This is a genomic window from Pseudomonas sp. BN415 (genome assembly GCF_029871195.1).
Classification (GTDB): Bacteria; Pseudomonadota; Gammaproteobacteria; order Pseudomonadales; family Pseudomonadaceae; genus Metapseudomonas; species Metapseudomonas resinovorans.
In genome coordinates this window covers 57,672-114,466 of record NZ_SSOK01000051.1, presented here as the reverse complement: position 1 = coordinate 114,466, position 56,795 = coordinate 57,672, and the positions used below count along the sequence as shown (strand labels likewise).

54 protein-coding genes, 4 tRNA genes and 2 pseudogenes (2 of these 60 cut by a window edge) are annotated in these 56,795 nt (G+C 60.3%); 34 read left to right on the top strand and 26 right to left on the bottom strand.

Annotated features, from left to right (window positions below; translation table 11 throughout):
* Positions 1-375, bottom strand: the beginning of a protein-coding gene (gorA, locus tag E8F20_RS12340) for a glutathione-disulfide reductase (RefSeq protein WP_280283969.1). It extends 984 nt beyond the left edge of the window; only the first 375 of its 1,359 coding nucleotides appear in the window; its start codon is at positions 373-375; the stop codon falls past the left edge of the window.
* A 94-nt stretch (positions 376-469) separates the two neighbouring features.
* Here gorA and E8F20_RS12335 point away from each other — a divergent pair, with 94 nt between their 5' ends.
* A complete protein-coding gene (locus tag E8F20_RS12335; RefSeq protein ID WP_280283968.1) occupies positions 470-892 on the top strand; it encodes a VOC family protein in 423 nt (140 codons plus the stop codon).
* Positions 893-1,129: 237 nt separating this feature from the next.
* On the opposite strand, the gene galU is transcribed toward E8F20_RS12335, so the two are convergent.
* The 6 genes from galU to E8F20_RS12305 form a co-directional block, all read right to left on the bottom strand.
* Positions 1,130-1,969 carry a UTP--glucose-1-phosphate uridylyltransferase GalU gene (gene galU, locus E8F20_RS12330; protein WP_028628025.1) on the bottom strand — a complete coding sequence of 280 codons (840 nt, stop codon included), beginning with the start codon at positions 1,967-1,969 and terminating at the stop codon, positions 1,130-1,132.
* Between the two features lie 47 nt (positions 1,970-2,016).
* A complete protein-coding gene (locus tag E8F20_RS12325; protein ID WP_280283967.1) occupies positions 2,017-3,378 on the bottom strand; it encodes a UDP-glucose/GDP-mannose dehydrogenase family protein in 1,362 nt (453 codons plus the stop codon).
* Positions 3,379-3,488: 110 nt separating this feature from the next.
* A complete protein-coding gene (locus E8F20_RS12320; protein ID WP_280283990.1) occupies positions 3,489-3,773 on the bottom strand; it encodes a hypothetical protein in 285 nt (94 codons plus the stop codon).
* Positions 3,774-4,370: 597 nt separating this feature from the next.
* Positions 4,371-4,456 (bottom strand) — tRNA-Leu (locus tag E8F20_RS12315).
* Positions 4,457-4,644: 188 nt separating this feature from the next.
* Positions 4,645-5,130 carry a DUF2442 domain-containing protein gene (locus E8F20_RS12310; protein WP_280283966.1) on the bottom strand — a complete coding sequence of 162 codons (486 nt, stop codon included), beginning with the start codon at positions 5,128-5,130 and terminating at the stop codon, positions 4,645-4,647.
* Positions 5,131-5,133: 3 nt separating this feature from the next.
* Complete coding sequence (locus tag E8F20_RS12305) at positions 5,134-5,367, bottom strand: DUF4160 domain-containing protein (RefSeq protein ID WP_280283965.1); 234 nt, start codon at positions 5,365-5,367, stop codon at positions 5,134-5,136.
* A gap of 594 nt (positions 5,368-5,961) precedes the next feature.
* Here E8F20_RS12305 and E8F20_RS12300 point away from each other — a divergent pair.
* Both E8F20_RS12300 and yghU read left to right on the top strand, forming a co-directional pair.
* Positions 5,962-6,420, top strand: a complete 459-nt coding sequence (locus E8F20_RS12300; RefSeq protein WP_280283964.1) for a hypothetical protein — start codon at positions 5,962-5,964, stop codon at positions 6,418-6,420.
* Positions 6,421-6,639: 219 nt separating this feature from the next.
* The gene (yghU, locus tag E8F20_RS12295) at positions 6,640-7,479 is read left to right on the top strand and encodes a glutathione-dependent disulfide-bond oxidoreductase (protein ID WP_280283963.1); all 840 of its coding nucleotides are present in this window, start codon (positions 6,640-6,642) and stop codon (positions 7,477-7,479) included.
* Between the two features lie 418 nt (positions 7,480-7,897).
* Here yghU and E8F20_RS12290 read toward each other — a convergent pair whose 3' ends face one another.
* Positions 7,898-8,371 (bottom strand): Lrp/AsnC family transcriptional regulator, encoded by a 474-nt coding sequence (locus E8F20_RS12290; protein WP_280283962.1) that lies wholly within the window; start codon positions 8,369-8,371, stop codon positions 7,898-7,900.
* A 121-nt stretch (positions 8,372-8,492) separates the two neighbouring features.
* Between E8F20_RS12290 and E8F20_RS12285 the strand changes: the two genes are divergently transcribed.
* The 5 genes from E8F20_RS12285 (at position 8,493) to E8F20_RS12265 (ending at position 15,361) form a co-directional block, all read left to right on the top strand.
* Entirely contained in the window at positions 8,493-9,674 is a 1,182-nt protein-coding gene (locus tag E8F20_RS12285; protein WP_280283961.1) for a diaminopropionate ammonia-lyase, read from the top strand.
* A gap of 686 nt (positions 9,675-10,360) precedes the next feature.
* Complete coding sequence (locus E8F20_RS12280; RefSeq protein ID WP_280283960.1) at positions 10,361-11,521, top strand: Xaa-Pro peptidase family protein; 1,161 nt, start codon at positions 10,361-10,363, stop codon at positions 11,519-11,521.
* 11 nt (positions 11,522-11,532) lie between these two features.
* The gene (locus E8F20_RS12275; protein ID WP_280283959.1) at positions 11,533-12,363 is read left to right on the top strand and encodes an ABC transporter substrate-binding protein; all 831 of its coding nucleotides are present in this window, start codon (positions 11,533-11,535) and stop codon (positions 12,361-12,363) included.
* A gap of 66 nt (positions 12,364-12,429) precedes the next feature.
* Positions 12,430-13,944: an amino acid ABC transporter permease/ATP-binding protein gene (locus tag E8F20_RS12270; RefSeq protein WP_280283958.1), complete on the top strand. Its 1,515-nt coding sequence runs from the start codon at positions 12,430-12,432 to the stop codon at positions 13,942-13,944.
* A gap of 250 nt (positions 13,945-14,194) precedes the next feature.
* Positions 14,195-15,361, top strand: a complete 1,167-nt coding sequence (locus tag E8F20_RS12265) for a M20 aminoacylase family protein (protein WP_280283957.1) — start codon at positions 14,195-14,197, stop codon at positions 15,359-15,361.
* A 175-nt stretch (positions 15,362-15,536) separates the two neighbouring features.
* Here E8F20_RS12265 and E8F20_RS12260 read toward each other — a convergent pair.
* A pseudogene (locus E8F20_RS12260) lies at positions 15,537-15,779 on the bottom strand (DUF4113 domain-containing protein); the annotation flags it as partial.
* A gap of 89 nt (positions 15,780-15,868) precedes the next feature.
* Between E8F20_RS12260 and E8F20_RS12255 the strand changes: the two are divergent.
* Positions 15,869-16,696, top strand: a pseudogene (locus E8F20_RS12255) (hypothetical protein).
* Positions 16,697-16,722: 26 nt separating this feature from the next.
* On the opposite strand, the gene E8F20_RS12250 reads toward E8F20_RS12255, so the two are convergent.
* The 7 genes from E8F20_RS12250 to E8F20_RS12220 all read right to left on the bottom strand — a co-directional run bounded on the left by E8F20_RS12250 (position 16,723) and on the right by E8F20_RS12220 (position 22,788).
* A tRNA-Cys gene (locus E8F20_RS12250) sits at positions 16,723-16,796 on the bottom strand.
* 41 nt (positions 16,797-16,837) lie between these two features.
* Positions 16,838-16,913, bottom strand: a tRNA-Gly gene (locus E8F20_RS12245).
* A gap of 70 nt (positions 16,914-16,983) precedes the next feature.
* Entirely contained in the window at positions 16,984-17,544 is a 561-nt protein-coding gene (gene pgsA, locus E8F20_RS12240; RefSeq protein ID WP_280283956.1) for a CDP-diacylglycerol--glycerol-3-phosphate 3-phosphatidyltransferase, read from the bottom strand.
* Between the two features lie 32 nt (positions 17,545-17,576).
* Complete coding sequence (gene uvrC, locus E8F20_RS12235) at positions 17,577-19,400, bottom strand: excinuclease ABC subunit UvrC (protein WP_280283955.1); 1,824 nt, start codon at positions 19,398-19,400, stop codon at positions 17,577-17,579.
* A 1-nt stretch (position 19,401) separates the two neighbouring features.
* A complete protein-coding gene (gene uvrY / locus E8F20_RS12230) occupies positions 19,402-20,046 on the bottom strand; it encodes a UvrY/SirA/GacA family response regulator transcription factor (protein ID WP_280283954.1) in 645 nt (214 codons plus the stop codon).
* A 289-nt stretch (positions 20,047-20,335) separates the two neighbouring features.
* Entirely contained in the window at positions 20,336-20,962 is a 627-nt protein-coding gene (locus tag E8F20_RS12225; protein WP_280283953.1) for an SCO family protein, read from the bottom strand.
* Positions 20,963-21,000: 38 nt separating this feature from the next.
* Entirely contained in the window at positions 21,001-22,788 is a 1,788-nt protein-coding gene (locus tag E8F20_RS12220) for a multicopper oxidase domain-containing protein (RefSeq protein ID WP_280283952.1), read from the bottom strand.
* A 478-nt stretch (positions 22,789-23,266) separates the two neighbouring features.
* On the opposite strand from E8F20_RS12220, the gene E8F20_RS12215 reads away from it, so the two are divergent.
* Positions 23,267-23,467 carry a hypothetical protein gene (locus E8F20_RS12215; RefSeq protein WP_280283951.1) on the top strand — a complete coding sequence of 67 codons (201 nt, stop codon included), beginning with the start codon at positions 23,267-23,269 and terminating at the stop codon, positions 23,465-23,467.
* A gap of 72 nt (positions 23,468-23,539) precedes the next feature.
* Here the strand turns inward: E8F20_RS12215 and E8F20_RS12210 are convergent.
* Positions 23,540-23,629, bottom strand: a tRNA-Ser gene (locus tag E8F20_RS12210).
* Between the two features lie 127 nt (positions 23,630-23,756).
* Here E8F20_RS12210 and E8F20_RS12205 point away from each other — a divergent pair.
* From E8F20_RS12205 to E8F20_RS12175, 7 genes are all read left to right on the top strand, one after another.
* The gene (locus E8F20_RS12205; RefSeq protein WP_280283950.1) at positions 23,757-24,425 is read left to right on the top strand and encodes a Bax inhibitor-1/YccA family protein; all 669 of its coding nucleotides are present in this window, start codon (positions 23,757-23,759) and stop codon (positions 24,423-24,425) included.
* A gap of 114 nt (positions 24,426-24,539) precedes the next feature.
* Entirely contained in the window at positions 24,540-24,932 is a 393-nt protein-coding gene (gene tusD, locus E8F20_RS12200) for a sulfurtransferase complex subunit TusD (protein WP_280283949.1), read from the top strand.
* A 1-nt stretch (position 24,933) separates the two neighbouring features.
* Positions 24,934-25,290: a sulfurtransferase complex subunit TusC gene (gene tusC, locus E8F20_RS12195; protein ID WP_280283948.1), complete on the top strand. Its 357-nt coding sequence runs from the start codon at positions 24,934-24,936 to the stop codon at positions 25,288-25,290.
* Entirely contained in the window at positions 25,290-25,592 is a 303-nt protein-coding gene (gene tusB / locus E8F20_RS12190) for a sulfurtransferase complex subunit TusB (RefSeq protein WP_280283947.1), read from the top strand. Before tusC ends, tusB begins: the two co-directional genes overlap by 1 nt.
* Entirely contained in the window at positions 25,589-25,924 is a 336-nt protein-coding gene (locus E8F20_RS12185) for a TusE/DsrC/DsvC family sulfur relay protein (protein WP_280283946.1), read from the top strand. The genes tusB and E8F20_RS12185 overlap by 4 nt, the downstream gene beginning before the upstream one ends.
* The gene (locus E8F20_RS12180; protein ID WP_280283945.1) at positions 25,921-26,904 is read left to right on the top strand and encodes a glycosyl transferase family protein; all 984 of its coding nucleotides are present in this window, start codon (positions 25,921-25,923) and stop codon (positions 26,902-26,904) included. Before E8F20_RS12185 ends, E8F20_RS12180 begins: the two co-directional genes overlap by 4 nt.
* A gap of 85 nt (positions 26,905-26,989) precedes the next feature.
* Positions 26,990-28,003, top strand: coding sequence for a glutathione S-transferase family protein (locus E8F20_RS12175; protein ID WP_280283944.1), 1,014 nt, complete (start codon positions 26,990-26,992; stop codon positions 28,001-28,003).
* On the opposite strand, the gene cysG is transcribed toward E8F20_RS12175, so the two are convergent.
* From cysG to ftsK, 6 genes are all read right to left on the bottom strand, one after another.
* Entirely contained in the window at positions 27,988-29,382 is a 1,395-nt protein-coding gene (gene cysG, locus E8F20_RS12170) for a siroheme synthase CysG (RefSeq protein WP_280283943.1), read from the bottom strand. The genes E8F20_RS12175 and cysG overlap by 16 nt on opposite strands.
* 122 nt (positions 29,383-29,504) lie before the next feature.
* Positions 29,505-30,785: a serine--tRNA ligase gene (gene serS, locus E8F20_RS12165; protein WP_280283942.1), complete on the bottom strand. Its 1,281-nt coding sequence runs from the start codon at positions 30,783-30,785 to the stop codon at positions 29,505-29,507.
* Positions 30,786-30,801: 16 nt separating this feature from the next.
* Positions 30,802-31,176, bottom strand: a complete 375-nt coding sequence (gene crcB, locus E8F20_RS12160) for a fluoride efflux transporter CrcB (protein WP_280283941.1) — start codon at positions 31,174-31,176, stop codon at positions 30,802-30,804.
* Positions 31,176-32,498, bottom strand: coding sequence for a replication-associated recombination protein A (locus tag E8F20_RS12155; protein WP_280283940.1), 1,323 nt, complete (start codon positions 32,496-32,498; stop codon positions 31,176-31,178). Before E8F20_RS12155 ends, crcB begins: the two co-directional genes overlap by 1 nt.
* 12 nt (positions 32,499-32,510) lie before the next feature.
* Positions 32,511-33,137, bottom strand: a complete 627-nt coding sequence (lolA, locus tag E8F20_RS12150) for an outer membrane lipoprotein chaperone LolA (RefSeq protein WP_280283939.1) — start codon at positions 33,135-33,137, stop codon at positions 32,511-32,513.
* A 29-nt stretch (positions 33,138-33,166) separates the two neighbouring features.
* Positions 33,167-35,575 (bottom strand): DNA translocase FtsK, encoded by a 2,409-nt coding sequence (ftsK, locus tag E8F20_RS12145; RefSeq protein WP_280283938.1) that lies wholly within the window; start codon positions 35,573-35,575, stop codon positions 33,167-33,169.
* A 266-nt stretch (positions 35,576-35,841) separates the two neighbouring features.
* On the opposite strand from ftsK, the gene trxB reads away from it, so the two are divergent.
* The 4 genes from trxB to infA all read left to right on the top strand — a co-directional run bounded on the left by trxB (position 35,842) and on the right by infA (position 38,594).
* Positions 35,842-36,792 (top strand): thioredoxin-disulfide reductase, encoded by a 951-nt coding sequence (gene trxB, locus E8F20_RS12140; protein ID WP_280283937.1) that lies wholly within the window; start codon positions 35,842-35,844, stop codon positions 36,790-36,792.
* A 39-nt stretch (positions 36,793-36,831) separates the two neighbouring features.
* Entirely contained in the window at positions 36,832-37,512 is a 681-nt protein-coding gene (gene aat / locus E8F20_RS12135; protein WP_280283936.1) for a leucyl/phenylalanyl-tRNA--protein transferase, read from the top strand.
* 54 nt (positions 37,513-37,566) lie between these two features.
* Positions 37,567-38,274, top strand: a complete 708-nt coding sequence (locus tag E8F20_RS12130; protein ID WP_280283935.1) for an arginyltransferase — start codon at positions 37,567-37,569, stop codon at positions 38,272-38,274.
* Positions 38,275-38,375: 101 nt separating this feature from the next.
* Complete coding sequence (infA, locus tag E8F20_RS12125; RefSeq protein ID WP_016492441.1) at positions 38,376-38,594, top strand: translation initiation factor IF-1; 219 nt, start codon at positions 38,376-38,378, stop codon at positions 38,592-38,594.
* Positions 38,595-38,649: 55 nt separating this feature from the next.
* Here the strand turns inward: infA and clpA are convergent, their stop codons facing one another.
* Both clpA and clpS read right to left on the bottom strand, forming a co-directional pair.
* Positions 38,650-40,920, bottom strand: a complete 2,271-nt coding sequence (gene clpA, locus E8F20_RS12120; RefSeq protein WP_280283934.1) for an ATP-dependent Clp protease ATP-binding subunit ClpA — start codon at positions 40,918-40,920, stop codon at positions 38,650-38,652.
* A gap of 28 nt (positions 40,921-40,948) precedes the next feature.
* Entirely contained in the window at positions 40,949-41,311 is a 363-nt protein-coding gene (clpS, locus tag E8F20_RS12115; protein WP_028628729.1) for an ATP-dependent Clp protease adapter ClpS, read from the bottom strand.
* 231 nt (positions 41,312-41,542) lie between these two features.
* On the opposite strand from clpS, the gene cspD reads away from it, so the two are divergent.
* Complete coding sequence (gene cspD / locus E8F20_RS12110) at positions 41,543-41,806, top strand: cold shock domain-containing protein CspD (RefSeq protein WP_028628730.1); 264 nt, start codon at positions 41,543-41,545, stop codon at positions 41,804-41,806.
* 68 nt (positions 41,807-41,874) lie between these two features.
* On the opposite strand, the gene icd is transcribed toward cspD, so the two are convergent.
* Positions 41,875-43,131, bottom strand: coding sequence for an NADP-dependent isocitrate dehydrogenase (gene icd, locus E8F20_RS12105; RefSeq protein WP_028628731.1), 1,257 nt, complete (start codon positions 43,129-43,131; stop codon positions 41,875-41,877).
* Between the two features lie 357 nt (positions 43,132-43,488).
* Here icd and E8F20_RS12100 point away from each other — a divergent pair, with 357 nt between their 5' ends.
* The 12 genes from E8F20_RS12100 to E8F20_RS12045 form a co-directional block, all read left to right on the top strand.
* A complete protein-coding gene (locus tag E8F20_RS12100; RefSeq protein WP_280283933.1) occupies positions 43,489-45,714 on the top strand; it encodes an NADP-dependent isocitrate dehydrogenase in 2,226 nt (741 codons plus the stop codon).
* A gap of 100 nt (positions 45,715-45,814) precedes the next feature.
* Positions 45,815-46,258 (top strand): NUDIX hydrolase, encoded by a 444-nt coding sequence (locus tag E8F20_RS12095; protein WP_280283932.1) that lies wholly within the window; start codon positions 45,815-45,817, stop codon positions 46,256-46,258.
* 137 nt (positions 46,259-46,395) lie between these two features.
* On the top strand, positions 46,396-47,514 hold the full coding sequence (mnmA, locus tag E8F20_RS12090; protein WP_280283931.1) for a tRNA 2-thiouridine(34) synthase MnmA: 1,119 nt from the start codon (positions 46,396-46,398) through the stop codon (positions 47,512-47,514).
* On the top strand, positions 47,511-48,131 hold the full coding sequence (gene hflD / locus E8F20_RS12085; protein ID WP_028628735.1) for a high frequency lysogenization protein HflD: 621 nt from the start codon (positions 47,511-47,513) through the stop codon (positions 48,129-48,131). The genes mnmA and hflD overlap by 4 nt, the downstream gene beginning before the upstream one ends.
* A 108-nt stretch (positions 48,132-48,239) precedes the next feature.
* Positions 48,240-49,610, top strand: coding sequence for an adenylosuccinate lyase (purB, locus tag E8F20_RS12080; RefSeq protein WP_280283930.1), 1,371 nt, complete (start codon positions 48,240-48,242; stop codon positions 49,608-49,610).
* 60 nt (positions 49,611-49,670) lie between these two features.
* Positions 49,671-50,837 (top strand): cupin domain-containing protein, encoded by a 1,167-nt coding sequence (locus E8F20_RS12075; protein WP_280283929.1) that lies wholly within the window; start codon positions 49,671-49,673, stop codon positions 50,835-50,837.
* On the top strand, positions 50,830-51,255 hold the full coding sequence (locus E8F20_RS12070) for a GNAT family N-acetyltransferase (protein ID WP_028628738.1): 426 nt from the start codon (positions 50,830-50,832) through the stop codon (positions 51,253-51,255). Before E8F20_RS12075 ends, E8F20_RS12070 begins: the two co-directional genes overlap by 8 nt.
* Before the next feature lie 8 nt (positions 51,256-51,263).
* Positions 51,264-51,890 (top strand): histone acetyltransferase HPA2, encoded by a 627-nt coding sequence (locus E8F20_RS12065; protein ID WP_280283928.1) that lies wholly within the window; start codon positions 51,264-51,266, stop codon positions 51,888-51,890.
* Complete coding sequence (locus E8F20_RS12060; RefSeq protein ID WP_280283927.1) at positions 51,887-52,696, top strand: secretin N-terminal domain-containing protein; 810 nt, start codon at positions 51,887-51,889, stop codon at positions 52,694-52,696. Before E8F20_RS12065 ends, E8F20_RS12060 begins: the two co-directional genes overlap by 4 nt.
* A gap of 510 nt (positions 52,697-53,206) precedes the next feature.
* Entirely contained in the window at positions 53,207-54,802 is a 1,596-nt protein-coding gene (locus E8F20_RS12055; protein ID WP_137823049.1) for an isocitrate lyase, read from the top strand.
* 181 nt (positions 54,803-54,983) lie between these two features.
* On the top strand, positions 54,984-55,583 hold the full coding sequence (locus E8F20_RS12050) for a murein L,D-transpeptidase catalytic domain-containing protein (RefSeq protein WP_280283926.1): 600 nt from the start codon (positions 54,984-54,986) through the stop codon (positions 55,581-55,583).
* Between the two features lie 114 nt (positions 55,584-55,697).
* Positions 55,698-56,795 carry the 5' portion of a PhoX family phosphatase gene (locus tag E8F20_RS12045; protein WP_280283925.1) on the top strand. It continues 897 nt past the right edge of the window, so the window shows 1,098 of its 1,995 coding nt (coding positions 1-1,098); it begins with the start codon at positions 55,698-55,700; its stop codon lies beyond the right edge, outside the window.

The following is a 56,795-nucleotide window of genomic DNA, read 5'->3' as shown; positions in this document are numbered from 1 at the left end:
GGCGACGTCCACCGTGTGCGGGTCAACCAGTTTGGCGTGGCCTTCGAGCAGGGTGACGCCGCTGCTCACCAGCAGGTTGCGATAGATGCCATTGAGGCGGTGGATTTCGCGGTTCTTGTTGCTGATAAGGGTCGGCCAGTCGAAGCCGGCCTCGCCCAGCGACCAGCCGAATCCCTGGGCCTGTTCGAAGTCCTCGGCGAAATGGGCACCGTAGACCAGCAGCTTCTTCGGTACGCAGCCGACATTGACGCAGGTGCCGCCCAGGTAGCGGCTCTCGGCAATGGCCACGCGGCCCCCGAAGCCGGCCGCAAAGCGTGCCGCACGCACACCGCCGGAACCGGCACCAATCACGAAGAGGTCGAAATCGTAAGCCATGGCAAGTCTCCAGAAACAAGCCGCAAGCATACCGGAAGATCTGTCTCTGGCCAGTTGCCGGGCCTATTCTTGAGGCATCGAGAAGGAGAGTCCCATGCGCCCCACCCTCACCCATGTGGCCCTGCATGTACCGGAGCTGGAACCCTGCATCCGCTTCTACGCGGACTTCTGCGGCATGCGCGTGATCCACGAGCGCGCCGCCAAGGGTTCGAAGATCGTCTGGATGGCGGAACCCGGCAAGGAACACCAGTTCATCTTCGTGATCATGCCCGGCGGCCACGATCGCCACCTCGCCAACGATGACTACAGCCATTTCGGTTTCGCCGTGGACAGCCGCGAGCGGGTCGATGCCATTGCCACCCAGGCCGCGGCAGCCGGCTGCCTGATCTGGCCACCGCGAGACGAGCCCTACCCCGTGGGCTACTACTGCGGGCTGCGCGACCCTGCGGGCAACTATGTGGAGTTCAGCTACGGCCAGCCGCTTGGGCCGGGATCCGAGGCGTTGCCGATTCCCTAGAGTGCGCTGTGGGTACCGATAACAGGTTCGACACCGCGCGGCGCTCGAGCACTTCCGTTGTGGGGGCGATTTCAATCGCTATGCGGACCGCAGGTTCGCTCTTTGGCCATTCAGGAGGCAACTACGCTGCTCTCAGCGAATGAATTCGCCCCCACTAGAATTCGATCACAGGATCGACGTCATGTACCCGAAACTAAAAAGGCCGCCCGAAGGCGGCCCTCTGCCTGGCGTGGCCGATCAGTAGGCCTTGCCGGTCTTGTACAGGTTCTCGAAGCAGTAGTTGGTGGCTTCGATGTAGCCTTCCGCGCCGCCGCAGTCGAAGCGCTTGCCCTTGAACTTGTAGGCCAGTACGCAGCCGTCCTGCGCCTGTTTCATCAGCGCATCGGTGATCTGGATTTCACCGCCCTTGCCCGGTTCGGTCTGTTCGATGAGGTCGAAGATGTCCGGAGTCAGGATGTAGCGGCCGATGATCGCCAGGTTCGACGGAGCATCTTCGGGCTTGGGTTTTTCCACCATGCTGTTCACGCGGAAGATGTCGTCACGGATCATCTCGCCGGCGATCACACCGTACTTGGAGGTTTCCTCGCGCGGCACTTCCTGGATAGCGACGATGGAGCAGCGGAACTGGTTGTACAGCTTGACCATCTGGGTCAGGACGCCGTCGCCTTCCAGGTTCAGGCAAAGGTCGTCCGCCAGGACCACGGCGAACGGCTCGTCACCGATCAGCGGACGACCGCTGAGGATGGCATGACCCAGGCCCTTCATCTCGACCTGGCGGGTATAGGAGAAGCTGCACTCATCGATCAGGCGACGGATGCCGACCAGGTATTTCTCCTTGTCGGTGCCCTTGATCTGGTGTTCCAGCTCGTAGCTGATGTCGAAATGGTCTTCGAGGGCGCGCTTGCCACGACCAGTCACGATGGAAATTTCGCTCAGGCCAGCGTCCAGGGCCTCTTCAACGCCGTACTGGATCAGCGGTTTGTTCACCACTGGCAGCATTTCCTTGGGCATCGCCTTGGTCGCCGGCAGGAATCGGGTACCGTAACCGGCGGCGGGGAACAGGCATTTCTTGATCATTTCGATCCTTTGGGGTGGGTGTTATGGCGAATTGCCGCGCAGTCTAATCAGGCCGCAGTCGCCTTACAATGGCCGCTTGCAGGCCGTCCTATGCCCCGATAGAGGAAGCCTGCTTCGACCAGCTGCGCCGGCTCGTAGAGGTTACGTCCATCAAAGATCACGGGCATGCGCATAAGACCACGAATCCGCTCGAAGTTCGGCTGACGGAACTGCTTCCACTCGGTGACAAGCACCAGCGCGTCGGCCGCCTCGGCGGCGCTATAAGGGGAGTCCGCCAGCCGCAACTGGCCCGATTCCACGGCTTTGGGATAGCGAGCGGCAACCCCGGCACTGGCCGCAGGATCGTGCGCTTGCACCCGAGCACCGGCTTGCAGGAGCGCATCCAGCAGCACCAGGCTGGGCGCTTCCCGCAGGTCATCGGTGCCTGGCTTGAAGGCCAGCCCCCAGAGCGCCACCACCCTGCCCTGCAGGATGCCGTTGAAATGTTCGCGCAGAGCCTGGAACAGCAGGGTTTTCTGCAGCGCGTTGCGTGCTTCCACTGCCCGCAGGATGCCGGGTTCAATTCCCTCCTGCTCCGCGGTCCTGATCAGGGCGCGCACATCCTTCGGGAAACAGGAGCCGCCGTAACCACAGCCGGCATAGATGAAATGGGTGCCGATGCGCCTGTCACTGCCGACCCCTCGGCGGACTTCCTCGATGTCCACGCCCATTCGCGCGCAGATGCCAGCCATTTCATTCATGAACGAGATCTTGGTGGCAAGGAACGCATTGGCGGCGTACTTGGTGAACTCCGCGGCGCGAACGCTCATGGTAAGCACCCGCTCATGGTTGCGCAGGAACGGCGCATAGAGGCGACGCAGCTGCTCGGTGGCATCCGCTTCGTCACAGCCAATGATGACCCGGTCCGGGCGCATGAAGTCGTCGATGGCCGAACCTTCCTTGAGAAACTCAGGGTTACTCGCCACCTGGATCTTGAAGCCCAGGCCACGCGCAGCGAGGCCAGCCTGGATACGCTGGGCGACCCGCTCCGCCGTACCGACTGGCACGGTGGACTTGTCCACCACCAGGCAGGGCCGCTTTAGGCTGGCACCCAGCTCATCGGCCACGCCGAGCACATGGGAAAGGTCGGCGGAGCCATCTTCGCCACTGGGAGTACCGACAGCGATGAAGACGATATCGACCTGATCGATACCCTCTTCTATCTGTGCCGTGAAACTCAGCTGCCTGCTGGCGAGGTGGGCCTGGAGCATGGGTTCCAGACCAGGCTCGTAGATGGGGACCTGCCCCCGCTGAAGACGGGCCAGACGGAACGGATCGCGTTCGACGCAGCTCACCTGGTTACCCATTTCGGCAAAACAGGTAGCCGTTACCAAGCCCACATAACCCGCCCCAATCACGCATAGTCGCATGGACAGACCCTCCACCATTGATAGGCGGATTCCATCCAAGCTGCATGGCAAGACCGTGACGACGACGTGACAGTACGGAGAAACAACAACGGCCCGTAAGGGCCGTCTGGTCAGGGTTCTTGCGGCATTTCCGTCAGTTCAAGCTCCACCAGCGCTTCGGTGCTCTCGGGAAGGATAGGCACATCGCTGTAGCTGGCGAGCGCCTCCCAATGCTGGTCAAGCCCGGCGCCTATGGCAGCCAGGTGGTCGATCATGCGCCGTCCTGCACTCTTCACCGCCGGGTCCTCACTGCGCATCATCTCGAACGACATTTCACTCATTGCCGCCGTGAGATGGGTGAGGCTACGGGTGGTGAGGCTGAGCAAACGCACCAGGTGCTGCTCTTTCGATTCCATTCGATTTCCCTCTTTCGCCTGATCCATTCAGGCTCCCTGAAGCCAGCCAAAAAACAAACAATGGATACACCCCTCTGGCGCACCGCAATATCAGCGTTAGTCCGCTCGCAAGCGCCAAAGGTTCTGCACAAGGCAGAACGGAATTATTTCCGGCCCTGCGTCGGGTGAGCATATAGGAAGGACCGTCGAGCAGGTATCACCAGACACGAAAAGGCCCGCACATGGCGGGCCTGGAATTCGTAGTAGGCGGCCGGCGCTGGTTTCCGGCTTTCGAGGTTTATCAGGCATCCCACAGAAGCATGTAAGCGCTCCTGCTTCACACGGCGTAAGGGCTGGATCTCATCGGGGAGATCTTTCTAACCGTGTACCCTTCGGAACGCGCCCCACGTTTCCTCACTATCCGCTTGCGCATCAGTCTGCGTATCCACCTACTGATATTGAGGCTAGCAAAACCCTTTGCTTCCGACAGGACGTTTTTAGATCGTTTTCTTCCGGCCCGGAAATGTGCTGGAACTGAACGTGCTCTCGCAACCCCGGCAAAGAACTGGGTGACGAAAGAAAAGGCTCTAAGAGTGACCAGCAAGAACTTGATTTGAATGGTGCCCGGAGCGGGACTCGAACCCGCAAGCCCAAAGGGCGAAGCATTTTAAGTGCTCTGCGTATACCGATTTCGCCATCCGGGCAGGAGGAGGCATTGGTGCAGGGCGCTGATTTAAGCCCAAATAAAATTTCGAATCAATCACTTAGGCGTTGAACAGCACACCATTTGCTGCGCTTTCCTGGATCGCTCATGCCTGGGCGCCCGCAACTGTCCCAGTTGGCCCTGGATCGTCAGTCGCACTCAACGGCTGCGGCTACTAGCCGTCGAACATCATGCGATATGCCGCGCCTTTCTACCCTCGGTTTTATTCGCCTTCTTGCTCTTGTGCTCGAACTCCCAGCCCTTGCAGGCCAAGGCCACATGCTTGGGAATCAGCGCAGTGCCGCTGCTATAGGCGGTGATGGTGCGGCGGGTAAAGCCCAACTCGACGGCGGCAGTGGTCAACGACAATTTGTTAGCGGCCATCCAACGCTTGAACGCCTGAACAGGCATCACTTCACCGGCCTGCTCCAGCGCCAACCGGTATAGGGTGGTGGCCGCCAGTTCCAGGTCATTGTCCCAGGTCACATCGAAACCCCATTCACCGACCTGGGCGGTGCCGAACAGCGCCAGATCTTCCAGTGGTTTGAGGGCTGGGAAGCTGCGGATGTGCTCGCGAAGGTCAATGCTGTAGCGCTTACCGTTGGCGAACACCACCAGCAAGGCATGCTTGCCGGCAATGGGCTCCACGCTGCTGATCCTGGCTTTGCTGGTCATGGGTCAGTTCCTCCGGTTTTGCTCATCCCACACGCGCTGCAAATCAGCCGCATGGGCAGCCGCCCATACCAGGGCGGCCTTCAGGGCCTTGGGCTCGGCAGCTTTGCCGAGAACCTTGAGCACGTCGATCTCCACCAGCGACTCGCCGTCGGGCGTTTGCACATGGAAGTGCGGCGACACATGGTCGTCCGGGTAGACTTTGATTTTCCAGTTACGGTCGCTGTATACGGTGGCCACAGGCAAGATTCTAGGGAAAAATTTTCTCTAGCATCAGTCCCCCTATCGCGTACTGCCACTCTCCTAGGGGCACCTAGAGCTGGACTCGTGCCTACGGACCGCGCTCTGCATTGGGCCCCGATGGTTGCTGTGAGGCTCGCCCCTGCGAGCTTTCATCGCTTGAGTCTCCGCGCCGCGCCGGCGCTGCACGCTCCGCTTGCCCGGGCTGCCGCCCGCATTGTTCATCTCCCTCCTCCCTGTACCACTGACGAACTTCAGCGCGCCTCCCTGCGCACCCTTTTCGCACGCCCTGAACGATGACCTGGCTCGGCCAGGCCCTCCTGGGCTTACGGCGAAAAGGTCACTCAGCGAAGCAAGTTCCCACCATCAGCAACCAGGAGAAGCCTGAAATGAACAACAACACTCAGAAGCAACAGCAAAAGCCGGCTCAAGGAGCATCTCGCAAAGCAGGTCGGAGCATTTCGATGCAGATGGTGACGGTCGGGACGCGGGTGAGCTGTGCCCTGCTCTACTGTGGCCACGGCGTGATCTTTGCGATTCATGGTGCCCAAATGCCGGCGGGTGCCCTCCGATCCGAAGGAGCTGTTCGCGGCGTTGCTGGAACTGTCCTTGGAGGACTTGGCTGCCTTGTTTGCCGTGTGTGTCGGTACGGGTGTCGACGTGGTAAGCGACAAGGGCACCAAGGGCGACAGCGCCACCGATATGCTGGCCAGCACACTGGGCCTCGACATGCGGAACTGGTGGAAACCAACCGCAGAAAGCTACTTCATGCAGGTGCCGAAGGGTCTTTCCCTGGAGGCCATGCAGGTGGTTGCTCCGGCCGAAGTGGCTCGCCTGACCACCCTGAAGAAAGGCGACCTGGCCAGCGAGGCGGGTCGCTTGGCCGAAGGGATGGCTGCCGACGATCCTCACCAGCCACGAACCGCAGGCATAGGAGGCACCATGACCCAGCGCGCAGCACCACTGATGTGGCGCCACTCGCTCCGGTGGTGCTTGCCGCACAAACCGTGCCCAGGCCTCCGCGAGCTGTTGATTAGTTCAAACTGCGATTAATAAAGACCAGGGGGACGCTCCCCCTGAACCCCCATCCTTCTACACAAAGGGGCTAACCCCTTGTCATCCCCATTTTTCGCCGCAGCGGCGCAAGCAGAAGTTTCAGTCCTTGCGTCGGTGAATCGCCCCAAAACGCGCCATTATGTGCCTGGGGCGAACGGACCTTACTGCAGCAAGTTCCGAAAGCCCGTCGGCTGAGCCAACCATGAGACTGATCCCATGACCAAGGCACCGTATGTTCCACCCAAAGTGTGGCAGCACCTCGCTCCATCTGGTGGTGAGTTCGCCAATATCAACCGGCCGGTCGCCGGGCCAACCCACGAAAAGGAGCTGCCCGTAGGTGAGCATCCGCTGCAGCTCTACTCGCTCGCCACACCCAATGGCGTGAAAGTCACGATTCTGCTGGAAGAACTGCTAGCACTGGGGCACCGCGACGCCGAGTACGACGCCTGGCTGATTCAGATCACCGAAGGCGATCAGTTCTCCAGCGGCTTTGTCGAGATCAACCCCAACTCGAAGATTCCGGCGCTGGTGGACCGCAGTTCGGCAACACCTATCCGTGTGTTTGAGTCAGGCTCGATCCTGCTGTACCTGGCGGAAAAGTTTGCCCGGTTTCTCCCAACCGATCCGGTGGGCCGCACCGAGACCTTGAACTGGCTGTTCTGGCAAATGGGCGCAGCGCCCTACCTGGGAGGTGGCTTTGGGCATTTCTATGCGTACGCCCCGGAAAAGCTCAGATACCCGATCGATCGTTTCGCGATGGAGACCAAGCGGCAGCTGGATGTGCTGAACCGCCGACTCAGCGACCATCGATATCTGGCAGGCGACACCTACACGATCGCTGACATCGCCGTATGGCCCTGGTACGGCGCACTGGTGCGCGGGCACCTGTACTCGGCGGCTGAATTCCTTTCCGCCCATGAATACACTCACGTGCTGCGCTGGGCAGAGGAAATAGCCCAAAGGCCAGCAGTGAAACGTGGCCGGCGGGTGAATCGTGTCTGGGGTGACGAGACTGATCAGCTTCCCGAGCGCCACCGGTCGTCCGACCTGGATTAGCTCGGCTTCGTTCCATGATCTCTAGATTGGTGGTAACACGGTTGCTGCTGGCCAAAGCCGATCTCAATCAAGGCGTATGGTCACCACTTCAGCCATCAGCCTTCTGCCCCGCTTCTGCCAGCATCAACTGGCCGTAATCGGCCGATTCTGTTGAAAAACTCGCTTCAAGATTTCTGCCCACAAAAGTGCATTGCTTTCGCTGAAATCTGAGCGATCTCTCGGGGGCAGAACTGCCCTGGATTTCACGTAGCACCGCGCAAATCGGCCGCTTTTTTGGCTATGGAAAGGTGGTTCCGCCCAACACCGACTTTTTCAACACAATCAGCCAAAAGCGGACGGTCCCGTACCTGTTTAAGCGGCTCTCATTGTGAGTGTCTGAGATCTCCAGACAGGCTGGGGCGATTCATTCCAGTTCGCGCTAAAGCTTCAAATCAAGAGATACCTTCACACGCTCCATTGCTACGAATGTCCTAAACCGCCTGACGTTGCCTCCTTCAAAGAAGAGTTCACGGGTGAGTTGCTCATACTGTTTCATGTCTTTCACAGCCATGATCAAGATGAAGTCGATATCGCCGGTAACGTAGTAGCACTGCTGCACCTGGGGGCAGCTCAAAAACCGCTGGCGGATTTCGTCGAGTTGTTCCACCGCTTCGTTTTCGACCGAGACGTTCACGACGATTGTCGTGCTGACGCCAGTCAGTTCTGGCGAAAGAATGCTGCGGTCGGAAGAAATCACTCCGGTCTTGCGCAGGCGCTGCAGCCGCTTTGCTACTGCCGGTAGGGAAAGGTTTATTTGCTCGGCCAATTCCCTCATGGGAAGTTGGTTGTTCGATTGCACCAGCTCCAAAAGCAGGCGATCAAAACCGTCCACGGTAGGAGCAGCAACTTTCATGGGGATTCCTCAGTCAGCACGGTGGGAGAATTTTTATCATACCAAGGGCCAAATCAGAGACCCTTTATGAGGGCTACGAGAATACATTTCTCCCATCCTCCTCCTGCATGAAGACCGACCGATGCGTCTCTACATGAATGTTACTCAAACTCCGGCTGCTTCCTCTGCGCCGGATGCCTTCTCGCCCGTCGCCTTGGACAGCGTCTATACCAACCTCGCGCTCATCGATTACCAGGAGACCCCGCTGTACGAACTGCGTGGGTTGGCACGGCGATTGGGGGTCAGCAATATCCTGGTCAAGGATGAAGGGCAGCGTTCTTCTCTGCGCAGCTTCAAGGCCCTGGGTGGGGCACACGCGGTGGTAAGGCTGGTGCTCCAGGAAGTAGGCAAGCGCCTGGGCTGCAGCCTGCAACCAAGCGACCTAATGCGGGAAGACGTTCGAGCTGTCGCACGCACCTTGACCCTTTGCTGTGCGACTGATGGAAACCACGGCCGTTCTGTCGCGGCTGCAGCTCGCGTCGTCGGCTGCCGTTCGGTGATCTTCATTCACGAAGGTGTCAGCGAGAGCCGTGGGCAGGCGATTGGCGACCAGGGGGCCGAGGTTATCCGAGTCACTGGTAATTATGACGACTCCGTCGAGCATGCCTCCCGGATGGCCGAAGAGAACGGTTGGTACGTGGTATCCGATACTTCGTGGCCGGGTTATGAAGCCATTCCCACCTGGGTCATGCAGGGTTACCTCGTGATGGCGAACGAGGCCCTGAATCAGGCAACCGCTCTCGGCAAACCTGTCACTCATGTGTTCCTGCAGGCCGGGGTCGGCGGCTACGCGGCGGCAATCACGGCCTATCTGGTGAATGCCTTGGGTGAGCAGGCACCACGTGTGGTAGTCGTCGAGCCGGAGAATGCCGCGTGCCTCTATGCAAGCGCCGTCAAGAGAGAGTGCACTCGAATCGAGGCGCGCGACTCAACGATCATGGGCATGCTGGAGTGCTACGAACCCTCGCTGGTGGCCTGGCGAATCCTCTCCGAGCATGCGGCTGCGTTCATGACGATATCCGATGAGGCGGGTCTGCATGGCATGGCCAGAATGGCTTATCCGCTGAGCGGGGACCCGGTGATCTGTGGCGGTGAGAGCGGTGCGGCCGGGCTGGCAGGGCTGCAGTCTGCAGCAAACTCCGACATGGCAAGACAGTCCGTGGGGCTGGACGAAAACTCGGTCGTGCTGCTGTTCAACACCGAGGGGGCTACTGATGAGGTCTTGTATGAGTCGCTGTTGCTGAAGGCCAAGGCGCTGTTATGAACCGGCCCATCATCAACGGGGAACACAGGCTTTCGTGCCTGGGACACTTTGGGCGAACTGGCTGCTTTCCAGTCAGCGGCTGCATGCGCCCGACCGTGGCCGACGAGGGTGAAGGCTTCGGGAGCCGTTCGCTCCCTGACTCTGGCTAACCGAGGGCGGTACAGGTGCTGAGCGTAGGAATTGACCGCGCCCTGCGAGTCTCTGCCTCTCAGCAGCATCCCGATGTTGCAAGCGCTGGCACTTTCAATTCGCAGCCAAGCTGCAATCAATATGGTTCCGGAGTGGTCACGCTTTAGCGTTGATTGTCGCGTTGCCAATACCAGGGCGACTCGCAACGCCGATGCGTTAATTCTTGCGCATGCCAGAAAGGTAATAGAGCAGAGTTTCAAGCGGACACTTACCTGGCTGCCTCGATAATTGTTCGTTTCCTTTGCTTCGGGTTTATCTGTCGCCGCTGAAGATTAAGTAGTTCGTTCCGGCGCAACAAACATGCGACGCTAATTTTCTCCACCGCCACGTTGTTTATGCAAAGCAGAGCTGGCCTTGGCCACGCGCCAAGAAAAATGGCTCTGGATATTGGACCGGTGACAAAAGCCCGAGGGCTGGCTGAGTTTTTTTGACCGTTATCGAATATGGGATGAGTTCGTTTAAGTACTGCTGTTATTTATTAGTCTAAGGAGTAAGGCATGGGGCTCGCATTCTCCCCCGCGGAATTCGAAAGTCGCGTTTCGCGTGTTCAGGCTGAGATGAAAAATCATAATCTGGACGCGCTCTTGATCACGTCCCCAGCCAATTTCCGCTATTTCACAGGCTTGGACAGCCAGTTCTGGGAAAGCCCGACTCGTCCTTGGTTCTTCATCATCCCGGCAGACGGCATGTGCGTCGCTGTGGTTCCGGAAATTGGTGCGCCGCTGCTCAAGGGTAGTTGGATCGGCCAAACGTTGAGTTGGCCAGCTCCTCGCCCAGCGGATGAAGGCGTATCCCTGCTCAGCCAGGCCCTGCTGGCGCTACCTCGCCGCTACGGTCGAATTGGCATGGAAATGGGGCGTGAGTCGGTCGTCCGCATGCCACTCAACGATCTGTTCGCGCTAAAGGACAGCCTCAAGTCCACCACGTTGGTAGATGGATCACCTTGCATCTGGAGGGTGAGGGCGATCAAGTCCTGCGCTGAAGTCGACTACATCCGACAGTCCTGTTCCATCGTCAGTGACGCCTTCGACAAGTTGCCGTCCCATGCCCGCTGCGGCCAGACCGAACGAGAAATCTCCCAGGCTCTAGCCATCGATATCCTCGCTGGCGGTGCGCATGCCTTGCCTTTCGTGGCATCGGCGTCGGGGGCAGGTGGCTACGAGCAATTCATTTCGCGGCCGAGCGACCGCCAGATCGTCGACGGCGATGTGTTGATCATCGACGTCGGTGCAACGGTGAACGGCTATTTCTGCGACTTCGACCGGAACTTCGGTTTTGGCAACGTTGCCGATGCGGCCCTGCGTGCGAACGAGGCGGTCTGGGATGCCACCGAGGCCGCCCTGGCAGTCGCGCATCCAGGCACCAAGGTCGCCGAACTCTGGCGCACGATGATGGACGTGCTGGAACCGGCGGGGATGTTGGGCAGCAACGTTGGTCGCCTGGGCCATGGTCTGGGTCTGCAACTGACTGAGCCCCCGTCGCACATGCCGGGAGACGACACCACCCTAGAAGAGGGAATGGTCATCACGATCGAGCCTGGCATGGAGTACGCGCCAGGGAAAATGATCGCGCATGAAGAGAACGTCCATATCACGAGGTCGGGACCAGTACTGCTGACCCGACGTGCCCCCCGTGAAATGGCGATTATCACACTTTGAGGAGCCTCATCATGATCAATACCCGTGCGTTCAAAGGACTAGCTTTCTTGGCTAGTGCGTTCCTGGTTGCAAATGCCAATGCGGTCTCGGTCCAGCCTCTCAGGGAGGGCGTTCTGACCATTGGCTCCGATCTGTCCTGGGCACCCTTCGAGTACTTCGACGGTGACAAGCCGGCAGGCTTCGACATCGAGCTCATGGAGAAGATTGCCCGGGGAATGGGGTTGACGCCGGAGGTGGTGGATACGCGATTCGCGAACTTGGTTATTGGGTTATCCGGCAAGAAGTTCGACGTGATCGCCTCAGCCCTGTACATCACCCCCGCCCGCGCCGCGCAGATTGACTATGTGCCGTACCTGAAGACTGGGGGGGCGCTAATGACCCTTAAGGGAAGCGAGTACCGCCCCCAGCGGCCTGAAGACCTTTGCGGCAAGCGAGTCGCCTCGCTGAAAGGGGCCGCTTGGGTGCCAATGCTCGGCAAACTCTCAACCGAACATTGCGTTGCAGCAGGCCAAGATCCGATCGTGGTGCAGGAGTACGAGTCCTCTCCTGCCTCTGCGCAGGCGCTGCTGGCTCGGGCAGCTGATGTGCAGTTCGATGATGTTGCGGTTTCCCAAATGCTGGTGAAGCAGACTCGGGGAAGGCTGGAAATTACCTCTAACGAGCTTCTCGAGCCGGTCGTGATCGGACTCGGTGTGGCGAAGGGTAATACCGAACTGCTTAAGGCGCTAACCGACCAACTCGATCAACTGAGGAAAAGCGGTGAGTACCAGGCATTGTTGGCCGAGTACAACCTTCAGGAACCTACCGCTGAAGAAATCACCGCAGCGTACGTTGAAAAATAACAATTAAGTTTCCAGGCGAGTTCAATGCTCGCCTAGGAAATACCGCCCTTGGGGAGCCAATTTCTGATGATTTTCGATTGGAGTTATGCGTTAAGCCTTTTTGCCAATAAATCCTTCTGGGCAGCGACCTGGACCGTTATTCAACTAAGCGTCGCCTCATGGCTACTCGGAATTTTGCTGGGTTTCGCTCTGGCGTTGGCAAAACAGTCGTCGTACCGCTCCTTGAGCGCTGCCGCGGGATCATACATCTGGTTCTTTCGCAGTCTCCCACTGTTGGTCCTGTTGGTCTTCATCTACAACGTCCCCCAAGTGTTTCCATCCACCAGCGCTTGGCTCGGAAACTCCTTCATCGCCGGGCTCGTCGCAATGGTACTCAGCGAGGCCGCCTATATTGCCGAAATCCACCGCGGTGGCCTGCTGGCAGTACCGAAAGGACAGGTGGAAGCCGGCAAGGCGCTGGGCATTCGCTTTTTCGGTATTCAACGGATGATTGTGGTGCCGCAGGCATTTCGTATAGCCCTTCCGAGCCTCATCAACGAGTACATCTCGATCGTAAAACTGACTTCGTTAGTTTCGGTCATCTCGCTGGCCGAACTCCTGTTGGTTGGTGAGCGGCTCTATACCCAGAACTTCCTCATCCTGGAGACGCTGGCTGCGGTGGCGTTTTACTACGTCCTGATCGTGACCGTTTTTGGGCTCGCCCTAAAGGCTCTGGAGCGCAAGCTGGATATCACCCGACGAACCCCAAGCATAGCACCAGAACTGGGGGCGACAGCGGCGCAGGTCAGCTTCCACACTAGGCTGGAGCCCAAGGGTGAGTATGCGCTGGAACTGCGTAAAGGACTTAAATCCTACGGTTCCAACGAGGTACTGAAGGGAGTAGACCTGAAGGTGAAATGGGGCGAGGTCGTCTCCATCATCGGCCACTCCGGGTCGGGTAAAACGACCCTTATTCGTTGCCTGAACGGTCTTGAGACCCTCAACGGCGGTACTGTCTTGTTGCAAGGCGAACCCTTCTTGCGCGGTAGCGAAGAGGCAGAGAAATCGCACCGAACCCGACGGAATCAGGCGCGGATCGTTCACGTGGGTATGGTGTTTCAGAGCTTCAATCTCATCGCGCATCGAACCGTGCTGCAGAACGTGATGATGGGCCCGCTCTATCACGAGCATGACAGCCGTGAATCCATCCGACGCCTGAGTCTGGCTATGCTGGCCAAGGTCGGACTCATCGAGCACGCCTACAAGTATCCCCACCAGCTTTCAGGCGGGCAGCAGCAACGTGTGGCGATCGCACGGGCCCTCGCGATGCAGCCTGCAGTGATGCTCTTCGATGAGCCCACGTCTGCACTTGATCCCGAGCTCGTTGGCGAGGTGCTCAAAGTTATCAGCCAACTCGCGGAAGAAGGGATGACAATGGTCATCGTCACTCACGAAATGAGCTTTGCCTTCGGCGTGTCGGATCGAGTGGTCTACATGGAGCATGGCCAGGTCATACACGACGCTCGGCCGGAGGAACTCCTGCAACAGGCCGGTTCATCACGACTAGAGAAGTTCATCGCAGCTGTAAAGCAGGTGGCCTGATGCGAACTAGGTATGACCTGTATCGGGTCCCCCTGCGGCGGACAACGACAGCGCATCGCCATGGGCAACGCTTCACCCACTCGGACAGCGCCCGCGTTCGTCAATTATCTCTCGCTATCGCGCAGCGGCGGCCTAGTAACCGGCCGCTGAGCAGGCCATGCGCCGAGGAGGTCTCTCGGGAGATTGGGCGCCCGCCTGATACCACAGCGACCTCGCCGGCCCTGGATTATCTACTTGGAGTCCCCGAACAATGCATATCGAATCCGCATTCCAGCAACGTCTCGTCGAATGGCGCCACCACCTTCACCGAAATCCGGAGATAGGGTTCGAGGAGGTCAATACTTCCGACTTCGTTGCGGATGCGCTCCAGGCAATGGGGCTGGAGGTCCATCGTGGTATCGGTGGCACTGGCCTGGTGGCCAACCTGAGCGTTGGGAACAGCCCGGCGGCGATCGGTATTCGTGCGGATATGGATGCATTGCTCATCCATGAGGCTGCTCCAGAACGCAGCCATGCTTCCTGCATCAAGGGGAAAATGCATGCCTGCGGTCACGACGGGCACATGGCCATGGTGCTGGGCGCCGCCGAACTGCTGAGTGCCCGACGCGATTTCAACGGCACAGTCCGCTTCATCTTTCAGCCCGCAGAGGAGCATGGGCGAGGTGCCAAAGCAATGATGGCCGATGGATTATTCGAGCGTTTCCCCGTGGATGCCATCTATGGCGCCCACAACATGCCTGGCATACCTGCCGGCCACATCGGGACGCGAGCGGGTGGAATCATGGCGAGCGAGGACAACTTCGTCATTCGCATCAAGGGCAAAGGCACCCATGCGGCCAGACCGCATATGGGGATAGACCCCATGGTGGTCGGGGCCGAGATCATTCTGGCGCTACAGACGATCGTATCGAGAAATCTCGACCCCAGTCTGCCCGCGGTCATTTCCTGCACCGAATTCATCACCGACGGGATTCGAAATGCCATACCGACGCATGTAACCATCAAGGGTGACACTCGCAGCTACAGCCCAGAGGTCCAGCAACTCCTGGAGCATCGAATGCGGGAGATCAGCGAAGGTATCTGCGCCATTCATGGCGCCGCGTGCGAGTTTGAGTACACACATGAATTCGTGCCAACCGTTAACTGGGCCGCCAATACCGCCATCGCTGTCGAAGCGGCGCGTAACGTGGTCGGCAGTGCGTCACTGGACGCGGATGTCCAGCCCGTGATGATCTCCGAAGATTTCGGCGCGTTCATCCAGAAGGTGCCAGGGTGTTTCGTCTTCATCGGTAATGGCGCATCCGGGCAAGACGGAGCGGTCCCGCTCCACAACGCCACCTACGATTTCAACGACGCCATCTTAGCCACTGGTGCCCGCTACTTTGCCGAGCTCGCGCGAGTTAGTTTGCCGCGCTGAGGTGACTGGATGCCGTGAGGCGAGCAGGTGTCGCGGCCATGCGGTCGCTGTGCATCTGTCCGCCGCTGACCAGGAGCGAGTCGGTTGCAGCGAAGCAGACAGCGGCAGTGGGCCGCGACAGCGGGAATTGATTAGGGGCCATAGTGGCGTCGCCTCAGCCGAGGCAGAACGCCACGGGCATTCTGCCTGGTCTGACAGTCCCCCTACCCCACCTTGCATTGATCGCGTCCACCACCGCCATGGCCTTGCTGGCCCGCTCGGGCTGGACGAGCGCAAACAGGTCCGGCGTGAATTCACCTGGTTGGCGTAGATCCATCAGCAACACTTCCGCCTTGCTGAAGGCGAAGCCGGGACGGTAGATCAGTTCCAAGCCGTCGGACTCAGCCTTCGTGATTAAGCGGGTATCGCCGGTGGGATATGCCCGACTTCGGCTCGCGGGAGTCACGCCGAACGCCTCAACTGCTGCGGCAGAACCGTGGAGCCTGGACCTGTCGAAAGTGAACTGATATGCGACCGAGGGGACCATCGAACAGGGATTTACCACCCAGAATGCTTCGCCGCGTGAGGAATCGGCGCAGCGGCAAGCTCTGGGTGGGCTACTACTACGACGGGCGCGACGAAAACGGTAGGCGAAAGGAGATTCCACTCGGGACCGATCTGGACGAGGCCAGGATCGAATGGGCACGCCTGGAGCGGAAGGTAATACCGAAGCCTCAACACCTGATGGGTGCGATTTTCGACAAGTTCGAGCGGGAAATCATCCCGGGGAAGAAACCGCGCCCCCAACAGGACAACCGGAATGAGCTTAAACAGTTGCGAAAGGCCTTCGAATCGGCGCCGATCAATGCCATCACGCACATCTCGGAAGAATTCCTGCTGGTAGGCCAAGGCAAAACTGGCCAGCGCCTGCGCATCCGGCTCACCGATGGAGGGAAGGCCACAGGGCTTGGGGCATTCCTGGATGACCTGCTCGAACGGCGAGCCTTGAACGGCATCAAAGGCTCACACCTGATCACGAACACCAGCGGCCTGCGCATGAGCTACCCGATGCTGCGGAACCGCTGGGATGAGGCACGCGCGGAAGCTGCCAGGAGGACTGCTGAAGATTGAAAAATGGATCTGGTGGAACATATCCGACAGTTCCAGTTCCGCGATATTCGTCCGAAAGCGGCGAGCGAGATCGACGACCTGGGTCATGCCAGTCGACTGCTTGGGCACTCAAAAGAGCAGATCACCAAGACCGTCTACAGGCGCGTCGGCGAGATTGTCGAACCCACCAGATGCCCCTTGGTTGCGGAAACTACACTTTCCGAAAGGCAAGAAAAAGCCCCGTAGACTTTTGATCTACGGGGCTTTTTAGATGGAGGCCGAAGTCGGAATCGAACCGGCGTACACGGATTTGCAATCCGCTGCATGACCACTCTGCCATCCGGCCTAAACGATAACGCCGCTTGCGGCGGCGTCATCGCGTGAAACTGGAGCGGGAAACGAGACTCGAACTCGCGACCCCGACCTTGGCAAGGTCGTGCTCTACCAACTGAGCTATTCCCGCTTTGTCGTGTTGACGGGCGCCATTCTATAGATTCATGAACAGCCGTCAACCCCTTGATTCAAAAAAACTTTTATTTTCCCTTCGGGTCCGTGCTGAGGTGCGGCAGGGCCGCCAGCAGGTAGTGCAGCATCGACCAGAGCGTCAGGGCCGCGGCCAGGATAAGCAGGAAATAACCGATCGCCACCCAGAAGGTGAACAGCGGTGGGTTAGCCAGCAGGATGACCAGTGCCAGCATTTGCGCGGCTGTCTTCCATTTGCCCAGGCTGGATACAGCCACATGGGCACGAGCGCCAAGCTCTGCCATCCACTCGCGCAAGGCCGATACCACGATCTCGCGACCGATGATGATCGCCGCCGGCAAGGACAGCCAGAGGTTGTGATGCTCCTCCACGAGTAGAACCAGCGCCACCGCCACCATCAGCTTGTCAGCAACCGGGTCGAGGAAAGCGCCGAAGGGCGTGCTCTGCTGCCAGCGCCGGGCCAGGTAACCATCGAACCAGTCAGTGATCGCCGCAATGGCGAAAACTGCGCTGGCTGCCAGGTAGCTCCAGGAGAACGGCAGATAGAAGAGCAGTATGAAAACGGGAATGAGCAGTACGCGAAGAACGGTGAGCAGGTTAGGAATATTCATCGTTACGGCTGGTTTTGAAGGAAGGCCGCATTCTACTCGCTGTGCAGGGCTGCATAAATCGACTCAGCAAGCTTTTTGCTGATACCGGGTGCCTTGGCGATTTCCTCGATGCTGGCCCGACTGAGTTCCTGCAGTCCACCAAAATGCTTGAGCAGCTCCCGACGGCGCTTAGGCCCTACCCCGGCCACCTCTTCCAGGCTGGACGTGCGACGCGCTTTGCCACGTCGTGCACGGTGCCCGGTGATGGCAAAGCGGTGCGCCTCGTCGCGGATCTGCTGGATCAGATGCAGTGCAGGCGAATCCGCCGGCAAGGTGAACTCGTGGGCTGCATCGTTGAGGTAGAGGGTTTCGAAGCCTGGCTTGCGGGTGACGCCCTTGGCGACGCCAAGCAGAATCAACTCGGGCACTGCCAGCTCCCTGAGCACTTCCTGAGCCATGGCGAGTTGGCCTTTGCCACCGTCCACCAGCAAAATGTCAGGTAACTTGCCCTCCCCCTCCTTCAACTTGCTGAAACGACGCGACAGCGCCTGGTGCATGGCTGCGTAGTCGTCTCCAGCGGTAACGCCTTCGATGTTGTAGCGACGATAGTCCGACTTCAGCGCGCCCTCAGGCCCAAACACCACGCATGAAGCCACGGTGGCTTCTCCGCTTGAATGGCTGATGTCGTAGCACTCCAGTCGCTGCGGCGTCTCATCCAGGCCAAGGGCCTCGGCTAGCGCTTCGAAACGTGCCGCAGTGTGTTGCCGGTTGGCCAGCCGCGCGGCCAAGGCCTGTTCGGCGTTGGTGACGGCCAGCTGTTGCCAGCGCGCACGGGTACCACGCACCCGATGGCTGATATCCAGCTCACGACCGCGCAACTCGACCAGCGCGGCGATCAGCGTCGGGAAGTCTTCGTGAGTCGTGTTGACGATCAATTCACTGGGCAGGTCCCGGTCGTGATTGCTCAGGTAGTACTGGGCAATGAACGCCACCAGCACATCGGCAGCTTCTTCTTCGATACCAACCTGCGGGAAAAAGTGCTTGCTGCCCAGGACACGGCCACCGCGCACACTGATCAAATGCACGCACGCTCCACCCGGTGTCGCGATCGCAGCCACCACATCGATGTCGCCGGTGCCACCTTCCATGCTTTGCTGGTCCTGCACTCGGCGCAGGATGGCGATCTGGTCACGCAGCTCGGCAGCCCGCTCGAAATCCAGCCGTTGCGCCGCGGCTTCCATCTCGACGGAAAGCTCTTGGCTCAAGACGTTACTACGCCCCTCGAGGAACATCACCGAGTGACGCACGTCCTCGGTGTATTCAGCCGGGTCTACCAGCCCCACGCAAGGGGCCTTGCAACGCTTGATCTGGTACTGCAGGCAGGGCCGGGTGCGATTCTTGTAGTAGCTGTCTTCGCACTGACGAACCAGGAACGCCTTCTGCAGCAGGTTGAGGCTTTCGCGAATAGCACCCGCACTGGGGTATGGTCCGAAATAACGCCCTTTCTGCTTCTTCGCCCCACGGTGAATGCTCAGCCGCGGGAAATCGCCGTCGCTGAGGTGTACGTAGGGATAGGACTTATCGTCCCGCAGCAGGATGTTGTAGGGCGGCCGCCATTCCTTGATCAGCGTCTGCTCCAGCAGCAGCGCTTCGGTCTCATTGGCAGTGATGGTGGTCTCGACCTGGACGATACGCGCTACCAGGGCGGCGGTCTTGGGCGCCAGGCCAGTCTTTCGGAAGTAGCTGGCAAGGCGCTTCTTCAGGTTCTTCGCCTTGCCTACATAAAGCAGTTTGCCGCCCGCATCGAGCATCCGGTAAACACCCGGACGACCGCTGCAGGCGGCAAGGAACGCACTCGCGTCGAAGGATTCGGACATCTTAGCTGACGGCGTCTACCATGCCGTGTCGAACAGCCAGCAGCGCCAGCTCCACGTCGCTGGAAATGGCAAGCTTGTCGAAGATCCGGTAGCGGTAGGTATTCACTGTCTTCGGCGACAGACAGAGCTTGTCGGAAATACTCTGCACTTTCTGGCAGTTGGCGATCATCAGGGCGATCTGGATTTCGCGCTCCGACAGCAGATCAAAGGGCGAACCACTGGCCTGGGGCTGGAAGGACTTGAGCGCCAGTTGCTGGGCAATCTGCGGACTGATGAAACGGTGGCCGGCGAAGACCTGGCGAATCGCCTGGATCATTTCTTCCAGAGCAGCACCCTTGGTCAGGTAACCCGCCGCGCCAGCCTGCAACAACCGGGTCGGGAATGGATCTTCCTCGCAAGCGGTCACCGCCACGACCTTGAGGTCCGTGTGGCTACGCAGGAGCTTGCGAGTCGCCTCGAGCCCGCCGATGCCAGGCATTTTGACATCCATCAGGACCACATCGGGCTTGAGTTCCCGTGCTTTTTTCAGGGCTTCCTCGCCGCTGTCGGCCTGCCCTACCACCTGCAGGCCGTCGACATCGGCCAGCATGCGGGTAATCCCCGTTCTAACAAGATCGTGGTCATCGACCACCAGCACCCTAATCAAGCGACACCTCTCAGTGCATCGCGCGCTGCCTTGGCAGCAAGCTTGTTCAAATGAGGCTCACATTAGCAAATGACCGGAGAATGACCTAGCGCCAGATGCATTTGCCGTCAAACGATCAGCGCCAATTTATCAACCAATGAAAGCCATGCATATGACTTCGCAGACGCCGCGCGCCAGAAAAACCCCAATAATCACAATGCACTATCGAGCTTTTCAATGAAGAGGATGAAGACATGGAGGCAGCCAATGCGAGGGCGCCCCTGTTAAGCCAGGGACACCCTCGTGCTTCTCAGGAAGCCGCGTTCCATTCGCGGTCTACATGGTTCAGCGTAGAGAGGATGTGCTTCGGACCGGTCAGTGCCGGCGCCATGGTCCAGCGCTCGTAATTGTCGTTCCCCATACGCACGAGACCGGTATGACTGGTCAGATTGCGATCGACCTCAGGGTCAACGTCATAGAAGCCCAGGCTGAAACGAATGGCCTCGATATCTTCCGGGTCTCCGGTAAGGAACTCCCAGCCCCGGCCGATGTGGTACTTCTCGACATAGGCCTTGAGCTCATCGGGCGTATCCAGCAGCGGCTGCAAGGTGATGGAGTGCATGAACACACTCCGCCCTACCCGGTCACCCAGCAGTTGCTGGAACTGGCGCAAGTTTGCCGTCATGGTCGGGCATTTGCCGGTGCACTGCGTGTACATCATGTTGAAGGTAACCACCTTGCCGCGGATGAGGTCGTCGTAAAACCTCACTTTGCGACCTGCGTGGGTGTAAAGCGTGACATTGGGAAAGGGAATCGCCCCGGCACTGCGTGCTGAAGCGGTATCGACCAGGCCACCACTGCCGCGAGTGGCGGCCCAACCAGCCAGCAAGGCAGCCGCGCCACCGAAGCCAGCCAGCATCTTTCTTCGCGTGTTCATGATGATTCCTCCCACCTCGAAGTTGCCCTGCATTGGCTTCAGACGATGTCCCAGCGCAGCATCATGGCGTGGTCTTCGTGGATCAGGTTGTGGCAGTGCATGGGGTACTTGCCCTTGTAGTCGCGGAAGCGCAGGAACACCCGCAACGTGGTAAGAGGCTCGACCACAAAGACATCCTTGCGCCCCCGTTCGTGGACCGGGATGGGCACACTGACGCCCTTGACGATCTTCTGCAGGATTCGTCCTTCCTCGAAGTGAATATGAATGGGATGGCTCCAGCCATCGTTGACGTTGGAGAGCTCCCAGATCTCATAACCGCCCTTGGGTATCTGTGCCCGCGGACTGTTCACATCGACGAACTTCCCGTTGATCGCCCACATGCCCTTGTCGCGCTCGAAGATCCAGCGCCGTACCGGCGCTGAGCTGATCTCCGCCTGGGTGATCAGAGGCAGAGGTCGCAAGGTACTTGGAACCCGACTCAAATCCTGGGCCGGCGGGTAACGGTCAACAATGATTTTCAGCACCCGGTCGCCAGGTTCCTTGATGTCCTTCGGTAGCCGGGTTTCTATCTGACGCATGCGGTTAACCAAATACAACTGGGTCCCGATCACGTACTTCGAGAAGTCGACCACTATGTCCGCGCGCTCAGCCACGCCCAGGGTCACATTGGTCTGGTTGAGCAGCGGAGCCGGGAACAAGTTGCCGTCATTGGAGATGTGGGTGAACCTCTGCAACACGTTCGTCGGCGATACCAGGGCGAAGTTGTAGAAGCGGCTCGGACCGGTATTCAGCAGACGGAAACGGTACTTGCGTGCCGCGACCCGCAACACCGGCTCGATGCGACCATTTACCGCCACCTTGTCACCCAGCACGCCCTCCGGATTGACCTGGTCATAGAACAGCCTTCCGTTCGCATCGAAACGCCGATCATTGAAATTGAGCGGATAGTCGTACGGGTGACTCGGCAGGCGCAAAGCACTGGGGTTCGGATCAGCCTCATTGCCCGAGTCCAACTCGTCGAAGAGGTAGTAAAACCCTGCCAGCCCGAGATAAAGGTTGGGCGCAGTGAAATCCAGGGTGTGATCGTGATAGAAGAGCGTGCCCAAAGCCTCGGTCGGATCACCCAACAAGTCCTGGCGAGCCTCGAAGCCGGCCTTGACATTGGAATAGAGGTGATCCTTGAAGCGACCATTGGCCGACAATGTCGGGCCATGCTTGTTGGGGCTGTAGTAGTCGCCTGGAAAACCATCGCTTTCCGACCCGCAATGCAGATTGTGCAGGTGGGTGGAAATCTCTGGGGTACCGAACCCCACATGGTTCTGCGGCAGCTTGTTGTGGATGCGGCAGATCAAAGGACGCCCGTAGCGCGCAAAAAAAGTTGCGCTGGGCATGGTCCAATCCGGATTGCTGTTGGCCTGATAGCCCCAGATTCGCTGCGGCGGGTAGGACGGGCTATAGACCCAGTCGTTTCGCTCCGTCGCACTGATCTCGTAAAGCAATGCACCTGGCGCGAACTGCGCCCAGCGCTGATGGGGATTACGCCCCGCCTCACCAGCAGCGATATTGGCGACTTCAGTCGGCGCAGGGCTCAGAGACGACACTGTTCCCAGTGGATTCACTTGCCTGGGCAACTCGTGGGCCCAGGGCACAGTGGGTGGACTCGGCGGAAATACAGGTACCGCAGTTTCCGACTGGGCCCTAGTACCCGTCATCAGTAGCGGCGCCGCCATAGTCGCTGCCGTCAGTTTCAGAAATTTCCGTCTCCCCTCGCCGTCAGCCAGATCCTTGGGCCGACCTGTCGCGTGCTCGCTGTCAGGGCATTTCATGACTCTCTCCAGTTGCTGACCTTCGACACTGGACGGACGCCTGAAGGCATCTCTGATGGAAACTGCACCAGTGAAGACATGGGCTATTTGAGCTGTTGCTCATCTTGTTTAGCGCCGCAGAATGTCAATAACCTGACTAAAGTACATATGTTACGAAATGTAAACGCCACACAGTCAACGTAATGACACGCCTGTCCGCCAAGCTCGAAAAGTGCAGCAAAAGACGCGAAATATTCGCGCGGCCACCACCGTAGACTCCGATGGGACCTGATCGAAAGGAAGCTGGCGCCGTGTAGCCAACAGCCTCCCGAGGGGCTGTGGACCACGGCACGCCCATGCCAGTACGTCCGGGAAGCGCAAGTGCGACTGCTGAAGTGCCAGAGTCGCTGAAATGATCCGTAGCGACTGGGTGGTTGCGAGATCAGCCAACTCTGGCTATCAAAAATGTTCCACTTCTTTCCCTACAAGGAGTTCCACCATGAGTGCACGCTTCTCGGTGAAAAGAATCCCGCGAGCAGACGCCAGAGGAATCAGAAATAGCGAAGTTCTCGGAGGAACGGCGATGGATGCTTACTGGTACCGCATCATCGACAGAGCGACTGGCGACTACGTCGGCACCAAACATCAGGACGAGACCCTGGCCAACAACGAGTGCGAAAAGCTGAACACCAGGACGTGAGCCACACAAACGTATTTTGCCAGCCCCAGAAACGAAAAAGCCCCGTGAATCGGGGCTTCTCTGTATTTAAGATGGCGGAGGCGGTGAGATTCGAACTCACGGAAGAGTCTCCCCTTCGGCGGTTTTCAAGACCGCTGCCTTAAACCACTCGGCCACACCTCCGCTTGCGCGGGGCGCCATAGTACCGGAACGCAACACGCTGTCAAACTCTTGCATTTGGCCCTTCTCACGCCTCTGATAATATCCAGGTCTGACCAAGGTCACGGAAACCAATCTCGGGAGTGTCGCGATGAACGAACAGAACTTTGCCCTCAACCCTACGCAGGCGGAGCAGCTGGAAGTCAGCCGCATCCTGCGCAACACGTACGGGCTTCTGGCCCTGACCCTTGCGTTCAGCGGTTTGGTTGCCTACGTCGCCCAGCAGATGCGCGTGCCGTACCCCAGTATCTTTGTGGTGCTGATCGGTTTCTACGGGCTGTTCTTCCTCACGGTGAAGCTGCGCGATTCGGCCTGGGGTCTCGTGTCCACCTTCGCGCTGACCGGCTTCATGGGCTACACCCTGGGTCCGATCCTCAATATGTACCTCGGAATGCCCAACGGCGGCGAGGTGGTCAGCTCAGCCTTCGCCATGACCGCCCTGGTGTTCTTCGGCTTGTCGGCATACGTGCTTACCACCCGCAAGGACATGAGCTTCCTTGGTGGTTTCATCACCGCCGGGTTCTTCGTCCTGATCGGTGCCATGCTGGCCAGCTTCTTTTTCAACATTAGCGGCCTGCAACTGGCGATCAGCGCTGGTTTCGTGGTGTTCTCGTCGGTCTGCATCCTGTACCAGACCAGCGCCATCATCCATGGCGGCGAGCGCAACTACATCATGGCCACCATCAGCCTGTACGTTTCCATCTACAACCTCTTCATCAGCCTGCTGCAACTGGTTGGCGTATTCAGCAGCGACGATTGATCGCCAACCAACTCCTCGGACTAGCCCGCTTCGGCGGGCTTTTTTCTGTCCGGGCGGGAAAAAGAACGCGTCTGGCCGTATCATTCCAGCAGTTTTCCCGTCATCCGAGCGACCATGAAATTCGCCATCGCCCTCTTTGCGCCACCCCATGCGCCCTCCTCGCGTCGCGCCCTGCGCTTCGCTGAAGCCTGTCTGGCCGGCGGGCACGAAATCGTCCGCTTGTTCTTCTATCAGGATGGTGTGCATAGCGCCTCCGCCAATGTCGTCGCCCCGCAAGATGAACCCAACCTCTCCGCGGAATGGAGCGAGTTCGTACGCAAGCACGAGTTGGACGGCGTGGTCTGCATTGCCGCGGCACTGCGCCGCGGCGTGCTGAGCCAGGAAGAAGCGCAGCGCTATGAACGGCCCGCGGCGAATCTGGCCGAAGGCTGGGAACTGTCCGGCCTGGGTCAGCTTCATGAAGCTGCCCAGATGGCCGACCGCCTCGTCAGCTTCGGAGGCAACTGAGATGAAATCCATGCTGATCATCAGTCGCCAAGCGCCCTGGAGCGGCCCCGGTGCCCGCGAAGCGCTGGACATCGCCCTTGCAGGTGGCGCCTTCGATTTGCCACTCGGATTGCTGTTCCTCGACGACGGGGTCTTCCAGCTCGTCGCCCAACAGCAGCCGACGGCACTCCAGCAGAAGGACCTGACCGCCAACCTCCAGGCGCTCTCCCTGTTTGGCGTGGAGTCGCTCTACGCCTCTGCGCGCAGCCTGCAGGAACGTGGCCTGGACAGTGCCGCCCTGAACCTCACAGTAGATGTCCTCGACGACAGCGCCCTGACCACTCTTATCAACCGCTACGACCAGGTGCTCACTCTCTGATGGCCACCCTGCACATCCTCTCTCACTCGCCCTTTGCCGACAGCCGGATGGGTAGTTGCCTTCGCCTGCTGGGAGCCGGTGATGGCTTGCTGCTCAGCGGTGATGCCGTCTATGCCCTTCAACCTGGCAGCATCGCTCGCCAGGCCTTGGAGCTGATGCCCGACTCCGTCACCCTGCATGCACTCGCCGAAGACCTGGATGCCCGTACTCTGGCCGACCTGCCGGAGCGTCTGAACGCAGTGGATTACCCGGCCTTCGTCGCGTTGTGTTGTCACTACGACAAGGTGAACAGTTGGCTATGAGCGAATTACTGATCGAAGGCCACAGCATCCCGCTGGACAAGGACGGCTACCTTCAGCAGCTGACTGACTGGAGTCCTGCGGTGGCCAATGCCCTGGCTGCCCGCGAAGAACTGGAATTGCAGCCGGAGCACTGGGAAATCATCGAGCTGCTGCGCGGTTTCTATATCGAGTTCCAGCTCTCTCCGGCCAACCGTCCGCTGGTCAAGTACGTGGCGCAGAAGCTCGGCCCGGACAAGGGTAACAGTCTGCACCTCAATCGCCTCTTCAAAGGCGCACCGGCCAAGCTTGCCGCCAAGCTCGCCGGCCTACCGAAGCCGACCAACTGCCTATGAATCTCGTCACCCCACCGGAACATCCCTTCGCCCAATTCGTCCGAATCCTCGGCAAGGGCAAGCGCGGCGCACGCAATATGACCCGCGAGGAAGCCCGCGAAGCCATGGGCATGCTCCTAGACGGCGAAGTTGAAGACACTCAGCTCGGCGCTTTCCTCATGCTCCTGCGGCACAAGGAAGAAAACGCCGAGGAACTGGCCGGCTTCACCGAAGCCTTCCGACAACGCAATCTGGCACCACAAATTCCCGTCGACCTGGATTGGCCGAGCTACGCCGGTAAAAAGCGCCATCTGCCGTGGTACTTGTTGGCTGCCAAGGCGCTTGCCGACAGCGGTGTGCGCATCCTGCTCCACGGTGGCGGCGCCCATACGGCCGGCCGTCTCTACAGTGAGCAGCTACTGGAGCTGCTGGACATTCCGCTTTGCCATGACTGGCAAGAAGTGGCCAATGCCCTCGACGAGCGCCGACTGGCATTCATTCCGCTGGGCGCCTGGGCACCTCAACTGCAACGCATGATCGACCTGCGTAACACGCTTGGCCTGCGCTCGCCCATCCACTCCCTTGCCCGCATCCTGAATCCGCTCGGTGCTCGCTGCTGCCTGCAGAGCATCTTCCACCCGGGCTACCAGGCGGAACACCGCGAAGCCAGCCAACTCCTGGGCGATCACGCCATCGTGATCAAGGGGGAAGGTGGTGAGATCGAAGTCAATCCCGATGGCACCTGCCACCTCTACGGAACCACCGATGGCGACGCCTGGGACGAAGAATGGCCGCCGCTCTCCGCACAACGCCACGTAAAGCCGGACAGCCTGGACGCCAACCAGTTGGTCGCCGTATGGCGCGGCGAATGCGAGGATGATTACGGCCGCCTGGCCGTTCGCTCCACTATGGCGCTTGCCCTGCGCGGCCTGGGCTCAGCACGAGAAGAGGCCTTTGCCAAAGCTGATCAACTCTGGGCGGAGCGCAAGGTATCGATCTGATTGATCATTAGAACCACCAATTTGCGCTTTTCCATCGAAGCGCCGCCGATAAACTGGCTCCAGAACTCAACTTCGGAGACCGACCATGGGCCTGCTGATTGATGGAAAATGGCATGACAAGTGGTACGACACCGCCAAGGACGGCCGCTTTCAACGTGAAAGCGCTCAGCGACGGAACTGGATCACTGCCGACGGCTCGCCTGGCCCTTCAGGTATCGGCGGCTTCCCCGCCGAATCGGGCCGCTATCACCTCTACGTGTCCCTGGCCTGCCCGTGGGCACACCGAACCCTGATCTTCCGCAAGCTGAAGGGCCTGGAATCACTGATCGACGTATCGGTGGTGAGTTGGCTGATGCTGGAGCAAGGCTGGACCTTCGACCCGCAGTTCGGCTCGACCGGAGACAAGCTGGACGGGCTGGCGTACCTGCACCAACGCTATACGCGGGACAGTCCCAACTACAGCGGCCGTGTGACAGTACCGCTGCTGTGGGACAAGCAGACCGACAGCATCGTCAGCAATGAATCATCCGAGATCATCCGGATGTTCAATGGCGCCTTCGATCACCTGACCGGCAATCACCTGAACTTCTATCCGCAAGCACTGCGTCCCGAGATCGATGCGCTCAACGATCGAATCTACCCGGCCGTAAACAACGGCGTCTATCGCGCGGGCTTCGCCACTACCCAGGACGCTTACGAAGAGGCTTTCCACGCCCTGTTCGACGAACTGGATCAACTGGATACCCTACTGGAAACCCGACGTTACCTGACGGGTGAGCGAGTCACAGAAGCGGATTGGCGTCTGTTCACCACCTTGATCCGTTTCGACGCTGTCTACCACGGCCACTTCAAGTGCAACCTGCGGCGCCTGGAGGATTACGCCAACCTCTCAGGTTGGCTGCGCGAGCTGTACCAATGGCCGGGCGTAGCAGAGACGGTGAACTTCACACACATCAAGCACCACTACTACGCCAGCCATCGCACGATAAATCCCACGGGCGTGGTGCCTCTGGGGCCGATACAGGACTTCAGCCGCCCCCATGGTCGTGGGCATCTGAAAGCACGGCCAGTGGCGATGAGGGATCAGACCGCGGCCTGACCGCCCTCGAACCAGGCCAACTTTTCGCGCAGGGTTACCACTTCGCCCACGATCACCAGGGTAGGTGCGTGGACCTCGTGCTCAGCCACCAGTTGCGGCAAGTTGGCCAGCGTGCCGGTGAATACGCGCTGCCGGCTGGTGGTGCCTTGCTGCACCAGCGCAGCCGGAGTTTCGGCCGCGCGACCATGCTTGATCAACTGCTCGCAAATCAACGGCAGACCCACCAGCCCCATGTAGAACACCAGAGTCTGGCCAGGTGCGGTCAAATCCCTCCAGGGCAGATCGCAACTACCGTCCTTCAGGTGGCCGGTGACGAAACGCACGGATTGCGCATAGTCGCGGTGAGTCAGCGGAATACCCGCATAGGCAGAGCAGCCGGAAGCAGCAGTGATGCCGGGCACGACCTGGAAGGGAATGCCATTGGCTGCCAGCTCTTCGATCTCTTCGCCACCTCGACCGAAGATAAAGGGGTCACCGCCCTTCAGGCGCAACACACGCTTGCCCATCTTGGCCTGTTCGATCAGTAGGCGATTGATTTCATCCTGAGGCAAAGCGTGGTCGGCGCGGCGTTTGCCGACATAGACGCGCTCGGCATCGCGGCGGCAGAGTTCGATGATGGCCGGCGCGACGAGACGGTCGTAGAGCACCACATCGGCCTGCTGCATCAAGCGCAAGGCGCGGAAGGTCAGCAAGTCGGGATCACCCGGCCCCGCGCCCACCAAATAAACCTCACCCAGGGCCTTGGGAGCGCCTCCGGCAACTCGTTCAGCCAGCAGACGCTCAGCTTCAGCGCCCTGCCCGGCCAACATGCGCTCGGCCACCGGCCCCTGGAAAACTTCCTCCCAGAACACCCGACGTTGCTGCACATCAGGAAGCAGGGTCTTTACCTGGTTGCGGAACTTCTTCGCCAACCCGGCCAGTTGACCGTAAGCGGCGGGAATCCAGGTTTCGATCTTGGCACGGATCAACCGCGCCAGGACGGGGGCGTCACCGGCGCTGGAAACCGCAACAATCAGCGGCGAACGGTCGACAATAGCGGGAAAGATCACGCTGCAGAGTTTGGGGGCATCCACCACGTTGACGGGAATGCCGCGCGCCTGGGCCTGGCGCGACACTTCGGCATTCAACGCTTGATCATCACTGGCGGCGATTGCCAGCACACAGGCATCGAGGTCCACAACCTGGTACCCACGCAAATGGGATTCACCGCCACTTTGCTCGACCATTTCCAGCAATTGCGCGTCGATCTGCGGCGCGACCACCCGGAGACGCGCACCGGCATCCACCAGCAGACGCGCCTTGCGCAGGGCCACTTCGCCCCCACCGACCACGAGCACCTGGCGCCCTTGAAGATTGTGGAACAGCGGGAGGAAATCCATAGCAGCGCCTTCTAGCAATAACGGGTGGAGGTAGAGCTTGAACGGCCACCGCCCGCGTGCAGCCTGGCTGCGACGCGGGCGGTTGGGCGTTCTATCGCCCCTGCCTGGCAGGGGGCGGGCAATCAGCCGATGACTTCGATACCACCCATGTAGGGCTTGAGCACATCGGGCACACGGATACTGCCATCAGCCTGCTGATAGTTCTCCAGCACGGCGACCAAGGTACGGCCGACGGCGAGGCCGGATCCATTCAGGGTGTGTACCAGTTCGGGCTTGCCGGTTTCCGGGTTGCGGTAGCGCGCCTGCATGCGGCGGGCCTGGAAGTCGCCGCAGTTGGAGCAGGAAGAAATCTCGCGGTACTTATCCTGGCTCGGCACCCAGACTTCCAAGTCGTAGGTCTTGGTGGCGCTGAAGCCCATGTCACCGGTGCAGAGGGCCAACACGCGGTACGGCAGCTCGAGCAATTGCAACACACGCTCGGCATTGGCGGTCATACCTTCCAAGGCCTCGAAGGACTTGGACGGCTCGACGATCTGCACCATCTCCACCTTGTCGAACTGGTGCTGACGGATCATGCCGCGCGTGTCGCGACCCGATGCACCGGCTTCGCTGCGGAAGCACGGTGTATGGGCAACAAACTTGATCGGCAGTTGCTTGGCATCGACGATCTCGCCGGAGACGATATTGGTCAGGGACACTTCGGCGGTGGGGATCAAATAGAAATCCGCCTCGTTTTCACGGGAGATCTTGAACAGGTCTTCCTCGAACTTCGGCAGCTGACCAGTGCCCTGGAGTGCCGGAGCCTGAACCAGGTAAGGCGTGTAGGCCTCTTCGTAGCCGTGGTCGGTCACGTGCAAATTGATCATGAACTGCGCCAGGGCACGATGCAGGCGGGCAATAGGGCCGCGCAGCAGGGCGAAACGGGCGCCGGAAAGCTTGGCGGCGGTCTCGAAGTCCAGCCAGCCATACTGCTCACCCAGGGCTACGTGGTCCTTGACCTCGAAATCGAAGCTGCGGGGGGTACCCCAGCGGCGCACTTCAACATTGCCCTCCTCGTCCTCGCCTACCGGAACAGACTCATGGGGAAGATTCGGGATATTCAGCAGCAGGTTATCCAACTCGACCTGGATGCTCTCCAGTTCGCGCTTACCCTCTTCCAGCTCGCTACCCATACGGTCCACATCGGCCAGCAGCGGTGCGATGTCCTCGCCGCGCTGCTTGGCCTGGCCAATGGACTTGGAACGGGTATTGCGCTCGGCCTGCAGCTGTTCGGTACGGGTCTGCACGGACTTGCGCTGGTTCTCCAGCGCTTCCAGGCGTGCTACATCCAGTTCAAAGCCGCGGGTGGCAAGGCGTTCCGCGATTTCCCGTGGGTGGGTGCGGACCAGTTTGGCATCGAGCATGTCAGGTTCTCGTCTCTCAGATTTTCGTCAGTATCAGGCCGGCCCAAGTGGCGAGCAGGCCACCCAGCACGCTCAATGCTGCATAGCCAAGGGCCAGTGGCAGCTGGCCGCTTTCCAGCAGGCGCAGCGTGTCGAGGGAAAAGGATGAAAAGGTCGTCAGGCCGCCCAGGAACCCCACCATAAGGCCGGAACGGATTTCCAGCGGCACTTCAGGGCGTAACAGGAACAAGCCATATAAATAGCCGATCAACAAGCAACCGACGATATTGACTGCAAGGGTACCGGCGTAGAAGTACCGTGGCCAGTAGGTTGCGACCAGATTGCCAGTAGCGAATCGCAGCAGCGTGCCCGCCACACCGCCAGCGGAGACCGCCAGTATCAGTCCGATCACTATTTTCTCCGCCGCCAGGGGCTGTTGCGATCGAGTTTGCGCAAATGTTGCAGCTTGTCACGAATCTTCAGCTCCAAGCCACGGGGCACCGGCTGGTAGTACTGGCGAGGCTCAAGCTGCTCGGGAAAATAGTCCTCCCCCGCCGCGTAAGCATCGGGTTCGTCGTGGGCGTAACGGTACTCCTCGCCATAACCCAGTTGTTTCATCAGCTTGGTCGGTGCATTGCGCAGGTGCAGCGGGACTTCGAGCGAGCCGTTCTCAGCGGCATCGCGCATAGCAGCCTTGAAGGCCATGTAAACAGCGTTGCTCTTCGGCGCACAGGCCAGGTAGGTAATCGCCTGGGCAACCGCCAACTCGCCTTCGGGGCTGCCAAGACGCTCCTGCACATCCCAGGCCGACAGGCACAGACCAAGGGCTCTCGGGTCGGCGTTGCCGATGTCTTCGCTGGCCATCCGCACCACACGCCGGGCGAGGTAGAGCGGATCACAGCCGCCATCGAGCATGCGTGCATACCAGTAAAGCGCGGCATCCGGATCAGACCCACGCACCGACTTGTGCAGTGCGGAAATCTGGTCGTAGAACGCCTCCCCACCCTTGTCGAAGCGACGACGGCTATCGCCCAGCAGATTCTGCAGCAACTCCACCCCAATCTCACCGCCGTCATCGGCGAGGTCAGAGGCATTCTCCAGCAGATTGAGCAGGCGTCGACCGTCACCATCCGCAGCGGCCATCAGGATGGAAAAACTCTCGTCCGGCAGGCTCAGCTTACGCGTGCCAAGCCCCTTGTCCTCGTTCAACGCACGCGCCACCAGTTTGCGTAGCGCAGCCTCATCCAGGCTCTTCAACACATAGACCCGCGCCCGAGAAAGTAGAGCGTTGTTGAGCTCGAAGGACGGATTTTCGGTGGTAGCACCGATGAAAATCAGGGTGCCGTCTTCCACATAGGGCAGGAAGGCGTCCTGTTGGGACTTGTTGAAACGGTGCACCTCGTCCACGAAGAGGATGGTACGGCGCCCGTACTGAGCAGCTTGCTGCTTGGCAACTTCAACCGAATGCCGGATTTCCTTGACCCCGGAGAGCACAGCAGAAATGGTTTCGAAGTGGGCGTCGGTGACCTGGGCCAGCAACTTGGCCAGGGTCGTCTTGCCGACCCCGGGCGGCCCCCAGAAGATCATCGAGTGCAGTGCCCCCTGCTCCAACGCTTCACGCAGGGGCTTGCCCGGCGCCAGCAAGTGCTCCTGGCCTACGTACTCATCCAGGCTGGCAGCACGCAGGCGCGCCGCCAGAGGCTGGGCGATGGGTTCGGAGCGGAAGAGGTCCATGGGCGTTACAGCTTATTCCTGGATGACGTCGGCGCCTTCCGGGATCTTGAAGTTGAACTGCGCGGCATCGATCGCCTGGTTCATCTTGACCCCAAGGAAGAGGATGTTGGTGCGCTGGCCGACGCTGTCGATCAGCTGCATGTCATTGATCACACCGTTGCGGAACGACAGGCGCAGGGTGTCGAACAGAGTGTCCTTGGCCTTGGGCTTGAGGATGAAGTCCACCACGTCGCCGCCCTCCTTGTGGGTGATGTCGAAGTTCTCACTGATCTTCGAGACATCGCCGGACAGCAGCAGCGCCGGAGTGTGAGTCAGGCGCTGATCCAGAGTCTGGATGGTCACCTGCTGCAGGTCCGGGTCGTACAGCCACACCTTCTCTCCGTTGGAAACCAGCAATTGCTCCATCGGCGCATCGGTATGCCAGCGGAAAAGGCCCGGCCGCTTCAGCGAGAGTTCGCCGGAGGTTTCTTGCAGTTGAGTCCCGGAACCATCCAGGGTCAGCTGAGAGAAACGACCACTGATGGTCTGGGCCTTGTTCAGCATTTCGGTCAGGCGGCTGATGGCCACCTTATCGTCGGCGTGGACGTTCAGGGCAGCCAGGCCAAGTACAGCCACCATGAGCATGCGGATCAGTCGCATGGAAATCCTCGTAAAAAATCCGTTTCGGTTCAGTCTCGCACCGGTGCCGGCGCAGTGACTTCGCGCGACCCGTTGCCATTCATGGGGCTTACCACCCCGGCCATTTCCATCGCCTCGATCATGCGCGCGGCGCGGTTATAGCCAATCTTCAGCTTGCGCTGAACTGCGGAAATCGATGCGCGACGGCTTTCGGTAACGAAGCGTACGGCCTCGTCGTAGAGCGGGTCGTCCTCGCTACCCTCGCTGCCACCTTCGCTGCCCTCGCCACCAGAGAAGCTGCCACCGCCCTCTTCCGCGCCGGCCAGGATGTCTTCGATGTAGTCCGGTGCGCCGCGTAGCTTCCAGGCCTCCACCACACGATGCACTTCGTCGTCGGAAACGAAGGCACCATGGACGCGGATGGGCAAGCCGGTGCCCGGCGGCAGGTAAAGCATGTCGCCATGACCAAGCAGCTGTTCCGCGCCGCCCTGGTCGAGAATGGTGCGCGAGTCGATCTTGCTGGATACCTGGAACGCCATGCGAGTCGGAATGTTGGCTTTGATCAGACCGGTGATCACATCCACCGAGGGGCGCTGGGTGGCGAGGATCAGGTGGATCCCGGCGGCACGTGCCTTCTGGGCGATGCGGGCGATCAGCTCTTCGACCTTCTTTCCGACGATCATCATCATGTCGGCGAACTCGTCGACAACGACCACGATGGTTGGCAGTGTCTTCAGCAGCGGCGCTTCGTCTTCCATGCTCTCGCGGCGATAGAGCGGATCGGTCAACGGCGTCCCTGCTTCCTCGGCGTCCTTCACCTTGCGGTTGAAGCCCGCCAGGTTCCGCACCCCCATGGCGGCCATCAGTTTGTAGCGCCGCTCCATCTCGGCAACGCTCCAGCGGAGGGCGTTGGCAGCCTCCTTCATGTCGGTGACCACCGGACAAAGCAGGTGCGGGATGCCTTCGTAGATGGACAGCTCCAACATCTTCGGGTCGATCATGATCATCCGCGCCTGCTCGGGCGTGGACTTGAACAGAATCGACAGGATCATGGCATTGACGCCCACTGACTTACCGGAGCCAGTGGTACCCGCCACCAACAGGTGGGGCATCTTGGCCAGGTCAGTGATGATCGGCTTGCCACCGATATCATGGCCCAGGGCCAGAGTGACTGGCGACTTGGCGTCATCATATTCAGGCGAAGAAAGCACCTCGGAGAAACGCACGATCTGGCGATCCTCGTTGGGTATCTCGATACCAACGGTGGTCTTGCCTGGAATCACCTCCACCACGCGGACGCTGATCACCGCCAGAGAGCGGGCAAGGTCTTTCGCCAGGTTGGAGATACGGCTGACTTTCACGCCTGCGGCCGGCTGAATCTCGAAGCGGGTAATCACCGGACCTGGATGGACCGATTCCACGATCACTTCGACGCCGAATTCCTTCAGCTTGATTTCCAGCAGGCGTGACATGGCCTCCAGTGATTCGGGAGAGAAGCTCTTCTGCTTCTTCTCGGCCGCATCGAGAATGGAAATGGGCGGCAGAGTGCCTTCGATAGCCGTATCGACGAACAGCGGAGCTTGCTTCTCCTTCTGCACACGCTTGCTCGCCTCGGCCGGGTTGGGCGGCGGCGGCGGAGCTATCACTGGCGCTGAGCGCTTCTCGCGCTCGGTCATGTGCTTGGTGAGGGCTTCTTCGCGCTCGATAAGGCGTTCCTTGACCTTGGCCTGCTCGCGGCGGTCAGGCACGACCGGCGCGGCGACTTCGCTCACACGCACATCGACTTCACGCAACTTTGCCACCAGTTGCTTGCGCTCCAGACGCGCGCTCCACCAACGGTTGACGGCATTCTGGATGAGTTCGAAGAGGTCAAGGGTGATCTTGCCGGTCAAGTCCATGACCTTGAACCAGGACAGGTCGGTGAATACGGTCAGGCCGAACAGGAAGAGTGCAAAGAACAGCAAAGTGCTGCCCTGCACATTCAGCGCGTTGACCGCGAGATGGCTGAGACTCTCGCCCAGGGCGCCACCGGCAGAGGCCGGCAGCCCGGCGTGGTCCTGGAAGTGGATATCGGCCAGCGCGGAGCCGGACAGTACCAGAAAAACCAGCCCGATCAGCCGCCAGGAGAACAACCAGCCGCTCCAATCAATGGGCTCATGGCGATGACGGAAGACTTGCAGCGTTTTTATCGCCAGCAGCAGCGGAAAAACATAGGCGAAATAGCCAAGGGCCATGAACAGGATATCGGCGAACCAGGCACCCAGGCGGCCGGCAGCATTCTGCACCTGTTCGACGTTGCTGTTGTGGGTCCAGCCCGGATCGGAGGAATCGTAGGTGAGCAACGCCATCCACAGGTAGAGGCAGACTGCGCCCAGCGCGATCAACGCACCTTCCTTGAGGCGATAATGCAATTGCTGGCGCCAGACAGGGATCTGGGCTCTGTTCGTGGAATTCTTCAAAACGCTTCTTTTCCTGCGCCCGCGGCGCGTTCAAGAGTCGGTCGAGGGTGAAAGTCCGCTGGCAGTGCGCCATCACGGGTTCCAACCCCCTTCGGAACGTGGCCCATTGTACGGATTTGGCCGCGCGACGCCATGCGGGAACGGATTGTCGCTCCGGCGTTTTGGCGACGTCTCGCGCTTCGGTGTAGCATAGCCGCCAACGATTTGCGTAATGCTCAATTGGAGCATGCATTCTCTTTTGTGACAAAGACTTATGGAGCCTTTTTATGAGTGAAGTCAAGCATTCCCGATTGATCGTCCTGGGCTCCGGCCCCGCAGGCTACACCGCTGCCGTCTATGCGGCTCGCGCCAACCTCAAGCCAGTGGTCATCACTGGCATCCAGCCCGGCGGCCAACTGACCACTACTACCGAGGTGGATAACTGGCCGGGCGACATCGAAGGCCTCACCGGCCCCGCCCTGATGGAGCGCATGCAAAAACATGCCGAGCGCTTCGACACCGAGATTGTCTACGACCACATCCACACCGCCGAGTTGCAGAAGCGCCCCTTCATCCTCAAGGGCGACAGCGGAACTTATAGCTGCGACGCGCTGATCATCGCCACCGGCGCCTCGGCCCAGTACCTCGGCCTACCGTCCGAGGAAGCCTTCGCTGGCAAGGGCGTTTCCGCCTGCGCCACTTGCGACGGCTTCTTCTATCGCAACCAGGTGGTCTGCGTGGTCGGCGGCGGCAACACCGCAGTAGAGGAAGCCCTCTACCTGTCCAACATCGCCAAGGAAGTGCACCTGATCCACCGCCGCGACAAGCTGCGCTCCGAAAAGATCCTCCAGGACAAGCTGTTCGACAAAGCCGCCAATGGCAATGTGCGCCTGCACTGGAACCACACGCTGGATGAAGTGCTGGGCGACAACACCGGCGTGACCGGCGTGCGCCTGAAGAACACTGCGGACGGCAGCACCAAGGAGCTGCCACTGGCCGGCGTCTTCATTGCCATCGGTCACAAGCCGAACACCGACCTGTTCCAGGGTCAGCTGGAAATGCGCGACGGCTACCTGATCGTCCAGGGCGGCCTCGAAGGCAACGCCACGCTCACCAGCACCCCGGGCGTATTTGCAGCCGGCGACGTGGCCGACCATATCTACCGCCAAGCCATCACCTCTGCCGGCTCGGGCTGCATGGCCGCACTGGACGCCGAAAAGTTCCTCGACGACAACTGACAGGCCAGGCGGGCCTCCAGGCCCGCCCTCCCCTCCCCCATGCTGACCTGGTTACAACGAGACTCCCTCGAATTCCCGCCACTCGGGCGCGCCATGCGCGAACCCAACGGCCTGCTTGCAGCCGGCGGAGACCTTTCTCCAGAGCGCCTGATTCGGGCGTACCGCCACGGCTGCTTCCCCTGGTATCAGGAAGGCCAGCCGATTCTCTGGTGGTCTCCCGATCCACGCACTGTGCTGGCACCGCAGGAAGTTCACGTCTCCCGCAGCCTTGCCAAACTACTGCGCCAGGAACGTTTTCGCGTGACCTTCGACCAAGCCTTTGCTGCGGTGATCGAAGGCTGTGCCGGCCCGCGCGACTACGCTGACGGGACCTGGATCACCCCGGCGATGCAGGCCGCTTATCTCGAGTTGCACCGCCGTGGCGTGGCTCACTCGGTCGAAGTCTGGCAACACGATGAACTAGTCGGCGGCCTTTATGGATTGGCCATGGGCAAGCTGTTCTTCGGTGAATCCATGTTCAGCCGGACCGACAATGCGTCCAAGGTTGGCTTCGCCACCCTTGTGCGTCACCTGCACCAGTGGGGATTCGTGCTGATCGACTGCCAGATGCCCACCCAGCACCTGCAAAGCTTTGGCGCTCACACGATCAGCCGGGAAAAGTTTTCCCGCTACCTGCAGCTGTACCTTGATCAGCCGAACAACGCTGACTGGATCGCCTAGGCGAGCCTCGCAGGCTGACATACACTTGCTGAAGGGTTCTCCCGGGGGTTGATCATGACCGAGCTGGCTCGCCTCAAGTTTTACGCCACTCAACCGCATCCATGCAGCTACCTGCCCGAGGAACAGGCCACCACGCTGTTCCTCGACCCCAGCCAGCCCATGGACGTGGACGTCTATGCCGAACTGTCGGAAATGGGCTTCCGTCGCAGCGGTGATCACCTCTATCGCCCCCACTGCCAACGATGCAATGCCTGCGTTCCAGCACGCATCCCCGCCGATCAGTTCATTCCCAGCCGCCAGCAGAAACGTATCCTCAAGCGCAACTCAGACCTGACCGTAACCCCCGTACGCCCGGCTTTCACCGAGGAGTACTACGCGCTCTACGTCCGCTACATCGAGCAGCGCCACGCTGATGGCGACATGTACCCGCCCAGTCGAGACCAGTTCTCCACGTTCCTGGTACGCGACCTGCCCTTTTCCCGCTTCTATGAATTCCGCCTAAAGGGCGACCTGAAAGCCGTGGCAGTCACTGACGTCTTACCCAACGGGCTTTCCGCGGTCTACACCTTCTACGACCCCGATGAGGAGCGACGCAGTCTTGGCCGCTATGCCATCCTCTGGCAGGTCGGCGAAAGCGCCCGCCTTGGCCTGCAGGCCGTCTATCTCGGCTACTGGATCAAGAACTGCAGAAAGATGAACTACAAGACCCAGTACCGCCCGATCGAACTCTTCGTCAATCAGCGCTGGGTGACACTTAGCTGAAGCCCTTTGCGAGCAGTGCTGTTTTCGGGCACAATGCACGCCGTTTTTGCCCGCCGCGCACTGCGACCGGGCCCATCTCTGAATACCGAGGGCTTTACTGCATGTCGAAAGAAGACAGCTTCGAAATGGAAGGCACTGTCATCGACACCCTGCCCAACACCATGTTCCGTGTGGAGTTGGAAAATGGGCACGTCGTCACCGCGCACATTTCCGGCAAGATGCGCAAAAACTACATCCGCATCCTCACCGGGGACAAGGTTCGCGTCGAGCTGACGCCGTACGATCTGAGCAAGGGACGCATCACCTACCGCGCTCGCTGATCGGAAGTCATAAAAAAGCCCGGCATCTCTGCCGGGCTTTTTTGTGGATGGCCCGTCAGGCCATCTCTGCCGTAGTCTCGAACTCGAAGCTGAGCTCCTCATCCTTGACGTCGACGTGCACCACGCCGCCGTGCTCGGCCAATTCGCCAAACAGGATCTCCTCCGCAAGTGGTCGCTTGATCTTGTCCTGGATCAGACGCGCCATAGGGCGAGCCCCCATCTGCGCGTCGTAGCCGCGCTCAGCCAGCCAGCCCCGCGCCTCGTCGCTGACCACCAACTGCACGCGCTTGTCCTCCAGCTGCGCCTGCAACTCGGTGAGGAACTTGTCCACGACACTCTTGATCACTTCATGGCTCAAGCGGCCGAACTGGATGATCGTATCCAGGCGGTTACGGAATTCCGGCGTGAAGCTCTTGCGAATGACCTCCATGGCATCCGAGGAGTGATCCTGCAGAGTGAAGCCGATGGAAGCCCGCGCAGCGGTTTCGGCACCAGCATTGGTGGTCATGACCAGGATCACGTTGCGGAAGTCAGCCTTGCGACCGTTGTTGTCTGTCAGCGTGCCATGATCCATCACCTGCAGCAGCAGGTTGAAGACTTCCGGGTGGGCCTTCTCGATTTCATCCAGCAGCAGCACACAGTGCGGCATTTTGGTGATGGCTTCGGTCAACAGACCACCCTGATCGAAACCGACATAGCCTGGAGGCGCGCCAATCAGACGCGAAACGGTGTGCCGCTCCATGTACTCGGACATGTCGAATCGAAGCAGCTCGATCCCCATCGCCTTTGCCAACTGGCGGGCCACTTCGGTCTTGCCGACCCCCGTAGGCCCAGCAAAGAGGAAGGAACCTACCGGCTTGTCCGGAGACTTGAGCCCTGCGCGTGACAGCTTGATAGCGGTCGACAGGGAGTCAATGGCCGCATCCTGACCGAAGACCGTCAGCTTCAGGTCACGCTCCAGGTTACGCAGCAGCTCCTTGTCGGAGCTGGTGACATGCTTTGGAGGAATTCGCGCGATCTTGGCGACTATGTCTTCGACTTGAGCCACCTCGATGCGCTTGGCGCGCTTCTCTTCCGGCTGCAGGCGCTGATAGGCGCCCGCCTCGTCGATCACATCAATGGCCTTGTCAGGCATGTGCCGGTCATTGATATAGCGAGCTGCCAGCTCGGCTGCTGCACGCAGCGCCTCATCGCTGTACTCGATATGGTGATGCTGCTCGAAGCGCGCCTTGAGCCCCCTGAGGATGCCCACGGTGTCTTCAACCGATGGCTCGGTGACGTCGACCTTCTGGAAGCGCCGCGCCAGAGCTCGATCCTTCTCGAAGATGCCGCGAAATTCCTGGAAGGTGGTCGAACCGATGCAACGGATCTCACCCGAGGACAACAGCGGCTTGAGCAGGTTGGACGCATCCATTACCCCACCCGACGCGGCACCGGCACCAATGATGGTGTGAATCTCATCAATGAACAGAATGGCGTGCGGGCGCTTGCGCAGTTCATTGAGCAGCGCCTTGAAGCGCTTCTCGAAATCACCGCGATACTTGGTTCCCGCCAGCAAGGCGCCGAGATCCAGGGAGTAGACCACGCTTTCAGCCAGCAGGTCGGGCACTTGGTTGTCGACAATTCGCTTGGCCAGCCCCTCAGCGATTGCAGTCTTGCCAACACCTGCCTCACCCACCAAAAGCGGGTTGTTCTTGCGGCGACGCGCAAGGATCTGCGCGACGCGCTCAACCTCACTCTCACGCCCGACCAACGGGTCGATGCGCCCCATGCGCGCCAATTCGTTCAGATTGCTGGCATAGGCATCCAGCGGATGACCGGACGCGGCAGCCTCACCACCCTCCTCATCCTGCATTTCCTGATCGTGGTCGTGCTGCTCACCGTGACCCGGGACCTTGGAAATCCCATGGGCGATGTAGTTGACGACATCGATACGCGCGACGCTCTGCTGCTTCAGCAAGAACACGGCCTGGCTTTCCTGCTCGCTGAAGATCGCTACCAGCACATTGGCGCCGGTCACTTCGCGCTTGCCGGAACTCTGCACATGGAACACTGCACGCTGCAGCACTCGCTGGAAGCCGAGTGTGGGCTGGGTTTCACGATCTTCATCGTGCTGAGGAATCAGCGGGGTGGTGGAATCGATGAACTCCTGCAGGTCATGCCGCAGCTTGTCCATATTTGCGCCACACGCGCGCAGCACTGTGGCGGCGGCTTCGTTGTCCAGCAGGGCGAGCAGCAAGTGCTCTACCGTCATGAATTCGTGGCGCTTGGCACGGGCCTCCTTGAAGGCAAGATTGAGGGTGACTTCGAGCTCGCGGTTCAACATGGCTTCACCTCATACCCAAGCGGCGGCGTTAACCGTCCTTCTCGATCTCACAGAGCAGCGGATGCTGGCTCTCTCTCGCATATTGATTGACCTGCATGGCCTTGGTTTCGGCTATGTCGCGAGTGAACACGCCACAAATCGCCCGGCCCTCTGTATGCACGGTCAGCATGATCTTGGTGGCCAGTTCCCGGTTCATACCGAAGAACAACTCGAGCACCTCGACCACGAAATCCATAGGGGTGTAGTCATCGTTAAACATCACCACCTTATACATAGGTGGCGCCTGCAGGGCCGGCTTGGCTTCCTGCACCGCCAGGCCCGTGGAGTCGTCCTCGTGATGCTGCGGACTGTCCTGATTGAATGTTAGTCGAATCTGGCTGCTTGCATGCATGCTGGAAATAAAGGTCATTGGATGGATGAAAAACGGCCTCTGGAAAGACTTTGATCCGTTTCTCAGGCGATGCGGGGAACGCCTTGACTAACGGCAAAACGGTGTTACAACCAGTGAATACCCGTCTTCGGGTATCAGGGGTTCCGCGCGCGCGGCCAAGGCGGCCCGCATGGCGTGGAGTCGAAGTGGATGATACTCCAGTGATGGAGTCCTTTGCAGAGGGATATCAGCATGCTTAGCGGTAAGGTCAAGTGGTTCAACAACGCCAAAGGTTATGGATTCATCCTTGCCGACGGCCGAGATGAGGACCTGTTCGCCCACTATTCGGCCATCCAGATGGAGGGCTACAAGACGTTAAAGGCTGGACAGCCGGTAAGCTTCGATATCATCCAGGGCCCGAAAGGGCTGCACGCCGTGAACATTCGCCCCGTCACGGCCACCTCCGAAGCGCCTGCCGCCATCAGCCACCCCCAGGGCAGCACGGTAGAAGTTTGAGCCCCCGCAACAATTGGGCATAAAAAAGGCCGGTCGAATGACCGGCCTTTTTGTTTCTGCCCGAAGGCTTACATGTGCGCGATGATAGCGTCGCCGAACTCGGAGCAGGACAGCAGCTTGGCACCTTCCATCAGACGCTCGAAGTCGTAGGTGACGGTCTTCGCAGCGATGGCACCATTGGTGCCCTTGATGATCAGGTCGGCTGCTTCGGTCCAGCCCATGTGGCGCAGCATCATCTCCGCAGAGAGGATGACCGAGCCCGGGTTAACCTTATCCTGGCCGGCGTATTTCGGCGCAGTGCCATGGGTCGCTTCGAACATGGCAACGGTATCAGACAGGTTCGCGCCGGGGGCGATACCGATACCACCCACTTCGGCCGCAAGGGCGTCAGACAGGTAGTCACCGTTCAGATTCAGCGTGGCGATCACATCGTACTCGGCCGGACGCAGCAGGATTTGCTGCAGCATGGCGTCCGCGATCACATCCTTGACCACTACGCTCTTGCCGGTGCGCGGGTTCTTGAATTGCATCCACGGACCGCCATCCAGCAACTCGGCACCGAACTCGTCACGAGCAACTTCGTAGCCCCACTCTTTGAAGGCACCCTCGGTGAACTTCATGATGTTGCCCTTGTGGACGATGGTCACAGAACTGCGATCGTTGTCCACGGCGTACTGCAGGGCCTTGCGCACCAGACGCTTGGTGCCGTCCAGGGATACCGGCTTGATACCGATACCGCAGTTCTCGGTGAAACGGATCTTCTTGACGCCCATTTCCTCGGTGAGGAACTTGATGACCTTCTCGGCCTCGGGACTGCCAGCCTTCCACTCGACACCGGCATAAATGTCTTCGGAGTTCTCGCGGAAAATCACCATATCAACGTCACCGGGCTTCTTCACCGGACTCGGAACGCCTTCGAACCAACGGACAGGGCGCTGGCAAACGTAAAGATCCAGCTCCTGGCGCAGGGCCACGTTGAGGGACCGAATGCCACCACCGACAGGAGTGGTCAGCGGACCCTTGATGGAAACAACGTAGTCGCGAACGGCTTCCAGGGTTTCTTTCGGCAGCCAAGTGTCCTGATCGTAGACCTGAGTGGCCTTCTCACCCGCGTAAACCTCCATCCAGGAGATCTTGCGATCGCTGCCATAAGCTTTGGCAACGGCGGCATCCACCACCTTGATCATGACAGGGCTGATGTCGACGCCGATGCCGTCACCCTCGATGAAGGGGATGATCGGGTTGTTCGGTACCTTCAAGGACATATCTGCATTGACGGTGATTTTGTCACCGACTGCCGGCACCTGGATCTTTTGGTATCCCATGCTGAGCTCCGTGTTGTGGTTGAGAACGCTCTTGCAGCTCGTGAGCCTACTCCAGTTGGGCGGTCATCGACCATATCTTCCTTAGTCGAAAACACACCCCTGAGTCACCCCGCCAAAAGGGGTGATATACTGCGCGCCGTGACTTGACAGTCATCGGGGTCGAGCAGTCTGGGACCAGACTCACTGTCCTCGCAACGGCCAAGCCACCACCATGGCAAGGCCGTACAACGCTTTACTGGCGCTCCATTACCCCCGCGGCAATTCTCGGCTCAGCTCAACGTCGACATTGAGCGAATGCGTCTACCAGTGCGCTTCGAGACTCTGTGCGCGCCCAGAAAAGAAGAGAGTTAAACGTTAATGTCCAACCGTCAGAAGATCACGTACACCTTCACCGACGAAGCCCCTGCGCTCGCCACCTACTCGCTCCTTCCCATCGTCAAAGCGTTCGCCGCCTCGGCAGGGATCGACGTCGAAACCCGCGACATCTCTCTTGCAGGACGCATCCTGGCCTCCTTCGCTGACAAGCTTGCCGCAGACAAGCGCATCGAAGACGACCTGGCCTACCTGGCCACGCTGGCCACCTCGCCTGACGCGAACATCGTCAAACTGCCGAACATCAGTGCTTCCGTGCCGCAGCTCAAAGGCGCCATCGCCGAACTGCAGGCGCTGGGCTACAACGTGCCGGACTTCCCGGAAGACCCGCAGACCGAAGAAGAGAAAGATACTCGCGCCCGCTACGCCAAAGTCCTGGGCAGCGCCGTGAACCCGGTCCTTCGCGAAGGCAACTCTGACCGCCGCGCGCCGGCCGCCGTGAAGGCCTACGCTCGCAAGCACCCGCACTCCATGGGCAAGTGGAGCATGGCCTCCCGCTCCCACGCCGACTACATGCGCGGTGGCGACTTCTTCTCCAGCGAACAATCCATCACCATGGCCAAGGCCGGTGACGTGCGCATCGAGTTCGTCGGCAAGGACGGCAAGGTCGAGGTCAAGAAGCAGCTCTCCCTGCAGGACGGCGAAGTCCTGGACAGCATGTTCATGAGCTGCAACAAACTCCGCGCCTTCTTCGAGCAGACCCTGCAGGATTGCAAGGAAACCGGCGTCATGTGGTCCCTGCACGTCAAGGCGACAATGATGAAGGTCTCCCACCCGATCGTCTTCGGCCACGCCGTCAGCGTTTACTACAAGGACGTGTTCGACAAGTACGGCGAGCTGTTCAAGGAACTGGGCGTCAACCCGAACAACGGCATCAGCAGCGTCTACGACAAGATCAAGGTACTGCCCGCCTCCCAGCAGGAGGAGATCCTTCACGACATCCATGAGGTGTACAGCCACCGCCCGGAAATGGCGATGGTCGACTCCGTGAAAGGCATCACCAACCTGCACATCCCGAGCGATGTGATCGTCGACGCCTCCATGCCGGCGATGATCCGCAACTCCGGTCAGATGTGGGGCAAGGACGGCAAGCAGAAGGACACTAAGGCGGTGATGCCGGAGAGCACCTACGCCCGCATCTACCAAGAGATGATCAACTTCTGCAAAACCAACGGCGCCTTCGACCCGACCACCATGGGCACCGTGCCGAACGTCGGCCTGATGGCGCAGAAAGCCGAGGAATACGGCTCGCACGACAAGACCTTCGAGATGATCGCCGATGGCACCATGCGCGTCGTGGCCGCCGATGGCACCGTCCTGATGCAGCATGAAGTCGAAGCCGGTGACATCTGGCGCGCCTGCCAGACCAAGGACGCCCCAATCCGTGACTGGGTCAAGCTGGCCGTTACCCGCGCCCGCCTGTCCAACACCCCGGCCATCTTCTGGCTGGACCCGGAACGCGCCCACGATCGCGAACTGCGCAAAAAGGTCGAACTGTATCTACAGGACCACGACCTGACCGGCCTGGACATCAGCATCAAGGGCTACAACGAAGCCATCCGTACCAGCATGGAGCGCCAACTGCGCGGCCAGGACACCATCTCGGTGACCGGCAACGTCCTGCGCGACTACCTGACCGACCTGTTCCCGATCATGGAACTGGGCACCTCGGCCAAAATGCTGTCCATCGTTCCGCTGATGGCGGGCGGCGGCATGTACGAGACCGGTGCCGGCGGCTCGGCTCCGAAGCACGTACAGCAGCTGGTGGAAGAGAACTACCTGCGCTGGGATTCCCTCGGCGAGTTCCTGGCCTTGGCCGTGTCCCTGGAAGAAACCGGCATCAAAACCGGCAACGCCAAAGCCAAGCTGCTGGGCAAGACCCTCGACGAAGCCACCGGCAAGTTGCTGGACAACAACAAGTCGCCCTCCCGCAAGGTCGGCGAGCTGGACAACCGTGGCAGCCACTTCTACCTGGCGCTCTACTGGGCTCAAGCCCTTGCAGCCCAGGACGAAGACGCCGAACTGAAGGCGCACTTCGCCCCGCTGGCCAAGACCCTGACGGAGCAGGAAGCGACCATCGTCGCCGAACTGAACGGCGCCCAGGGCAAGGCTGTGGACATCGGCGGCTACTACCGTTCGAATCCGGACCTGACCAGCCAGGTGATGCGCCCCAGCGCCACCTTCAACGCTGCGATCGACGGCCTGGCCTAAACACCACACGCTGTATCGGGAAACCCCGGGCCAATGCCCGGGGTTTCTTTTTGGGGCCACCCGCGCCGTATCATGTCGATTTGCCCTGGAACCCTTGCGTATGAGCTGGCAACCCCACATCACAGTCGCAACGATCGTCGAAGACCAAGGCCGATTCCTGCTAGTCGAGGAACTGGCCGGAGGGCACGCAGTATTCAACCAGCCCGCCGGACACCTGGAAGCCGACGAAACCCTGCTCGAAGCCGCCATTCGCGAAACCTTCGAGGAAACTGGCTGGGAGGTCGAATTGACCGCCGTGACTGGCATCTACCTCTATACGGCCCCCAGCAACGGCGTGACCTATCAGCGCGTCTGCTTTGCCGCCAAACCACTGCGCCACCACCCCGACCACCCCCTGGACGAAGGCATCATCGGGCCGCGCTGGCTAACACGCGACGAACTCCTGGCCAGTAAAGACCGCTGGCGCAGCCACCTCGTCCTGCGCTGCATCGACGACTACGTAACAGGCGAACGCTTCCCCCTGAGCCTTATCCGCGCCTCTTGAACATTCCAGCCGAAAGAACCTACTCACGATCTTGCGAGTTAGCGCCTGCTTTTAACGCAGCAGGGCCGACGCGCAGCTGATCGCGAACCGGTTCTGATAGAATTCCGCTTTTGCTTACACAACCAGTGCAGATTCTCATGCGTGATCCAGCCAATACCCGCGTCATAGTCGGCATGTCCGGCGGCGTAGACTCCTCGGTTTCCGCCCTCCTGCTTCTCGAACAGGGCTACAAGGTGGAAGGCCTGTTCATGAAGAACTGGGACGAAGACGACGGCACCGAGTACTGCACCGCCAAAGTGGACCTGGCCGACGCCCAGGCCGTCTGCGACCGCATCGGCATCAAGCTCCATACTGCCAACTTCGCGGCCGAGTACTGGGACAACGTGTTCGAACACTTCCTGGCCGAATACAAGGCAGGCCGCACGCCGAACCCGGACATCCTCTGCAACCGCGAAATCAAGTTCAAAGCCTTCCTCGACTACGCCCTGTCGCTGGGCGCGGACCTGATCGCCACCGGTCACTACGTGCGCCGCCGTGACATCGACAACCGCACCGAGCTACTGAAAGGTCTGGACCCAAACAAGGACCAGAGCTACTTCCTCCATGCAGTGGGTGGCGAGCAGATCGCCCGCACCTTGTTCCCGGTCGGCGAACTGGAAAAACCGGAAGTGCGCGCCATCGCCGAAAAGCACGACCTGGCCACGGCTCGCAAGAAGGACTCCACCGGCATCTGCTTTATTGGTGAACGTCGTTTCACTGACTTCCTCAAGCAGTACCTGCCCGCCCAGCCCGGGGATATCGAGACCACCGAAGGCGACGTCATCGGCCGCCACCACGGCCTGATGTACCACACCATCGGCCAGCGCCAGGGCCTGGGCATCGGCGGCATGAAAGACGCTAGCGATGATCCCTGGTACGTCCTGGCGAAAGACCTGTCGCGCAACGTACTGATCGTCGGCCAGGGCAACGAGAACCCCTGGCTCTACTCCCGCTCGCTGAAAGCGTCCGAGATCTACTGGGTCAACCCCATCGACCTCAGCCGGCCCCGCCGCCTCAAAGCCAAGGTGCGCTATCGCCAGAGCGACCAGCCCTGCACCCTGGAAAAGACTAGCGACGGTTATGTTGCGGTGTTCGACGAGCCGCAGCGCGCGGTCACGCCGGGCCAGTCCGTGGTGTTCTATGACGGCGAAATCTGCCTGGGCGGCGGCGTGATCGAATGCGCCCAACCCTCCGATGCCGGAGTTCAGCGCCCATGAACCAGACCCGCGAACAACTGGTCGCACTCGGCGCCGTCTTCGAAGCCGCCGCCTTGGTGGACCGCATCGCCAAGACCGGCCAGATCAGCGAGCCGCCGCTCGGCTGCATGCTCGGCAGCCTGCTGATCCGCGATCCGAAGAACACCCTGGAAGTCTACGGCGGCGACGACCTCAACCTGCGCGATGGCTACAAGGCTCTTGTAAGCGCCCTGGAGCGTGAGCCCTCGAGCCTGCAACGCGAACCCCTGCGCTACGCCCTCGCCCTGCTGACCCTGGAACGTCAACTGGCCAAACGTGGCGATATGCTGGACGTCATCGGCAACCGCCTGGACCAGATTCAGCAACAGGTACAGCACTTCGGCCTGGTGCACGACAACGTCATTGCCGCCTGCGCCGGCCTTTACCAGGACACCCTGAGCACCTTCCGCCAGCGCATCCAGGTACACGGCGACATGCGCCACCTGCAGCAACCCAGTAACGCCGCGAAGATCCGCGCCCTGCTCCTCACCGGCATCCGTGCCGCGCGACTCTGGCGCCAGCTTGGCGGCAACCGCTGGCAACTGCTATTCAGCCGCCGCAAGCTGCTCAACGAGCTTTATCCGCTCCTGCGCGGCTGACCGAGCCGCGCCATGTGTCGACGACCGTGGCGCGGAAGCGGCGAGTTGCGCGAAATACATGTATGATGTGCGCCCCTTTTCGTTGACCGATTGTCCGAGAACGCCCTCATGCAGCTTTCCTCGCTCACCGCGGTTTCCCCCGTAGATGGCCGCTACGCCGGCAAAACCAGCGCCCTGCGCCCGATCTTCAGCGAGTACGGCCTGATCCGTTTCCGCGTCCAGGTAGAGGTCCGCTGGCTGCAGCGCCTCGCCGCCCACGCCGGTATCCCGGAAGTCGCGCCCTTCTCCGCCGAAGCCAATGCCCTGCTCGACAAGCTGGCCGAAGACTTCCAGCTGGAACATGCCGAGCGCATCAAGGAAATCGAGCGCACCACCAACCACGATGTGAAAGCTGTTGAGTATCTGCTCAAGGAGCAGGCCGCCAAGCTGCCCGAGCTGGCCAAAGTCAGCGAGTTCATCCACTTCGCCTGCACCAGTGAGGACATCAACAACCTGTCCCACGCCCTGATGCTGCGCGAAGGCCGCGACCAGGTCGTGCTGCCGCTGATGCGCCAACTGGCCGACGCCATCCGCGACCTGGCCGTACGCTTCGCTGATGTGCCCATGCTCTCCCGCACCCACGGCCAGCCGGCGTCGCCGACCACCCTCGGCAAGGAAATGGCCAACGTCGTGTACCGCCTGGAGCGCCAGATCGCCCAGGTTGCCGCCGTTCCACTGCTGGGCAAGATCAACGGTGCAGTGGGCAACTACAACGCCCACCTGTCCGCCTATCCGGACGTCGACTGGGAAGCCAACGCCCGCGAATTCATTGAAGGCGACCTGGGCCTGGACTGGAACCCCTACACCACCCAGATCGAGCCGCACGACTACATCGCCGAGCTGTTCGACGCCGTCGCCCGCTTCAACACCATCCTCATCGACTTCGATCGCGACGTCTGGGGCTACATCTCCCTCGGCTACTTCAAGCAGAAGACCATCGCCGGCGAGATCGGCTCGTCGACCATGCCGCACAAGGTCAACCCGATCGACTTCGAGAACTCCGAAGGCAACCTCGGCATTGCCAACGCACTGCTCCAGCACCTGGCCAGCAAGCTGCCCATCTCCCGCTGGCAGCGCGACCTGACCGACTCCACTGTACTGCGTAATCTTGGCGTCGGCTTTGCTCACAGCGTTATCGCCTACGAAGCCACCCTCAAGGGAATCAGCAAGTTGGAACTGAATGCTCAACGCATTGCTGAAGACCTCGACGCTTGCTGGGAAGTCCTCGCCGAGCCGATCCAGACCGTGATGCGTCGCTACGCGATCGAGAATCCGTACGAGAAGCTCAAGGAACTGACGCGTGGCAAGGGCATCAGCCCGGAAGCCCTGCAGACTTTCATCGATGGCCTGGATATCCCGGCCGAGGCCAAGGCTGAACTGCGCAAAATGACCCCCGCCAGCTACATCGGCAACGCCGTAGCTCAGGCCAAGCGCATCTGATCGGTCTTGTACCCATGCACGCCCGGCTGTGCCGGGCGTTTTTATTTCAAAGGCTTAGACATGAATCCTGATATTCCTCTTCAACTACTGGGCGGCCTCTCCGCGCGCGATTTCCTGCGCGATTACTGGCAGAAAAAACCACTCCTGATCCGCCAGGCCATCCCCGGATTCGAAAGCCCCATTTCCCCTGACGAACTCGCAGGCCTGTCCCTGGAAGAGGAAGTCGAGTCCCGCCTGGTGCTCGAGCACGGAGAACGCCCCTGGGAACTGCGCCGCGGCCCATTCGCCGAGGACGCCTATCAGAACCTGCCCGAACGCGATTGGACCCTACTGGTCCAGGCGGTCGACCAATTCGTGCCGGAAGTGGCCGAGCTACTGGAAAATTTCCGCTTCCTGCCGAGCTGGCGCATTGATGACGTCATGATCAGCTTCGCCGCGCCAGGCGGTGGCGTCGGGCCGCATTTCGACAACTACGATGTATTCCTTCTCCAAGGTCACGGTCGCCGCCGCTGGAAAATCGGCCAGATGTGTGACGCCGAGAGCGCCTTGCTGCCCCACGCCGACCTGCGCATCCTCGCCGACTTCCAGCAGACCGACGAATGGGTGCTGGAACCCGGCGACATGCTCTACCTGCCGCCGCGCCTCGCCCACTTCGGCATCGCCGAAGACGACTGCATGACTTACTCCGTGGGCTTCCGCGCGCCCAGCGCTGCCGAGGTACTGACCCACTTCACCGACTTCCTGGCCCAGTTCCTGCCGGACGAGGAGCGTTACAGCGACGCCGGTGCAGCGCCTGTCAGCGATCCCCACGAGATTCAGCGGGACGCCCTGGACCGACTCAAGTCCCTGCTCACCGAGCACATGAGCGACGAGCGCCTGCTGCTTACCTGGTTCGGCCAGTTCATGACCGAGCCGCGCTACCCGGAACTGCTGGCCGGAGCCGAAGTGGAAGAGGACGATTTCCTGGGCGCCATCGAAGACGGCGCAGTACTGGTCCGCAACCCAAGCGCGCGCCTGGCCTGGTCCGAGGTGGACATTGGCCTGGTGCTCTTCGCCAGCGGCCAGAGCCGCCTGCTGCCCGCCAGCCTGCGCGACCTGCTGAAGCTGATTTGCGCAGCCGAGGCACTGCACCTGGAAAATCTCGGCCAATGGCTGGCCGATGACGAGGGGCGTAAGCTTCTACTGGAACTGGTCAAGCAAGGAAGTCTGGAGTTTGCCGATGAGTGAGATACACGTCCGCGTTGCCGACTGGCAGAAGGACAATGCCGACCTGCGCCGCATCCGTGAGGCCGTATTCATCGCCGAACAGTCCGTCGCACCGGAGCTGGAGTGGGACACCGAAGATGCGGACGCCGTGCACTTTCTCGCCTTCGAGCGGGACTATGCTATCGGCACCGCCCGCCTGCTTCCCGACGGCCATATCGGCCGCGTTTCGGTGCTCAAGGACTGGCGCGGACTGAAGGTTGGTGATCGGCTGCTACAAGCCGCTATCGCCGAAGCCGAACGCCGCGGCCTGAAGCGTCAGATGCTCTCCGCCCAGGTCCACGCCACCGCGTTCTATGAACGCCACGGCTTCAAGATCGTCAGCAGCGAGTTCCTCGAAGCTGGCATTCCCCACGTGGACATGGTGCGCGAAAGCCAGTAGAGGCCCAGATGAACGAGAACGCCCCGGAACTCACTGAGAACGAAGTCGAACTGCCGGCCATCGAGTTCCAGTCGCCGGGGCGTTTCAGCGTTCACAACCCCTCCCTCCAGACCGAAGCACCCGAATGGGAGCCCGCTCCCTTCGGCCTAGGCGTCCACGACCGCGTCGAACGCTTCAGCGTCCCGGAGGACGCACGAGCCCACGCCCTGGCGCTGATGCAGCAGGCACGCCGCCGGCTTTGCCTATACAGCCCCGATCTGGAGCCCTGGCTCTACCACAACAGCGCTATCCAGCAGGCCTGCACCCGGCTGCTGGTCAGCGACCCGAAATGCCAGCTGCGAATTCTCGTGCGCGACCTGAGCCGCGCCGTAAAGGAAGGCCACCGACTGCTCAGCCTGAGCCGGCGCATATCCAGTAACTTCCAGATTCGCCGGATCAATCCCGACCACCCCTCGGAAGACTTGGCCTATCTCATTGCCGACGACCGCGGCCTGCTCGTGCGCCCTGAGCCAGAGCAGTACGCCGGCTACGCACTGTACAACGACCCCGGAAGGACCCGGCTGCAGCAAACCCGCTTCGACCAGGCCTGGGACCTGAGCATCACCGACCCCGACTTGCGGAGCTTCCTGATATGACCCCACGCGCCCTGCTCGCTACCCTCCTCGTGCTCATCTGCCTGCCTCTGCAGGCGGCGACGGAACTCATCCAGCTGCGCTATCGCACAGCCGATGAGCTGCTGCCGATGGCGCAGTCCGTAGTGGGCAACGAGGGTCGAGTCAGCGCCTACGGTAACCAGCTCATCGTCAATGCCGAACCCGCGAAGATCAACGAACTGCGCAATCTGCTTGACCAGCTCGATACCCGACCGCGACGTCTGCTCATCAGCGTCGACACCAGCGACAGCAACTTCCAGAGCGACCGCGGCTATGCAGTGAACGGATCAGCCAGCGTCGGCGGCGTCGATGTCCAGGCGGGGCGCGGCGAAATCCATGGACGTGACCAGGTGCGCATCATCCGCCGCAGCACTGACAGCCGCGGTGGCGGTGTGCAGCAGGTCCAGACCACAGAAGGCTATCCGGCGCTGATCCAGGTCGGCCAGAGCGTACCCATCACCTCCACCAGCAGCGGCCCCTACGGCGAGGTGTACAGCAACACCGAATACCGCAATGTCACCCGCGGTTTCTACGTCACCGCAACGCTCACGGGCGAATTGGTGCATGTAAACATCAGCAGCAACCGAGACCGCTTGAACAGCAGCCAGCCAGGCGTGATCGACGTGCAGAGCACCGACACCAAAGTCAGTGGTCGCCTCGGCGAATGGATCACCATCGGCGCGGTGAACGAAGACAGCCATTCCGACCAAAGTGGCTTTTTGCGCCACCGCACCACTCAGGGCCGTGAAGACATGACCCTGCGCCTCAAGGTCGACGCGGTCGACTGACTGCGCATTTTCAGACCAGCCAGTCTCAGCCAAAAGTATTATGTAGTAGTCCAAAAAAAACACTACAAAACGTTTGACGAACGCCTGTTTGAAAGAGCATGATGGCCTCGCTCCCGCTAGCCAGGGGCCCTGAATAGGGCCTCCGGATCGCGCTCTCAGCCAACCAGCCGAGCCGATCCGTGTTGTAACGGCCCATAAGGCAGTGCGACGAGGTTGCGACTGGAACGTAGTTGTCCTGAGGGACGGGGAAGCGTCAGCAACATCCGCAAGATCGAAGGCAGTGCCCGGTAATCACCCCACGGTTTCCACGAACCGGCAAGTGAGCCAGTAGCGCAAAACCACCCATCGATCCTGTGAGCGTGTGCATCTCCTCACCCCACCCTCAGTTTCAATCTCTTCCAGTTGGTCCTTCGACGCGCTGCGGTGAGCAACCCGCAATAACCTTCAGAACGCAGGTTTTTGAGTGGGAAAGTCGGTGCTCAACCACATATACACTTTGAAGGATTGACCATGTCCGCATATCAAAACGACATCAAGGCCATTGCCGCACTGAAAGAAGTGAACGGTAACAGCTGGAGCGCTATCAACCCCGAGTCGGTTGCCCGCATGCGCGCACAGAACCGCTTCAAGACCGGTCTGGATATCGCCAAGTACACCGCGGCCATCATGCGCAAGGACATGGCCGAGTACGATGCCGACTCCTCCGTCTACACCCAGTCCCTGGGCTGCTGGCACGGTTTCATCGGACAGCAGAAGCTGATCTCCATCAAGAAGCACCTGAAGACCACCAACAAGCGCTACCTCTACCTTTCCGGCTGGATGGTTGCCGCGCTGCGTTCCGACTTCGGCCCGCTGCCCGACCAGTCCATGCATGAGAAGACCGCCGTTTCTGGTCTGATCGAAGAGCTCTACACCTTCCTGCGCCAGGCTGACGCCCGCGAACTGGACCTGCTGTTCACCGCCATGGACGCTGCTCGCGCCGCTGGCGACAAGTCCAAGGAAGCTGAAATCCAGGCCCAGATCGACAACTACGAAACCCACGTAGTACCGATCATCGCCGACATCGACGCTGGTTTCGGTAACCCGGAAGCCACCTACCTGCTGGCCAAGAAGATGATCGAAGCCGGTGCCTGCTGCATCCAGATCGAGAACCAGGTTTCCGACGAGAAGCAGTGCGGCCACCAGGACGGCAAAGTGACCGTTCCGCACGAAGACTTCCTCGCCAAGATCAACGCTGTTCGCTACGCCTTCCTCGAACTGGGCGTTGATGATGGTGTGATCGTTGCCCGTACCGACTCCCTGGGTGCCGGCCTGACCAAGCAGATCGCCGTTACCAAGCAACCGGGCGACCTGGGCGACCAGTACAACTCCTTCCTGGACTGCGACGAAATCAACGCCTCCGACCTGCAGAACGGCGACGTGGTGATCAACCGCGGCGGCAAGCTGCTGCGTCCGAAGCGCCTGCCGAGCAACCTGTTCCAGTTCCGCAAGGGCACCGGCGAAGATCGCTGCGTCCTGGACTGCATCACCTCGCTGCAGAACGGCGCCGACCTGCTGTGGATCGAAACCGAGAAGCCCCACGTTGGCCAGATCAAAGGCATGGTTGACCGTATCCGCCAGGTCATCCCGAACGCCAAGCTGGTTTACAACAACAGCCCGTCGTTCAACTGGACCCTGAACTTCCGTCAGCAAGTGTTCGATGCGTTCGTTGCTGAAGGCAAAGATGTTTCCGCCTACGACCGCGCCAAGCTGATGAGCGTCGAGTACGACGAAACCGAGCTGGCCCAGGTAGCAGACGAGAAGATCCGCACCTTCCAGCGCGACGGTTCGGCCCACGCTGGCATCTTCCACCACCTGATCACCCTGCCGACCTACCACACTGCGGCACTGTCCACGGACAACCTGGCCAAAGGCTACTTCGCCGACCAGGGCATGCTGGCCTACGTGAAGGGCGTTCAGCGTCAGGAACTGCGTCAAGGCATCGCCTGCGTCAAGCACCAGAACATGGCTGGCTCCGACATCGGCGACAACCACAAAGAGTACTTCGCTGGCGAAGCAGCTCTGAAAGCGAGCGGCAAAGACAACACCATGAACCAGTTCCACTAAACGGAACTGCCACCGGCCGACCACGCATCGGCCGGACATGGCGAGTCAGAAAACCCCGGTGCTTGCACCGGGGTTTTCTTTTGCCCTTTACCCGTGCCGGACAAAACCAACCTGCCGTCTGCTATGGGTTGCCAAGGCGCGACACATTCCTAGAATCAGCAAGAAACCTGGAGCACCGGCCGTGCCGCGAACCCTGCTGCTGATCCTGCTGCTCATCTCCCCCGTCCTGCGCGCCAGCGACCTGGAACTGCTGGTAAGCCCGCCACAACTGGCGTTGTTCCTTGGCGAACTGAAGAACAGCCAGCACCCGCGCTTCGCCGTGGTCGACTACGGTCGCGCCTCCACGCTCCCACGCTTCTACCTGTTCGACAGTCGCAGCCACGCTTTGCTAGACAGCTTCAGGGTTGCGCACGGCAAGGGATCGGACCCGGATCACGACAGTTACGCCGACCGCTTTTCCAACGACTTCGGAAGTCGCGCTACCTCCCTTGGCCTGTTCCGCACGTCACAGGTGTTCGACAGCGAAGAACCCAGCCATGGCCGCTCCATGCGCCTCATCGGCCTTAGCCCGAGCAATAGCAATGCCGAAGCGCGCGCCATCGTCATCCACGCCAACACTTACATGGAGGACACCTTCATCCTCGAGCACGGGATACCAGGGCGCAGCTACGGCTGCCTGGTCCTGGCCAGTACTGATCGAGACCAGGTCATCGCGCAACTGAAGGGTGGCGCGCTGATCTTCGCCATCAGCCAGAAGCGCGACGCCGTGGCGGGCAATTAACGCAAACTGTGCCGCTCCTCCCATGCAACAGCTTCTCCATCTTACTGTCACCGTTCCGTCGCTTTCAGCATTTAGCGTCAGATCTCCGTCGATTCGCCCGCGTGGAGATCCGCCTTGAACCAACACAACGACAAAGCCGTGCTCTTTGGCAACGGCGACGAACTGCCCAGCAACACATCCGACAACCCGCACATCAACGACCTGATCGGTGGACTCAACCGCCGTCAACTGTTGATCGGTGGCGCTGCTATGAGCACCCTCGCCTTCCTTGGCGCCGCCATCCCGGGTGAAGCCCTGGCAGCAGAACCCCAGGCCAAGGGCTTCCCCCTCAAGCCCCGCTCTCGCCTACCCTTCGAGGCCATTCCTATCGGCCGCGCAGACAGCATTACCGTTCCGCCAGGCTACAAGGCTACGCCTTTCATTCCCTGGGGTACTCCGATCACCGGGCGCTATCCGGCCTTTGCCGAAGACGCCAGCAACAGCGCCCAGGATCAGGCGGAGCAGATCGGCATGCACCATGACGGCATGCATTTCTTCCCCATCGATGCCCGCCGCGGCCCCGGCATGCGCTCTGACCACGGCCTGCTCGTACTGAACCATGAATACATCGACGCACCGCTGCTGCATCCGAACGGCCCGACAGTCGTTGATGGCAAGCGCACCAGTGCCGACGAAGTCCGCAAAGAAATCAACGCCCATGGCGTTTCGGTCGTCGAAATCCGCCGCAACGTACGTGGCGAATGGGAGGTCGTGCCAAGTCGCCGCAACCGCCGCATCACCGCCGCCACGCCCATGAAGATCTCCGGTCCGGCCCGTGGCCACAAGCTGCTGCAGACCCGCTACAGCCCGCAGGGCACAGCCACCCGAGGCACCCAGAACAACTGCGCGAACGGATTCACCCCCTGGGGCACCTACCTCACCTGCGAGGAGAACTGGGCCGGCTACTTCGCCACCCGCGACGCCGACCTACCCCGCGAACTCAAGCGCTACGGCCTTCGCAGCAGCAGCCGCTTCGGCTGGGAAACCCTGCCGGGCGACGAGTTCGAACGCTTCGACGCCACTCGCAAAGCGGCCGACGCCAAGGGCGACTATCGAAACGAGCCGAACCACTTTGGCTGGATTGTCGAGATCGACCCCTTCGATCCGGACTCCACGCCGATCAAGCACACCGCCCTGGGTCGCTTCGCTCATGAAGGCTTGATCTTCGCTCCA

Excerpts from the sequence above, each read along its gene's own strand:
- E8F20_RS12335 (WP_280283968.1), top strand. The coding sequence starts at position 470 with ATGCGCCCCACCCTCACCCATGTGGCCCTGCATGTACCGGAGCTGGAA.
- galU (WP_028628025.1), bottom strand. The coding sequence starts at position 1,969 with ATGATCAAGAAATGCCTGTTCCCCGCCGCCGGTTACGGTACCCGATTC.
- E8F20_RS12325 (WP_280283967.1), bottom strand. The coding sequence starts at position 3,378 with ATGCGACTATGCGTGATTGGGGCGGGTTATGTGGGCTTGGTAACGGCT.
- E8F20_RS12320 (WP_280283990.1), bottom strand. The coding sequence starts at position 3,773 with ATGGAATCGAAAGAGCAGCACCTGGTGCGTTTGCTCAGCCTCACCACC.
- E8F20_RS12310 (WP_280283966.1), bottom strand. The coding sequence starts at position 5,130 with ATGACCAGCAAAGCCAGGATCAGCAGCGTGGAGCCCATTGCCGGCAAG.
- yghU (WP_280283963.1), top strand. The coding sequence starts at position 6,640 with ATGACCAAGGCACCGTATGTTCCACCCAAAGTGTGGCAGCACCTCGCT.
- E8F20_RS12290 (WP_280283962.1), bottom strand. The coding sequence starts at position 8,371 with ATGAAAGTTGCTGCTCCTACCGTGGACGGTTTTGATCGCCTGCTTTTG.
- E8F20_RS12285 (WP_280283961.1), top strand. The coding sequence starts at position 8,493 with ATGCGTCTCTACATGAATGTTACTCAAACTCCGGCTGCTTCCTCTGCG.
- E8F20_RS12280 (WP_280283960.1), top strand. The coding sequence starts at position 10,361 with ATGGGGCTCGCATTCTCCCCCGCGGAATTCGAAAGTCGCGTTTCGCGT.
- E8F20_RS12275 (WP_280283959.1), top strand. The coding sequence starts at position 11,533 with ATGATCAATACCCGTGCGTTCAAAGGACTAGCTTTCTTGGCTAGTGCG.
- E8F20_RS12270 (WP_280283958.1), top strand. The coding sequence starts at position 12,430 with ATGATTTTCGATTGGAGTTATGCGTTAAGCCTTTTTGCCAATAAATCC.
- E8F20_RS12265 (WP_280283957.1), top strand. The coding sequence starts at position 14,195 with ATGCATATCGAATCCGCATTCCAGCAACGTCTCGTCGAATGGCGCCAC.
- pgsA (WP_280283956.1), bottom strand. The coding sequence starts at position 17,544 with ATGAATATTCCTAACCTGCTCACCGTTCTTCGCGTACTGCTCATTCCC.
- uvrC (WP_280283955.1), bottom strand. The coding sequence starts at position 19,400 with ATGTCCGAATCCTTCGACGCGAGTGCGTTCCTTGCCGCCTGCAGCGGT.
- E8F20_RS12225 (WP_280283953.1), bottom strand. The coding sequence starts at position 20,962 with ATGAACACGCGAAGAAAGATGCTGGCTGGCTTCGGTGGCGCGGCTGCC.
- E8F20_RS12220 (WP_280283952.1), bottom strand. The coding sequence starts at position 22,788 with ATGAAATGCCCTGACAGCGAGCACGCGACAGGTCGGCCCAAGGATCTG.
- E8F20_RS12215 (WP_280283951.1), top strand. The coding sequence starts at position 23,267 with ATGAGTGCACGCTTCTCGGTGAAAAGAATCCCGCGAGCAGACGCCAGA.
- E8F20_RS12205 (WP_280283950.1), top strand. The coding sequence starts at position 23,757 with ATGAACGAACAGAACTTTGCCCTCAACCCTACGCAGGCGGAGCAGCTG.
- tusD (WP_280283949.1), top strand. The coding sequence starts at position 24,540 with ATGAAATTCGCCATCGCCCTCTTTGCGCCACCCCATGCGCCCTCCTCG.
- tusC (WP_280283948.1), top strand. The coding sequence starts at position 24,934 with ATGAAATCCATGCTGATCATCAGTCGCCAAGCGCCCTGGAGCGGCCCC.
- tusB (WP_280283947.1), top strand. The coding sequence starts at position 25,290 with ATGGCCACCCTGCACATCCTCTCTCACTCGCCCTTTGCCGACAGCCGG.
- E8F20_RS12185 (WP_280283946.1), top strand. The coding sequence starts at position 25,589 with ATGAGCGAATTACTGATCGAAGGCCACAGCATCCCGCTGGACAAGGAC.
- E8F20_RS12180 (WP_280283945.1), top strand. The coding sequence starts at position 25,921 with ATGAATCTCGTCACCCCACCGGAACATCCCTTCGCCCAATTCGTCCGA.
- E8F20_RS12175 (WP_280283944.1), top strand. The coding sequence starts at position 26,990 with ATGGGCCTGCTGATTGATGGAAAATGGCATGACAAGTGGTACGACACC.
- cysG (WP_280283943.1), bottom strand. The coding sequence starts at position 29,382 with ATGGATTTCCTCCCGCTGTTCCACAATCTTCAAGGGCGCCAGGTGCTC.
- serS (WP_280283942.1), bottom strand. The coding sequence starts at position 30,785 with ATGCTCGATGCCAAACTGGTCCGCACCCACCCACGGGAAATCGCGGAA.
- E8F20_RS12155 (WP_280283940.1), bottom strand. The coding sequence starts at position 32,498 with ATGGACCTCTTCCGCTCCGAACCCATCGCCCAGCCTCTGGCGGCGCGC.
- lolA (WP_280283939.1), bottom strand. The coding sequence starts at position 33,137 with ATGCGACTGATCCGCATGCTCATGGTGGCTGTACTTGGCCTGGCTGCC.
- trxB (WP_280283937.1), top strand. The coding sequence starts at position 35,842 with ATGAGTGAAGTCAAGCATTCCCGATTGATCGTCCTGGGCTCCGGCCCC.
- aat (WP_280283936.1), top strand. The coding sequence starts at position 36,832 with ATGCTGACCTGGTTACAACGAGACTCCCTCGAATTCCCGCCACTCGGG.
- E8F20_RS12130 (WP_280283935.1), top strand. The coding sequence starts at position 37,567 with ATGACCGAGCTGGCTCGCCTCAAGTTTTACGCCACTCAACCGCATCCA.
- infA (WP_016492441.1), top strand. The coding sequence starts at position 38,376 with ATGTCGAAAGAAGACAGCTTCGAAATGGAAGGCACTGTCATCGACACC.
- clpA (WP_280283934.1), bottom strand. The coding sequence starts at position 40,920 with ATGTTGAACCGCGAGCTCGAAGTCACCCTCAATCTTGCCTTCAAGGAG.
- clpS (WP_028628729.1), bottom strand. The coding sequence starts at position 41,311 with ATGCATGCAAGCAGCCAGATTCGACTAACATTCAATCAGGACAGTCCG.
- cspD (WP_028628730.1), top strand. The coding sequence starts at position 41,543 with ATGCTTAGCGGTAAGGTCAAGTGGTTCAACAACGCCAAAGGTTATGGA.
- icd (WP_028628731.1), bottom strand. The coding sequence starts at position 43,131 with ATGGGATACCAAAAGATCCAGGTGCCGGCAGTCGGTGACAAAATCACC.
- E8F20_RS12100 (WP_280283933.1), top strand. The coding sequence starts at position 43,489 with ATGTCCAACCGTCAGAAGATCACGTACACCTTCACCGACGAAGCCCCT.
- E8F20_RS12095 (WP_280283932.1), top strand. The coding sequence starts at position 45,815 with ATGAGCTGGCAACCCCACATCACAGTCGCAACGATCGTCGAAGACCAA.
- mnmA (WP_280283931.1), top strand. The coding sequence starts at position 46,396 with ATGCGTGATCCAGCCAATACCCGCGTCATAGTCGGCATGTCCGGCGGC.
- hflD (WP_028628735.1), top strand. The coding sequence starts at position 47,511 with ATGAACCAGACCCGCGAACAACTGGTCGCACTCGGCGCCGTCTTCGAA.
- purB (WP_280283930.1), top strand. The coding sequence starts at position 48,240 with ATGCAGCTTTCCTCGCTCACCGCGGTTTCCCCCGTAGATGGCCGCTAC.
- E8F20_RS12075 (WP_280283929.1), top strand. The coding sequence starts at position 49,671 with ATGAATCCTGATATTCCTCTTCAACTACTGGGCGGCCTCTCCGCGCGC.
- E8F20_RS12070 (WP_028628738.1), top strand. The coding sequence starts at position 50,830 with ATGAGTGAGATACACGTCCGCGTTGCCGACTGGCAGAAGGACAATGCC.
- E8F20_RS12065 (WP_280283928.1), top strand. The coding sequence starts at position 51,264 with ATGAACGAGAACGCCCCGGAACTCACTGAGAACGAAGTCGAACTGCCG.
- E8F20_RS12060 (WP_280283927.1), top strand. The coding sequence starts at position 51,887 with ATGACCCCACGCGCCCTGCTCGCTACCCTCCTCGTGCTCATCTGCCTG.
- E8F20_RS12055 (WP_137823049.1), top strand. The coding sequence starts at position 53,207 with ATGTCCGCATATCAAAACGACATCAAGGCCATTGCCGCACTGAAAGAA.